Annotated in this window: 52 protein-coding genes and 1 riboswitch (2 of these 53 cut by a window edge); of the genes, 12 read left to right on the forward strand and 40 right to left on the reverse strand. The window is 68.0% G+C overall.

Annotation, left to right across the window (positions count from 1 at the left end; all coding sequences use genetic code 11):
* A protein-coding gene (locus AC5YGJ_RS14960; protein WP_496186995.1) for a fimbria/pilus outer membrane usher protein crosses the window boundary here: on the reverse strand, positions 1-72 show its 5' portion. The gene continues 2,478 nt to the left of window position 1, outside the view; only the first 72 of its 2,550 coding nucleotides appear in the window; the start codon lies at positions 70-72; the stop codon falls past the left edge of the window.
* 386 nt (positions 73-458) lie between these two features.
* Between AC5YGJ_RS14960 and AC5YGJ_RS14965 the strand changes: the two genes are divergently transcribed.
* From AC5YGJ_RS14965 to AC5YGJ_RS14975, 3 genes are all read left to right on the forward strand, one after another.
* Positions 459-971, forward strand: a complete 513-nt coding sequence (locus AC5YGJ_RS14965; protein ID WP_496186996.1) for a fimbrial protein — start codon at positions 459-461, stop codon at positions 969-971.
* Positions 972-1,024: 53 nt separating this feature from the next.
* Positions 1,025-1,738: a fimbrial biogenesis chaperone gene (locus AC5YGJ_RS14970; protein WP_496186997.1), complete on the forward strand. Its 714-nt coding sequence runs from the start codon at positions 1,025-1,027 to the stop codon at positions 1,736-1,738.
* Between the two features lie 884 nt (positions 1,739-2,622).
* Positions 2,623-3,024 (forward strand): hypothetical protein, encoded by a 402-nt coding sequence (locus tag AC5YGJ_RS14975; RefSeq protein ID WP_496187051.1) that lies wholly within the window; start codon positions 2,623-2,625, stop codon positions 3,022-3,024.
* A 155-nt stretch (positions 3,025-3,179) separates the two neighbouring features.
* On the opposite strand, the gene thiL is transcribed toward AC5YGJ_RS14975, so the two are convergent.
* The 5 genes from thiL to AC5YGJ_RS15000 all read right to left on the reverse strand — a co-directional run bounded on the left by thiL (position 3,180) and on the right by AC5YGJ_RS15000 (position 7,064).
* Positions 3,180-4,142, reverse strand: coding sequence for a thiamine-phosphate kinase (thiL, locus tag AC5YGJ_RS14980; protein ID WP_496186998.1), 963 nt, complete (start codon positions 4,140-4,142; stop codon positions 3,180-3,182).
* 122 nt (positions 4,143-4,264) lie between these two features.
* Entirely contained in the window at positions 4,265-4,744 is a 480-nt protein-coding gene (gene nusB / locus AC5YGJ_RS14985) for a transcription antitermination factor NusB (RefSeq protein ID WP_164137186.1), read from the reverse strand.
* Positions 4,741-5,208 carry a 6,7-dimethyl-8-ribityllumazine synthase gene (gene ribH, locus AC5YGJ_RS14990; protein WP_107229832.1) on the reverse strand — a complete coding sequence of 156 codons (468 nt, stop codon included), beginning with the start codon at positions 5,206-5,208 and terminating at the stop codon, positions 4,741-4,743. Before ribH ends, nusB begins: the two co-directional genes overlap by 4 nt.
* A gap of 156 nt (positions 5,209-5,364) precedes the next feature.
* Positions 5,365-6,465 carry a 3,4-dihydroxy-2-butanone-4-phosphate synthase gene (gene ribB / locus AC5YGJ_RS14995; protein WP_496186999.1) on the reverse strand — a complete coding sequence of 367 codons (1,101 nt, stop codon included), beginning with the start codon at positions 6,463-6,465 and terminating at the stop codon, positions 5,365-5,367.
* Positions 6,462-7,064 (reverse strand): riboflavin synthase, encoded by a 603-nt coding sequence (locus AC5YGJ_RS15000; RefSeq protein WP_496187000.1) that lies wholly within the window; start codon positions 7,062-7,064, stop codon positions 6,462-6,464. The genes ribB and AC5YGJ_RS15000 overlap by 4 nt, the downstream gene beginning before the upstream one ends.
* Before the next feature lie 77 nt (positions 7,065-7,141).
* Positions 7,142-7,286: riboswitch (FMN riboswitch) on the reverse strand.
* 241 nt (positions 7,287-7,527) lie between these two features.
* On the opposite strand from AC5YGJ_RS15000, the gene AC5YGJ_RS15005 reads away from it, so the two are divergent.
* The 5 genes from AC5YGJ_RS15005 (at position 7,528) to AC5YGJ_RS15025 (ending at position 10,448) form a co-directional block, all read left to right on the forward strand.
* Complete coding sequence (locus tag AC5YGJ_RS15005) at positions 7,528-8,151, forward strand: outer membrane beta-barrel protein (protein WP_249841940.1); 624 nt, start codon at positions 7,528-7,530, stop codon at positions 8,149-8,151.
* A 149-nt stretch (positions 8,152-8,300) separates the two neighbouring features.
* Positions 8,301-9,185, forward strand: coding sequence for a hypothetical protein (locus AC5YGJ_RS15010; protein ID WP_496187001.1), 885 nt, complete (start codon positions 8,301-8,303; stop codon positions 9,183-9,185).
* A 1-nt stretch (position 9,186) separates the two neighbouring features.
* Entirely contained in the window at positions 9,187-9,606 is a 420-nt protein-coding gene (locus tag AC5YGJ_RS15015) for a hypothetical protein (RefSeq protein WP_496187002.1), read from the forward strand.
* On the forward strand, positions 9,607-9,810 hold the full coding sequence (locus AC5YGJ_RS15020) for a hypothetical protein (RefSeq protein ID WP_496187003.1): 204 nt from the start codon (positions 9,607-9,609) through the stop codon (positions 9,808-9,810).
* Positions 9,810-10,448, forward strand: coding sequence for a hypothetical protein (locus tag AC5YGJ_RS15025; RefSeq protein ID WP_496187004.1), 639 nt, complete (start codon positions 9,810-9,812; stop codon positions 10,446-10,448). Before AC5YGJ_RS15020 ends, AC5YGJ_RS15025 begins: the two co-directional genes overlap by 1 nt.
* A 33-nt stretch (positions 10,449-10,481) precedes the next feature.
* On the opposite strand, the gene ribD is transcribed toward AC5YGJ_RS15025, so the two are convergent.
* From ribD to AC5YGJ_RS15050, 5 genes are all read right to left on the reverse strand, one after another.
* Complete coding sequence (gene ribD, locus AC5YGJ_RS15030; RefSeq protein ID WP_496187005.1) at positions 10,482-11,567, reverse strand: bifunctional diaminohydroxyphosphoribosylaminopyrimidine deaminase/5-amino-6-(5-phosphoribosylamino)uracil reductase RibD; 1,086 nt, start codon at positions 11,565-11,567, stop codon at positions 10,482-10,484.
* Positions 11,568-11,660: 93 nt separating this feature from the next.
* Positions 11,661-12,182, reverse strand: a complete 522-nt coding sequence (gene nrdR, locus AC5YGJ_RS15035; RefSeq protein ID WP_004143350.1) for a transcriptional regulator NrdR — start codon at positions 12,180-12,182, stop codon at positions 11,661-11,663.
* Between the two features lie 139 nt (positions 12,183-12,321).
* A complete protein-coding gene (locus AC5YGJ_RS15040; RefSeq protein WP_496187006.1) occupies positions 12,322-12,771 on the reverse strand; it encodes a hypothetical protein in 450 nt (149 codons plus the stop codon).
* Between the two features lie 67 nt (positions 12,772-12,838).
* The gene (gene glyA, locus AC5YGJ_RS15045; RefSeq protein WP_496187007.1) at positions 12,839-14,092 is read right to left on the reverse strand and encodes a serine hydroxymethyltransferase; all 1,254 of its coding nucleotides are present in this window, start codon (positions 14,090-14,092) and stop codon (positions 12,839-12,841) included.
* Positions 14,093-14,277: 185 nt separating this feature from the next.
* The gene (locus AC5YGJ_RS15050) at positions 14,278-14,754 is read right to left on the reverse strand and encodes an RcnB family protein (RefSeq protein WP_496187008.1); all 477 of its coding nucleotides are present in this window, start codon (positions 14,752-14,754) and stop codon (positions 14,278-14,280) included.
* 253 nt (positions 14,755-15,007) lie between these two features.
* Here AC5YGJ_RS15050 and ettA point away from each other — a divergent pair, with 253 nt between their 5' ends.
* From ettA to AC5YGJ_RS15065, 3 genes are all read left to right on the forward strand, one after another.
* On the forward strand, positions 15,008-16,672 hold the full coding sequence (gene ettA, locus AC5YGJ_RS15055; RefSeq protein ID WP_107229821.1) for an energy-dependent translational throttle protein EttA: 1,665 nt from the start codon (positions 15,008-15,010) through the stop codon (positions 16,670-16,672).
* A 256-nt stretch (positions 16,673-16,928) separates the two neighbouring features.
* Entirely contained in the window at positions 16,929-17,618 is a 690-nt protein-coding gene (locus AC5YGJ_RS15060) for an outer membrane protein (protein ID WP_496187009.1), read from the forward strand.
* A gap of 64 nt (positions 17,619-17,682) precedes the next feature.
* On the forward strand, positions 17,683-18,999 hold the full coding sequence (locus AC5YGJ_RS15065) for an NCS2 family permease (protein ID WP_107229820.1): 1,317 nt from the start codon (positions 17,683-17,685) through the stop codon (positions 18,997-18,999).
* A 61-nt stretch (positions 19,000-19,060) separates the two neighbouring features.
* On the opposite strand, the gene bcsZ is transcribed toward AC5YGJ_RS15065, so the two are convergent.
* The 13 genes from bcsZ to AC5YGJ_RS15130 form a co-directional block, all read right to left on the reverse strand.
* On the reverse strand, positions 19,061-20,194 hold the full coding sequence (bcsZ, locus tag AC5YGJ_RS15070) for a cellulose synthase complex periplasmic endoglucanase BcsZ (protein WP_496187010.1): 1,134 nt from the start codon (positions 20,192-20,194) through the stop codon (positions 19,061-19,063).
* Positions 20,178-23,759: a cellulose synthase complex outer membrane protein BcsC gene (bcsC, locus tag AC5YGJ_RS15075; protein WP_496187011.1), complete on the reverse strand. Its 3,582-nt coding sequence runs from the start codon at positions 23,757-23,759 to the stop codon at positions 20,178-20,180. The genes bcsZ and bcsC overlap by 17 nt, the downstream gene beginning before the upstream one ends.
* A complete protein-coding gene (gene bcsB, locus AC5YGJ_RS15080; RefSeq protein WP_496187012.1) occupies positions 23,759-26,137 on the reverse strand; it encodes a cellulose biosynthesis cyclic di-GMP-binding regulatory protein BcsB in 2,379 nt (792 codons plus the stop codon). Before bcsB ends, bcsC begins: the two co-directional genes overlap by 1 nt.
* Positions 26,134-28,758 (reverse strand): UDP-forming cellulose synthase catalytic subunit, encoded by a 2,625-nt coding sequence (gene bcsA, locus AC5YGJ_RS15085; RefSeq protein WP_249841951.1) that lies wholly within the window; start codon positions 28,756-28,758, stop codon positions 26,134-26,136. The genes bcsB and bcsA overlap by 4 nt, the downstream gene beginning before the upstream one ends.
* Positions 28,758-29,513, reverse strand: a complete 756-nt coding sequence (gene bcsQ / locus AC5YGJ_RS15090; protein WP_309336225.1) for a cellulose biosynthesis protein BcsQ — start codon at positions 29,511-29,513, stop codon at positions 28,758-28,760. The genes bcsA and bcsQ overlap by 1 nt, the downstream gene beginning before the upstream one ends.
* The gene (bcsR, locus tag AC5YGJ_RS15095; protein ID WP_496187013.1) at positions 29,510-29,704 is read right to left on the reverse strand and encodes a cellulose biosynthesis protein BcsR; all 195 of its coding nucleotides are present in this window, start codon (positions 29,702-29,704) and stop codon (positions 29,510-29,512) included. The genes bcsQ and bcsR overlap by 4 nt, the downstream gene beginning before the upstream one ends.
* Positions 29,704-31,335, reverse strand: a complete 1,632-nt coding sequence (gene bcsG / locus AC5YGJ_RS15100; RefSeq protein WP_309336219.1) for a cellulose biosynthesis protein BcsG — start codon at positions 31,333-31,335, stop codon at positions 29,704-29,706. The genes bcsR and bcsG overlap by 1 nt, the downstream gene beginning before the upstream one ends.
* Positions 31,332-31,511, reverse strand: a complete 180-nt coding sequence (gene bcsF / locus AC5YGJ_RS15105) for a cellulose biosynthesis protein BcsF (RefSeq protein WP_249841955.1) — start codon at positions 31,509-31,511, stop codon at positions 31,332-31,334. The genes bcsG and bcsF overlap by 4 nt, the downstream gene beginning before the upstream one ends.
* Positions 31,508-33,046 carry a cellulose biosynthesis protein BcsE gene (bcsE, locus tag AC5YGJ_RS15110; RefSeq protein ID WP_496187014.1) on the reverse strand — a complete coding sequence of 513 codons (1,539 nt, stop codon included), beginning with the start codon at positions 33,044-33,046 and terminating at the stop codon, positions 31,508-31,510. The genes bcsF and bcsE overlap by 4 nt, the downstream gene beginning before the upstream one ends.
* Positions 33,047-33,266: 220 nt before the next feature.
* Positions 33,267-34,301 carry a fimbrial protein gene (locus tag AC5YGJ_RS15115; RefSeq protein ID WP_249841957.1) on the reverse strand — a complete coding sequence of 345 codons (1,035 nt, stop codon included), beginning with the start codon at positions 34,299-34,301 and terminating at the stop codon, positions 33,267-33,269.
* Positions 34,292-36,856 carry a fimbria/pilus outer membrane usher protein gene (locus AC5YGJ_RS15120; protein ID WP_306803896.1) on the reverse strand — a complete coding sequence of 855 codons (2,565 nt, stop codon included), beginning with the start codon at positions 36,854-36,856 and terminating at the stop codon, positions 34,292-34,294. Before AC5YGJ_RS15120 ends, AC5YGJ_RS15115 begins: the two co-directional genes overlap by 10 nt.
* A gap of 92 nt (positions 36,857-36,948) precedes the next feature.
* Positions 36,949-37,677 carry a fimbrial biogenesis chaperone gene (locus AC5YGJ_RS15125; protein ID WP_309336213.1) on the reverse strand — a complete coding sequence of 243 codons (729 nt, stop codon included), beginning with the start codon at positions 37,675-37,677 and terminating at the stop codon, positions 36,949-36,951.
* 85 nt (positions 37,678-37,762) lie between these two features.
* A complete protein-coding gene (locus AC5YGJ_RS15130; RefSeq protein ID WP_496187015.1) occupies positions 37,763-38,302 on the reverse strand; it encodes a fimbrial protein in 540 nt (179 codons plus the stop codon).
* 457 nt (positions 38,303-38,759) lie between these two features.
* On the opposite strand from AC5YGJ_RS15130, the gene AC5YGJ_RS15135 reads away from it, so the two are divergent.
* Positions 38,760-39,125: a hypothetical protein gene (locus tag AC5YGJ_RS15135; RefSeq protein ID WP_496187016.1), complete on the forward strand. Its 366-nt coding sequence runs from the start codon at positions 38,760-38,762 to the stop codon at positions 39,123-39,125.
* Between the two features lie 18 nt (positions 39,126-39,143).
* Here the strand turns inward: AC5YGJ_RS15135 and pncB are convergent, their stop codons facing one another.
* From pncB to AC5YGJ_RS15215, 16 genes are all read right to left on the reverse strand, one after another.
* Positions 39,144-40,325, reverse strand: coding sequence for a nicotinate phosphoribosyltransferase (gene pncB / locus AC5YGJ_RS15140; protein ID WP_249841960.1), 1,182 nt, complete (start codon positions 40,323-40,325; stop codon positions 39,144-39,146).
* A gap of 79 nt (positions 40,326-40,404) precedes the next feature.
* A complete protein-coding gene (locus tag AC5YGJ_RS15145; protein ID WP_249841961.1) occupies positions 40,405-41,244 on the reverse strand; it encodes a glycosyltransferase family 2 protein in 840 nt (279 codons plus the stop codon).
* The gene (locus AC5YGJ_RS15150) at positions 41,241-42,092 is read right to left on the reverse strand and encodes a glycosyltransferase family 2 protein (protein ID WP_249841962.1); all 852 of its coding nucleotides are present in this window, start codon (positions 42,090-42,092) and stop codon (positions 41,241-41,243) included. The genes AC5YGJ_RS15145 and AC5YGJ_RS15150 overlap by 4 nt, the downstream gene beginning before the upstream one ends.
* Positions 42,093-42,364: 272 nt before the next feature.
* Positions 42,365-44,563: a type II secretion system secretin GspD gene (gspD, locus tag AC5YGJ_RS15155; RefSeq protein ID WP_496187017.1), complete on the reverse strand. Its 2,199-nt coding sequence runs from the start codon at positions 44,561-44,563 to the stop codon at positions 42,365-42,367.
* A gap of 9 nt (positions 44,564-44,572) precedes the next feature.
* Positions 44,573-45,370: a type II secretion system protein, XpsN-like gene (locus tag AC5YGJ_RS15160; RefSeq protein ID WP_496187018.1), complete on the reverse strand. Its 798-nt coding sequence runs from the start codon at positions 45,368-45,370 to the stop codon at positions 44,573-44,575.
* On the reverse strand, positions 45,360-46,079 hold the full coding sequence (gene gspM / locus AC5YGJ_RS15165; protein WP_409460890.1) for a type II secretion system protein GspM: 720 nt from the start codon (positions 46,077-46,079) through the stop codon (positions 45,360-45,362). The genes AC5YGJ_RS15160 and gspM overlap by 11 nt, the downstream gene beginning before the upstream one ends.
* On the reverse strand, positions 46,054-47,196 hold the full coding sequence (locus AC5YGJ_RS15170; RefSeq protein WP_496187019.1) for a PilN domain-containing protein: 1,143 nt from the start codon (positions 47,194-47,196) through the stop codon (positions 46,054-46,056). Before AC5YGJ_RS15170 ends, gspM begins: the two co-directional genes overlap by 26 nt.
* Positions 47,193-48,056 (reverse strand): type II secretion system minor pseudopilin, encoded by an 864-nt coding sequence (locus AC5YGJ_RS15175; protein WP_496187020.1) that lies wholly within the window; start codon positions 48,054-48,056, stop codon positions 47,193-47,195. Before AC5YGJ_RS15175 ends, AC5YGJ_RS15170 begins: the two co-directional genes overlap by 4 nt.
* Positions 48,053-48,685 carry a type II secretion system protein J gene (locus tag AC5YGJ_RS15180; RefSeq protein ID WP_496187021.1) on the reverse strand — a complete coding sequence of 211 codons (633 nt, stop codon included), beginning with the start codon at positions 48,683-48,685 and terminating at the stop codon, positions 48,053-48,055. The genes AC5YGJ_RS15175 and AC5YGJ_RS15180 overlap by 4 nt, the downstream gene beginning before the upstream one ends.
* Positions 48,682-49,107 carry a type II secretion system protein XpsI gene (xpsI, locus tag AC5YGJ_RS15185; protein WP_496187022.1) on the reverse strand — a complete coding sequence of 142 codons (426 nt, stop codon included), beginning with the start codon at positions 49,105-49,107 and terminating at the stop codon, positions 48,682-48,684. The genes AC5YGJ_RS15180 and xpsI overlap by 4 nt, the downstream gene beginning before the upstream one ends.
* Entirely contained in the window at positions 49,104-49,598 is a 495-nt protein-coding gene (gene xpsH / locus AC5YGJ_RS15190) for a type II secretion system protein XpsH (protein ID WP_107232282.1), read from the reverse strand. Before xpsH ends, xpsI begins: the two co-directional genes overlap by 4 nt.
* Before the next feature lie 6 nt (positions 49,599-49,604).
* Positions 49,605-50,048, reverse strand: a complete 444-nt coding sequence (gene gspG / locus AC5YGJ_RS15195) for a type II secretion system major pseudopilin GspG (protein ID WP_496187023.1) — start codon at positions 50,046-50,048, stop codon at positions 49,605-49,607.
* A 48-nt stretch (positions 50,049-50,096) separates the two neighbouring features.
* Positions 50,097-51,317, reverse strand: coding sequence for a type II secretion system protein XpsF (xpsF, locus tag AC5YGJ_RS15200; RefSeq protein WP_496187024.1), 1,221 nt, complete (start codon positions 51,315-51,317; stop codon positions 50,097-50,099).
* A gap of 24 nt (positions 51,318-51,341) precedes the next feature.
* Positions 51,342-53,063, reverse strand: a complete 1,722-nt coding sequence (gene gspE / locus AC5YGJ_RS15205; protein WP_496187025.1) for a type II secretion system ATPase GspE — start codon at positions 53,061-53,063, stop codon at positions 51,342-51,344.
* 136 nt (positions 53,064-53,199) lie between these two features.
* Entirely contained in the window at positions 53,200-55,062 is a 1,863-nt protein-coding gene (locus AC5YGJ_RS15210; protein ID WP_496187052.1) for a S8 family peptidase, read from the reverse strand.
* Between the two features lie 185 nt (positions 55,063-55,247).
* On the reverse strand, positions 55,248-56,792 hold the 3' portion of the coding sequence (locus AC5YGJ_RS15215; RefSeq protein ID WP_496187026.1) for an ESPR-type extended signal peptide-containing protein. 5,649 nt of this gene lie beyond the right edge of the window; only the last 1,545 of its 7,194 coding nucleotides appear in the window; its start codon lies off the right edge, out of view; the stop codon is at positions 55,248-55,250.

Below are 56,792 nucleotides of genomic sequence, written 5' to 3' on the forward strand. Positions count from 1 at the left end.
GGCAATGGCTGCAGCCAGGGTACAGCGGGAGGGGGGCCGCCAGGCTGGACGGTAAGGTTGTGAGGAAGACATGCGCATTGCTTTGAACGCGGCCGCAGTGCAGCCCCGGTAATGATGGGAGGCGTGCAGACTAGGGACTGAAACGGCCATGGGATATGCAATTGATTGCAATCCGACTGGCAAGGCGGAATCTGCAACAAGTTGCACCTGCACAGCGCTGAGTGCATGCGGGAGTTAGATGTTCCCCGGGTGTTAACGACAATTGCAATTATTTGCATGGATCGTGCTGCACGGGGCGACGAGAATGCGCCGGGTAGAGAGACCGGACCTGCCAGCCACTACTGCGGTGAACGGCCTTCCCTCGGGCATCGTGCCCGGCTACACCTCGCCACCCATTCCCCAGCGTGGAGGAAAAAGGGTGGCATTCCCGATTCCCTTTCCTGCGGAAATACGCACACATGAAGAACCTGAAGACCCCGATCGCCCTGGCCATCCTGCTGGCCGCCGCACCGGCGGTGAACGCTGCCGACCTGACCATCTCCGGTGAGGTCGTCGATTCCACCTGCACGGCCGCCATCACCGGCGGCCTGGCCGTGACGATGAGCAAGATCGACCTGGCCGACCTCAAGCGCAGCGCCCGCGTTGGCCGCAAGGCGCTGGACGTAGTGGTTACCTGCGACGGCGCCAGCAGCTCGCAGGACGTTGCTGTGCAGTTCACCGGCCCGAGCACCGCCGACGGCGCACTCGCCCTGACCGCCTCCAGCGGCGCCAAGGGCGTGGCCTACAAGATTTTCGACAACACCGACACCCTGCTGCCGATCAACGGGATTCCGACCCAGTACGTCACGGTCGCCGACGGGGCCCCGCAGACCCTCAACCACAGCGTCTGGTACGCCGCCTCGCTGCCGGAGGACGAGATGGTGGCCGGCTCCGCCGTGGCCAACGCACAGATGGACATCATCTACAAGTAAGCGCCCGCCGCCCGGCAGTCTGCTGCCGGGCGGCTCTTCCCGAGGACACCTTCATGAAACTTCGCACATGTGCGGCACTGCTGGCCCTGGCCGCAACAGCCAGCGCATTTTCTGCCTCCGCCGCGGTAACCCTGCAGGGCACACGTGTGGTCTACGACGGCAGCAAGGGCGCCACGACGGTCAACGCCAACAACCGTGGCGATCGGGTCGCGCTGGTGCAGGTGTGGCTGGATGATGGCGATGCCAGCGCCAAGGCCGGCAGCCAGAAACTGCCCTTCGTGCTGACCCCCACCACCCGTCGCATCGATGCCGGGCATGCCCAGGCCTTCCGCCTGACCTATGCGCCGATGGCTGCTGCGGCGTTGCCGGGCGACCGCGAATCGCTGCTGTATTTCAACCTGCTGGATATTCCCCCAAAACCGGAAAACAGCGAAGGCAAGAACATGCTGCAGTTTGCCGTGCGCACGCGGGTGAAACTGTTCTACCGGCCCGCCGGGCTGCCCGGCCAGGCGCGCGACGCGGCAGCCGCACTGGAATGGCGGGCCGAGCGTGGCACGTTGCAGGTGCACAACCCCAGTGCTTACCACGTCACCCTGGCCAAACTGACGCTGTCCGATGGCAAGACCATCGACGTGGACATGGTAAAGCCAGGCGAGCGCATCAGCCTGCCGCTGCCGGCCGGCGCTGTCGAACCCACCGCATTGACGTTCCAGTGGCTGGATGACTACGGCACTGCGCGCGATATCGAGGCCCGCGTTGCGCGTTGAAGCGGCGCCTCGGCGTCTGCTTCGTGCACACGTTCACTTGTTGAGGCAACCCCATGCGCCGCCGACGGCCCGCCTCGCTGGCCGCGCGTGCCTTGCTGCTGCTTGCGCTCGGCGGCGCCATGGCGTCGATGAGCGCACTGGTGTGCACTTCGGTCGAGCCGGGGGCGATGCCAGCCTCATGCTCGATACCTGGGACGACGTTACCCCCGACGTCCGTATCAGCGACTCTGTCGGATCTACAGCAACCGTGTTTCTACGTGGTTGCCCTGGCACAGCAGCTGCGCCAATCACCATCACTGCAGCCATGCCTTCGCTTCAGTTCGCGCCCATGGTGACTATCGATGGCACACCGTACAGCAGGGCTGTAGGTAGCTGCCGTGTCGCGCGGCGGTGCGATGGAGAGCCTGCCAGCGATCATGATCGGCAGCTCAACGTACTTCGCGCCGAGCTACCCCACGCGGGTCAAGAGGGATACCTACACGGTGACCGCCAACATGCGCACCAAGACCTGCAGCCTGGCCGATCGCACGGGGGCGTTGCCTGAGGTCTCCGGACTGGGTCTGGCCTCCCCCCAGGCAGTACCGCCGGCTGGCGCGTGCTCAACGTGAGCATGAACTGTAACGGCACCTTCCGGTGCGCCTGCACCTGACCTGCGCCAACGATCCGGGCAGTACCTGCAGCCGTCTGGTTCCCACTGCCAACACTACCGCCAGCGGCGTACGGGTGCAGCTGCTGCGCGATGGGCACCCGGTGGTACTGGGCCGGACCTGGAATGTGCAAAGCCGGGATGGGAGCCAGGATCTTGGGCTGTCTGCCGGGTACTACCGCGAAGCCAGTGGCTTCGGGGCAGGCGACTTGGAGGGACAGGCGATCCTCACTGCCACCTGTCGATAGCCGCGCGCCCCGCGACGCTCGGTGAAGCCGCCACGCGCCTGCCTGACGATCTGGCGCGCACGCTGAAAAGCACCTTCGCCTCACTGCAGGAAGGCGAAGCGCCCGGCACCATTACCCTGCTGGCCTGCCTGCAGCACATCCGCCAGGGCGATGCCGCCGATGGCCAACCGTGGCCGGGCAACCGCTGCACGCCGGGGCAGCGGCTGGCGCTGGCGCGCATCGACCGCGCCAATGCCGGGCTGACCCTCCTGCTGGCGCTGCTGCACGCCACCGAACGTGTGCGTGAGGATGGGGAGATTGCCCAGGAGATGGGCGATGGCGCGCGCGAGGGCTTGCTTCTGGCCTGCCGTGGGTTATCTGACTATGTGGATGTGCAGCTGCGCGCGGCGTAAGCGATGCCGCATTGTTTTGGTAGATGCCAACCTTGGTTGGCAGGGTCGGCCGGGCTCATATCCGCTGAAACAGCGTGCCAACCAAGGTTGGCACCTACCAGAGCGATATGCCAACCAAGGTTGGCACCCACCACGGCAGCGTGCCCCGGGGTGCTTCAGGCGAAGTGCTGGTAACCGCCGTCGGCGGCTTCGCCATCCACATGCACGCCCTGCCCTTCGGCGATGCGGCCGATGCGGGTCAGTGGCACGTCCAGCGACTCGGCCAGGTAATGCAGCGCGTCGCGCTGGTCAGCGGCAGCGGTGAAGCACAGTTCGTAGTCGTCGCCGCCACGCAGGGCGCAGTCACGCGCGCCCTCGCGGCCGAGCAGCTCGCGCAGCGCGGGCGAAATCGGCAGCAGATCGGCATCGACATGCGCGGCCACCGCACTGCGCGAGGCGATGTGGCCCAGGTCGGCCAGCAGGCCATCGGACACATCCACCGCCGCATGTGCGAACGCCCGCAGGCGCAGGCCCAGGGTGACACGCGGCGTGGGCCGCAGCAGGCGCAGGCGCAGGCTTTCGTAGTCCGCCAGCAGCGTGGCAGTAGCCACGCTCAGCGCGTTCTGCTGCCACAGCCGCAATGCACCGGCGGCATCGCCCAGCGTGCCGCTGACCCAGATGTCATCGCCCACCTGTGCGCGGTCGCGGCGCAGTGCCTGGCCACGACCGACCTGGCCCATCGCAGTGACCGACAGCGACAGCGGGCCACGCGTGGTGTCACCTCCAATCAATGCGATGTCGTGCTGATCGGCCAGTGCGAAGAAACCATCGGCGAAGGATTCGATCCAGTCTTCGGTAGCTTCCGGCAACGACAGCGCCAGCGTGCACCACGCTGGGCGTGCGCCCATCGCAGCCAGGTCGGAGAGGTTGACTGCCAGGGTCTTCCAGCCGATGTCGAAAGCCGGGGTTTCCACCGGGAAGTGCACGCCGCTGTTGAGGGTATCGGCGGTGACCACCAGCTGTTCGTTCGGGCGCGGCTGCAGCAACGCGGCGTCATCGCCGATGCCGAGCAGGATGTCATCGCGCTCGAGGGTGCGGGCGCGGATGCGGTCGATGAGGGCGAATTCGGCCAGGGACATGGGGCGCTCCCGCGGTTATGCATGCCGCGCAATGCGCGGTGGGCGGTAGTGCCGGCCGCTGGCCGGCAACCTCAGGTTCCCCGCAGCCGCCGGCCAGCGGCCGGCACTACCACAGGTATGGGTCAGTGACCCGATTCGACCTTGCGCCATTCCACGGCGGCACGATCCAGCACGCCGTTGACGTAGGTGTGGCCGTGTTCGGAACCGAAGCGCTTGGCCGATTCGATGGCTTCGTTGATCACCACGCGGTACGGCACGTCCAGGCGGTAACGCAGCTCGTATGCCGCCAGGCGCAGCACGGCACGTTCGATCGCGTCCACTTCCTCGATGCCACGGTCCAGGTACGGGGCCAGGGCTTCGTCGATGTCACGACGGTTGTCGAGCACGCCGTGCAGCAGCGCCTCGAAATACGCCAGGTCGGCGATTTCGCGGGCCTGCTCGTGGGCGAACTGGGCGATCAGCGACTGCGCGTTGCCGCCGGAGATCTGCCAGGCGTAGATGGCCTGCACGGCACGACGGCGCGCGCGCGAGCGCAGCACCGGATCGACGCCATCGCGGCGGACGGGTTTACCGGAGGGCTTGCCCTGGGTGTTCTTGTTCATGGCAGCTGCTCCAGAAGATTGACCATTTCCAATGCGGCGAGCGCGACTTCCTCGCCCTTGTTGCCGTGGCTGCCGCCTGCGCGGGCCTCGGCGTCTTCAACGCGTTCCACCGCCAGCACGCCGTTCAGCACCGGCACGCCGAAATCCAGCTGCACGCGCATCAGGCCTTCGGCGCAGCGGTCGGCCACGTGTTCGTAGTGGCGGGTGTCGCCACGGATCACGCAGCCCAGGGTGAGAATGGCGGCGTGTTCGTGGGCGGCGGCCAGGCGCGCGGCGACCAGCGGCAGTTCCCAGGCACCCGGCACGCGGATCACGTCGATGTTGGCTTCGGTGATGCCGTTGCCCGCCAGGCTCTGGCGGGCGCCAGCAACCAGCGTATCGGTGATGCGGGCGTTCCAGCGGCTGGCCAGGATGGCAAAGCGCGCCGTCTCGGGGGTGCGAAGATCGCCTTCGTAGTGGCTCATATGCGGCTTGGGGGACTCGATAAGGGGGTAATTCTAGCGTGGATGGGCCCAAGGGGGCGTGCCGACCACCGGTAGTGCCGGCCGCTGGCCGGCAATCACGGGGAACGCGGTTGCCGGCCAGCGGCCGGCACTACCGATCCCATGTGCAGCGGCTGCCTACGGGGCCACCGTCTCCACCACTTCCAGGCCGTAGCCGGCCAGGCCGATCTGGCGGCGTGGGGTGCCCAGCACGCGCAGCTTGCCCAGACCCAGGTCGGACAGGATCTGCGCGCCGGCGCCGTTGCGGCGCCACTGGCTCACGTCCTTGTCCTTGCCCGGCACCACCGGCGCCGGCTGCTGGCGCAGGCGGGCCAGCAGGGCCTCGCCATCACGCGGGGCCTGCAGCACCACCATCACGCCACTGCCTTCAGCAGCGATCGCGCGCAGGGCATCGGTGGCGGCCACGCCGAAATCATCGCGACGCCAGTGCAGCAGGTCGGCCAGCGGGTTTTCCACCTGCACCCGCACCAGGGTGGGGGTGTCGGCATCCGGGGTGCCACGCACCAGCGCGAAATGCAGGTCGTGGGCGATGCGGTCGCGGTAGGTCACCAGCTTGAACGGACCGAATTCGGTGTCGATCTCGCGCTCGTCGACGCGTTCAACGGTCTTTTCGGTGGCCAGGCGGTAGGCGATCAGGTCGGCGATGGAGCCCATCTTCAGGCCGTGCTCGCGCGCGAACACTTCCAGTTCCGGGCGGCGCGCCATGCTGCCGTCCGGGTTCAGGATCTCCACCAGCACGCCGGCCGGTTCCAGCCCGGCCAGCATGGCCAGGTCCACGCCGGCTTCGGTGTGGCCGGCGCGGGTCAGCACGCCGCCGGGCTGGGCGATCAGCGGGAAGATGTGGCCCGGCTGGTGCAGGTCGGCCGGCTTGGCGTTGGGCTTTACTGCGGTGCGGATGGTGTGGGCACGGTCATGCGCGGAAATGCCGGTGGTGACACCCTCGGCCGCCTCGATGCTGACGGTGAAATTGGTCTGGAACTGCGCGGTATTGGCCTGCACCATCGGCGCCAGGCCCAGATCGGCCGCGCGGGTGCGGGTGAGCGGCAGGCACACCAGGCCACGGCCGTGGGTGACCATGAAATTGATGTCCGACGGCTTGACCAGCTCGGCGGCCATGATCAGGTCGCCTTCGTTCTCGCGGTCTTCGTCATCGACGATGACGACCATGCGGCCCTGGCGGATGTCTTCCAGGATCTCGGGAATGGGGGCGAAGTTCATGCGCGGGCTCCTTCACCCAACAACCGCTCGACATACCGAGCGACCAGATCGATTTCAAGATTGACCGCGCTGCCCACGCCGGTAGCGGAGAACGCGGTGTTGGCCACCGTGTGCGGAATGAGGGCGACTTCAAAGCCTTCGTCGTCCACTTCGTTGACGGTGAGGCTGACCCCGTCCACGCAGATCGAACCCTTCTTGGCAATGTAGCGGCGCAGCGCCGCCGGCGCGGCGAAACGCCAGCGCTGGGCGCGCGCATCTTCGTGGATGGACAGCACCTGGCCGAGGCCGTCGACGTGGCCGCTGACCAGATGGCCGCCGAGGCGGTCGGTCGGACGCATGGCACGTTCCAGGTTGATGACTGCACCCTCGGCCAGCTGACCGAGCGTGGTCAGGCCGAGCGTCTCGGTGGACGCATCGGCCTGGAAGCGGCTGGCGTCGAACGCGATGACGGTAAGGCACACGCCGTTGATGGCGATGCTCTCGCCCATCTGCACGTGGTCGAACGGCAGGCTGCCGACGTTGAAGGTGAAGCGGACATCGCCGCCGATGGCTTCGCGTGCGGCCAGACGGCCGACGCCTTCGATGATTCCAGTAAACAAGAAACGTTCTCCGCGGAAAGTGAGCGAAAAACGCCGCAAGGCAAACAGGCGGGCGCAGGGCCGCAAAGGCCCTGTGGCACCGTCTTCTTTCATCCGGACTATACCGTCGGCTCCGGCATTGGACCGGATCTGCTGACCCCCGGCCATAGACCGGGGCGCTCGCGGGCTCGTGCTTGCGCACCTACCGCCGGTGGGGAATCGCACCCCGCCCTGAAGACGTTTGTGTACCGGCGAACCGGCCTGCGTAGTGTAGCAGCCCGGCCTGAACGGGGTGCCCCCGGGGTCGGATCCCCTTGCGCAGCAAGGGGCTCCGACCCCAAGTGTGCCTAATGGCCCTCAGCTGTGACGGCCGTCTCTCGCAATTTGTAAAACTTTCATTAAACTTGGCGCCGGTCGACATGACGTCGCCACGGGCCGCCACAACGGCGCGCCCGCCAAAGGACTGAGAATCACAGGAATTCCGATGCGCAAGATCCTGATCGCCGCCGCCTTGCTGGCCGCTTCCCCGCTGGCCGCCGCTGCTGAAGGCCTGAGCTACACCTACGTCGAGGGCGGCTGGACCCAGGCCCGCACCGATGACAACGACTTCAACGACCCGAAGATCGACGGTGGCTACGTGCGCGGTTCGTTCGCGCTGGCCGAGCAGGTGCATGTGTTCGGTGGCTGGTCCTACGCCTCCAATTCCTACGACTACCCCTACGGCTCCTACAAGCTGAAGCTGAGCCAGCCGGAGCTGGGCCTGGGCTACCACATGCCGTGGACCGACCGTCTGGACTTCACCGCCGACGTCGCCTGGCTGCGCCAGCAGTCCGAGATCACGGTGCATTCGGATTTCTACGGCCGCCTGCGCGGCAAGGACCACACCAACCTGGCCCGCGCCACCCTGGGCCTGCGCGGCAAGCCGTCGCCGAAGACCGAAGCCTGGGCCAAGGCCGGCTACATGGATGGCGGCAACCACTTCGAAGGCACCTGGGTCGGCACCGTCGGCGGCCAGATCAACTTCACCCGGACCTGGGGTCTGGTCGGCGAGATCTCCGGCTACCGCGACGTCACCCAGTACTCCGCCGGCGTCCGCGCCAGCTTCTGATTGCTCGATCCTCGTCGTGCGATCGAACGGGCCCCGCAAGGGGCCCGTTTTTTTTTGGCTCGAACGCACCCGCATCCGATCACTGCGCACCATCGAAAACACCGGCAGATGCGCTAGGCTTGCGCGCCTCTGGAACAGGAATTCCCACCATGAACACCCCCTTCCGCACGCTGCTGGCCAGCGCCCTGCTGTGCACTCCGCTGCTGGCCGGCGCTGCATCGGCCCAGCTGAGCCCCGAACAGGCCTTCGACCTGTATGCACGCGCCCTGCTGGAAGACGACGCAGCCGCGACCCGCACGCTCAACGATGCGCTGAAGCCAGCCTTCGAAGGCCAGGACGCGCTGACCCCGACCCCGGGTGCGCTGGCCAAGGCGCTGGCCGAGCCGTGGCAGACGGTGCTGGCCAGCACCGGCGCAAAGGCCGATGCCGCTGCGGCCGAAGCGCTGTATGCCAAGGCGCTGCGTGATTCGAAGTGCCGCGCCACCGAAGGCGTGATCGAAGACAACGAGTACCTGGAAGACCAGAAGCTGGCACGCATCAGCTTCACCTGCCAGGTGCCCGACCTGGCCAAGGTGCGCCCGCTGTTCGCCGCCAGCCTGGCCGCCGACGCCACCCCGGCCGTGCGCACTCAGTTCACCCAGGCCTATACCCAGGCCTTGCAGAGCGGCATGCGCGTGCCGGTCAGCGGCACCTTCACCCTGTACCCGGCCAAGGACAACGGTTACTGGTACAGCGGCAATTTCGATGACCTGGTGGGCACCGTGACCGGTGCGCTGGCACCGTTCGAAGACTGGATGCAGGACGCGCAGGCGGCCACTGCGCCGAAGGTGACTGGCGTGCCGGGCTGCGACCTGCTGCTGCAGCAGCACCGCGCCTGCGTGGCGAAGATCGCGCCGGAGCAGATCAGCGGCGTGGACGCGATGGCCGAGGAACTGAAGGCCAAGGCACAGGTGCAGTCGGCTGAGGAGATGACGCAGGAGTGCAAGGCGCTGCGCCCGATCGCCGAGATGATGTGGACCGACGCATGCGCCTGACGTGGCGTCGCTGAAGTACATGGGGCTGGCAGCACTGTTGCTGGCCCCGGTGGCAGCCCACGCCAGCACCGATCCCGCCCTGCAGGTGTTCGACCTGTACGCGCAGGTGATCGTGCACGGAGACCCGGCCGCGCAGGCATCGCTGGCGCGTTACCTGCCGGGCGATCAGGGGCCGGCGATGGCGACCGCGCTGGCCACCATGAGCCACCTGGACCAGGCCCCCGAGCTGGCCGATTGGCCGCTGGCCGCCGCGGCTGTGCGCACGCGGCAGCGATCGGTACGGTGCAGCATCGACAGCGTGCGCTACCCACAGGCCGCAATGGCCGACGTTTCCTTTCGTTGTCGCCTGCCTGACCTGAGTGCATTGCTGCCGGTGTATCGGCAGCATCCGGTGCCGTTCAATGGACCACACCCGCCGTAGATGACAATACCGCTGGCAACGGCGTACACGCGGATGATTGCGGTGGCACCGGATCGCGAGAGCATCATCGGCGTGTCGTTCCAGCGCGATCATGACGGCGCTGCCTGGCGCATCGTCAACCCGACGCCGCTGTTGAGCGCGGTTGCCGATGCCTTCCTGCCATTCTTTGAATGGAATGAACACCTGCCCGACGAGGCCAGATGATGCCGCGCCTGCTGTTCTTCCTGCTGTGGGTTGCTTCGACCGCCGCTGCACAGACGCCCGCACCGACACCGACACCGACACCGACACCGACACCGACACCGACACCGACACCGGAGCAGAGCTTCGACCTGTTCGCGCGGTTCATGCTGGAAGGTGACGCCGACGCCGAAGCGCGGATCGCCGCCTTGACCGGCATGCCAATGCGCACCGAACGCTGGGAAGATGCAGTGGACCGGATGGTCGTTGGCGAGGCATCCGCAGACAACGCGCGCGCACGCGCTGGCCGCGATCTTTCGCGGCAGGTGGCGCTGGCACTGCGGCAGACCCACTGCCGCAGCACGGGCAGCGAACGCCACGATGGTGACGACGTCCAGGTCGCCACCGTCGCGTACACCTGCCAGGTACCCGACTACGCGGCGATGGACAAAGGCACGCCGGGCGACACGGCCAGCGCGCCGGGCGATGAGGGCGAACTGGCAGGGGTTCAGCACGTAATCGCCCTGCTGCAACGCGCTCCCAGGCGCGTCCATGCCGGCAGCGTGGTCATGGCACGCCTCAATGAGGATGATGTCTGGACAACGCAGGATATGCCCCCGCTGCACCAGTGGATCGAATTGCTGCTGGCGCTGCCGGAGTAGAAGATCCCACGTGCAGGACGCCCGGGAAACGTATCAGGGCCGCATCAGCAACCGTAGATCGTCACCGACCTGGCGTTGATCCACCACGCGCAGGCGGCGTTGCTGGTCCATCGCTTCGATGCCCAGTCCTGCCAGCAACGGGCGGCCGGTCTCGCCGAGCAGGATCGGCGCCTGGTAGAGCAACAACTCATCCACCCAGCCGCCACGCAGTAGCGCACCGGCCAGCGTGGCGCCTGCTTCGGTGTGCACTTCATTGATGCCACGCTCGGCCAGCAGGGCCAGCACCGCGCCCAGGTCGAGGCGACCATGGCGGCTGGTGACACTGGCGAACGCCGCGTCCGCGGCATCCGGGGGGCTGACCACGGCGTTGTGCAGGTACAGCGTCGGCGCCCCGCCCTCGCGCACGCGGCTGCACTCCAGCGAGCGCAGGCGTGCGTCGAGCACCACGCGCAGCGGTGGCAGCACCTCGGTATCGGGCAGACGCACGGTGAGCATCGGGTCGTCGGCGATCACGGTATCGGCGCCGGTCAGGATCGCACCGGCGCGCGCGCGCCAGTGCTGGACATCCTCACGCGCGGCCGCGCCGGTGATCCACTTCGAGGTGCCGTCGGCCATCGCGGTGCGGCCATCGAGACTGGCGGCCAGCTTCACCCGCAGCCAGGGGCGGTTGCGCTCCACCCGCGACAGGAAGCCCTTGTTGAGCTCGCGCGCCTGTGCGGCCATCAGCCCCTCGCTCACCTCGATGCCCGCTTCGCGCAGCAGATCGAAACCACCGCCATCGACCTTCGGGAACGGATCGCGCAGTGCCGCAACCACGCGCGATACGCCGGCTTCGATCAGTGCCAACGCGCACGGCGGTGTGCGCCCGTAGTGCGCGCAGGGCTCCAGGGTGACGTAGGCAGTGGCGCCGCGTGCCTCACTGCCGGCTTCACGCAGTGCAAAAACTTCGGCGTGCGGGCCACCGGCGCGCTGGTGCCAGCCCTGCCCGACCACGCGCTCGCCATGGGCGATCACACAGCCGACCATCGGGTTGGGGCGGGTGGTATAGGCACCGCGCTCGGCCAGGCGCAGCGCATTGGCCATGTGCAGGTGGTCGAGAACGGAGAACGGGGTGCTCATGCCGCCATGGTACCGCTGTCGGCGTTGATCCACGCCATGCGTGGATGGGTGTCTCCCTGCCAACCCAGGTTGGCATCCACCCGGCAAGCCCGGTCAGCCCTTCTTTTTCTTGGTCAGGGCAATCACATCGCCCAGCAGCTGCAGCTGTTCGGTGCTGGACGGCAGATCACGTTCCAGCTTCTCGATCTCCTCGCGGAAATCGGCCACGTCCTCGAAGCTGCGGTACACCGATGCAAAGCGCACATAGCCGACATGATCGAGCTTGCGCAGTTCGTTCATCACGAACTCGCCAACCTTGATCGAGGGCACTTCGCGCTCGCCACTGATGCGCAGCTGGTGGACCACTGCGCGCACCGCCGCTTCGATCTTGTCTTCGGCCACCGCGCGCTTCTGCAACGCGCGATCGAAGCCGGCACGCACCTTGCGCTGGTCGAAGGCTTCGCGGGTGCCATCGCTCTTGACGATGGCCGGCAGCTTCAGCTCGACCGTTTCCATGGTGCTGAAACGCTCGCCGCACGCTTCGCATTCACGCCGACGGCGGATCGTCGCGCCGTCTTCAGAGACGCGCGAGTCGATGACCCGGGTATCGGCATGTTGGCAGAAGGGGCAGTGCATGGAACGCCTGGCTCAGGGGACAACCTAATTGCCACGGTCATGGCAGCGTCGCAAAGGTACCTGAGAAGGGCCCATGCAGCAAATGCTGTCTGCGCGAAAGTGCCTGCGTAGCGGCCGATCCGGCCGCCTGACGGATAGCTCAACCGGCCTGACCGGCGCCGGCGACATCCTGCCCGCAGCGCAGCCAGGCCAGATGTGCGGCCGGCAGCAGGAACGGTGGTCCCAAGCCCAGGTAGCTCAAAAGCGCGAATTCGCCCTGCTTGAACACCAGGTGCAGTGTGACCGCGACCACAGCCAACGCCGCCAGGACGCCCAGTCCCAACCCCACCCACACAGCAGGCGACGATTGCCGCAGGCCGGCGCGGCCACGGCGCAGGAACACACCGCTCAGCCACAACCACGACAGCAGGCCGATGACGCCGCCCGACGACCACAGCAGCAGCACGGTGGGTTCGTTGCCGGACAGATACTTCCCGTCCGCCACGACCATCAGCCCCAGCACCGCGACGGTGCCTGCGGCGGCAAGGGCCGGCAGTCCGAGCAGCAGGCCGCCGACTGCCACCATGCGCTTGTGTCCGCTTTCATCCATGCGCGGGATTCCTGATGGCGGGGTCAGAGCCCTTCCCTGCGGGAAGGGATCCGACCCCACTCCCCGATCAGCCGTAGACCGGGTACTTGCGGCACTGCGCGCTGACGGCATCGCGCACGCGGGCGATGACGGCGTCATCGTTCGGTGCGTCGAGCACGTCGGCGATCCAGTTGGCCAGGTCCACGCAGTCCTGCTCGGTGTAGCCGCGCGTGGTGACCGCCGGGGTGCCCAGGCGCAGGCCCGAGGTGACGAACGGCGAACGCGGGTCGTTCGGCACCGAGTTCTTGTTGACGGTGATGTGGGCCTTGCCCAGCGCGGCTTCCGCATCCTTGCCGGACACGTCCTTGCCGATCATGTCCACCAGCATCAGGTGGTTCTGGGTGCCACCGGAGACGATCTTGTAGCCGCGCGCGATGAGCGTGTTGGCCATCGCCTGGGCGTTCTTCACCACCTGCTGCTGGTAGGCCTTGAAGCCCGGTTCCAGCGCTTCCTTGAAGGCCACGGCCTTGCCGGCGATGACGTGCATCAGCGGACCGCCCTGGATGCCCGGGAACACGATCGACTGCAGCTTCTTGACCAGGTCTTCGTCGGCGCCCTTGGCCACGATGATGCCGCCGCGCGGGCCGCGCAGGGTCTTGTGGGTGGTCGAGGTGACGACGTGGGCGTGTTCCAGCGGGCTCGGGTAGACGCCGGCGGCAACCAGGCCGGCGACGTGCGCCATGTCCACGAACAGGTAGGCACCGACCTTGTCGGCGATGGCGCGGAAGCGCGCCCAGTCGATCACCTGCGAGTAGGCCGAGAAACCGGCCACGACCATCTTCGGCTTGTGCTCCAGGGCCAGCCGCTCGACTTCGTCGTAGTCGATCAGGCCCTGATCGTTCACGCCGTACTGCACGGCATTGAACAGCTTGCCGGAGGCATTGACCTTGGCGCCGTGGGTCAGGTGGCCGCCGTGGGCCAGGCTCATGCCGAGGATGGTGTCACCCGGCTGCAGCAGCGCGAAGTACACGGCCTGGTTGGCCTGCGAACCGCTGTGCGGCTGCACGTTGGCGTAGTCGGCGCCGAACAGCTGCTTGAGGCGGTCGATCGCCAGCTGCTCGGCGATGTCCACGTATTCGCAGCCGCCGTAGTAACGCTTGCCCGGGTAGCCTTCGGCGTACTTGTTGGTCAGCTGGCTGCCCTGGGCTTCCATCACCGCCGGGCTGGTGTAGTTCTCGCTGGCGATCAGCTCGACGTGGTCTTCCTGGCGCTGGGTCTCAGCGGCGATGGCCTTGGCCAGTTCGGGATCGTAGGATTCGATGCGGACGTCACGCGGGAACATCGGGTACTCCAGCAGGCAGGGAAAAGGGGTACGGCTCAGCCCTTGATTGTAGCCCCGCACCGCGCCGCTGGGGCCGAAACGGACGGGGCCGGCATCCCCGAAGGAATCCGGCCCCGTATGGTTTCGATTGACGTTGTGGGGTCAGAGCCCGTTCCGTTGGAGCGGGATCCGACCCCGTGGCCGGCTCAGCGGCCGCTGAGCACGTACTGGGCGATCACGCCGGTGGCGATGGCCACCAGCAGCATGTTGCCGCGGTCATCGCGGATCCAGTGGTGGCCATACGGCGGGCGGCGCAGGTGGTAGCGCGGGTAGTCGTTCACCACGTAGACCGGGCCGGAGTAGTAATTGCGGTAGGGCGAACCGACCCGCCAACCGTAGTTGCCATAACGCGGCGGCGGCGGCGCCGGCCGGTAGACCACGCGCGGCGGTGCCGGGCGGTAGTAACGGTCGTGATCGCGGTGCCAGTCGCGGCGGTCTTCGCGGTAGTCGCGGCGTGCCTCGCGGCGGTCGCGTTCCCAGTCGCGGCGGTCCTGGCGCCACTCACGGCGGTCTTCGCGCCATTCACGGCGGTCACGGTGATCGTTGTCGGCGAAGGCGGGGGCCACTGCGCCGAGCGCCAGCACAGAGGCCACGGCACTGGCCACTACTCGATTGATGCGCATATCGGACCTCTGCTTGGGTGGGTGGTGAGCCCATATTGCGCATACGATCTGAACGGTTTCCGGCTGGAAACGCTTCCCGCTGCGGGACTGTGACCGGGTATTCAGGCCGCAGCCAGTCCGGCGCGGGCCTCCCGGCGCGGCGCAGCAGCGGTTCCGGCTATAATTGGCGGTATTCCATTTCAGTCTGTGCCCGCTGCCGCAACGGGATCTTCCCGTGACGGGCCGGGCGCAGGGCCGCGCCTACGGAGACCGCATGTCCTCGCAATACATCTACACCATGAACCGCGTGTCCAAGGTGGTCCCGCCCAAGCGGCAGATCATCAAGGACATCTCGCTGTCGTTCTTCCCGGGCGCGAAGATCGGCCTGCTGGGCCTGAACGGCGCCGGCAAGTCCACCGTGCTGAAGATCATGGCCGGCGTGGACACCGATTTCGAGGGCGAAGCCCGCCCGCAGGCCGGTATCAAGGTCGGCTACCTGGCCCAGGAACCGGAGCTGGACCCGACCAAGACCGTGCGTGAAGCGGTGGAGGAAGGCGTGGGCGAAGTGCTGCAGGCCCAGGCCGCGCTGGAAGCGGTGTACGCCGCCTACGCCGAGGAAGGCGCCGATTTCGACGCGCTGGCCAAGGAACAGGAGCGCCTGGAGGCGATCCTGGCCGCTGGCGATGCGCACACCCTGGAAAACCAGCTGGACGTGGCCGCCGATGCGCTGCGCCTGCCGCCGTGGGATGCCATCGTCGGCAAGCTGTCCGGTGGTGAGAAGCGTCGCGTTGCGCTGTGCCGCCTGCTGCTGCAGAAGCCGGACATGCTGCTGCTCGACGAACCGACCAACCACCTCGACGCCGAGTCGGTGGAATGGCTGGAACAGTTCCTGGCGCGCTACACCGGCACCGTGGTGGCCGTTACCCACGATCGCTACTTCCTGGACAACGCCGCCGAGTGGATCCTGGAACTGGACCGTGGCCGCGGCATTCCGTGGAAGGGCAACTACACCGACTGGCTGACCCAGAAGGACGAGCGCCTGAAGCAGGAAGACAACCAGGAAAAGGCCCGCCAGAAGGCGATCCAGAAGGAACTGGAATGGTCGCGCCAGAACGCCAAGGGTGGCCGTACCAAGGGCAAGGCGCGTCTGGCCCGCCTGGAAGAGCTGCAGTCGGTCGATTACCAGAAGCGCAACGAGACCAATGAAATCTTCATCCCGCCGGGCGAGCGCCTGGGCAATGCGGTGATGGAGTTCAAGAACGTCTCCAAGAAGTTCGGCGACCGCCTGCTGTTCGACAACCTGAGCTTCCTGGTGCCGGCCGGCGCCATCGTCGGCATCATCGGCCCGAACGGTGCCGGTAAGTCGACCCTGTTCAAGATGATCACCGGCCAGGAAAAGCCGGATACCGGCGAGATCGTGGTCGGCCCGACCGTGAAGCTGTCCTACGTGGACCAGAGCCGCGACGCGCTGGAAGGCAACCACAACGTCTTCCAGGAAATCGCTGGCGGCCTGGACATCCTCAACATCAACGGCATCGAGATCCAGTCGCGCGCCTACATCGGCCGCTTCAACTTCAAGGGCCAGGACCAGCAGAAGATGGTCGGTTCGCTGTCCGGTGGTGAGCGTGGCCGCCTGCACATGGCCAAGACCCTGCTGCAGGGTGGCAACGTGCTGCTGCTCGACGAACCGTCCAACGACCTGGACATCGAAACCCTGCGTGCGCTGGAAGATGCGCTGCTGGAGTTCCCGGGCAACACCTTCGTCATTTCGCATGACCGCTGGTTCCTGGATCGCATCGCCACGCATATCCTGGCGTTCGAAGGCGATTCGCACGTGGAGTTCTTCCAGGGCAACTACCGCGAGTACGAAGAAGACAAGCGCCGCCGCATGGGCGACGACGCCGCGCCCAAGCGCCTGCGCTTCAAGGCGCTGAAGTAAGAAAGGAAGAACGGCCGCGCTCTGCGCGGCCGTTCTGCATCTGGGTAGGTCACCACCGTTGGTGGTGACGCCCGCCCCCATTTCCTGCGCAGTCCGGCGCTTTTTTCACGCTGCGACCGCGGTCTTCACGCCCATCAAGCACGCCTAACACCTTGTCGCACATGGCCCGTTGGCAGCTTGCAACTGTTTGTATGTTCCGCCGCACCGCCTTCGGTTTTCCTACGCCCCGCTTATCCCCCAACGTAGGAAACCCCCAATGAAAGCACTGATCATCACCACGGCAGCCCTGATGCTGTCGGGCACTGCCGCGGCCGCCAGCTCCGACTGGGACGGCTACTACGTCGGCGTGCAGGCATCGCACAGCGAAGGCCACAGCAAGGACCGCAGCAACGCCAACGCATCGGAAAAAAGCATCCGCGGCTTCACCGGCGGCGTGCAGGGCGGCCGTCGCTGGCAGTTCGACAACAACATCGTGGTGGGCCTGGAAGGTTCGCTGTCCTTCGGCAACGTCGGGCGCGACTGGAAGGACCGCGAGCAGCACCAGTACAGCCCGTACCACGGCAAGGATGCAGTGACCCGCGCAGGCGCCGTTGATGTGACGCTGGGCCGCGCGATGGGCCGCTGGCTGCCCTACGTCGGTGCCGGCGTAACCGTGGCCCAGCAGGAGTTCACCTTGGGCTGCGACAAGTCGCTGGTGGAAAAGACCAACGGTTGCCGCGTGGCCGAGTTCGAGAACCGCGCCTCCCACGTGTCCACCGGCGCCCATGCCACGGCAGGCGTGCTGTACCGCTTCAACGACCGGCTCTCGGCCGGTGCCGAGTACCGCTACACCCACCTGGGTTCCAGCCCGGTGACCCTGGAAGATCCCAACTACCCGGCTGCGGCCCGCCGCAGCTTCCATACCGACTACAGCAGCGTTACGCTGAAGTTGAACTACCACTTCTAACCGCCTGGCGACGTACCCGCAGGTCCCCAGGGGCGGCAGGGCGTGCAGGCATGAGAGATCTGCGATGTCCCTGTTCGAGCGCCTGTTCCAGCTGCAGCAGCACGGCACCACCGTGCGCACCGAGCTGCTGGCCGGTGTCACCACCTTCCTGACGATGTCCTACATCGTCTTCGTCAACCCGGAAATCCTGGGAACCACGGGCATGGATGCCGGTGCGGTGTTCGTGGCCACCTGCCTGGCCGCGGCATTGGGTTCGGCGGTGATGGCGCTGGCCGCCAACTTCCCGGTCGGCATGGCGCCGGGCATGGGCCTGAACGCGTTCTTCGCCTTTACCGTGGTCGGCGCCGCCGGGTTGCCGTGGCAGCAGGCATTGGGCGCGGTGTTCATTTCCGGCCTGGTGTTCCTGGTGCTGTCACTGACCGGTGTGCGCGCCTGGCTGGTATCCGGGATTCCTTCCTCGCTGCGTTCGGCCATCGTGGCCGGCATCGGCCTGTTCCTGGCGATCATCGCGCTGCAGAAATCCGGCGTCATCGTCGGCAACGAAGACACCCTGGTGGCGCTGGGCCCGCTGAACACCGCGCCGCCGCTGCTGGCCCTGGCCGGCTTCCTGCTGATCGCGGTGCTGGAAGCGCGCCGCATCCGCGGTGCGATCCTGATCGGCATCCTGGCCGTGACCGGCGCCGGCTGGGCGCTGGGCGATGTGCAGTACCAGGGCCTGGTCTCGCTGCCGCCGAGCCTGGCACCGACCTTCCTGCAGCTGGACCTGCCGGGCCTGTTGCACCATGACGGCGGCGCGCCGCTGGCGGTGCTGCTGCAGGTGGTGCTGGTGTTCGTGCTGGTGGAAGTGTTCGATGCCACCGGCACGCTGTACGGCGTGGTCGGCCGCGCCGGCCTGCTGAAGCTGCCGGGCGCGCAGAAGCGCTTCGGGCGTGCGCTGCTGGCCGACAGCACCGCGATTGTTGCGGGCTCGCTGCTGGGCACCAGCAGCACCACCGCCTTCGCCGAAAGCGCCTCGGGCGTGCAGGTGGGCGGGCGCACCGGGCTGACCGCGCTGGTGGTGTCGGCGCTGTTCCTGGCCGCGCTGCTGTTCTCGCCGCTGGCGGCGATGGTGCCCAGCTATGCCACTGCACCGGCCCTGCTGTTCGTGGCCGGCCTGATGCTGCGCGAGCTGGTGGAAGTGGACTGGAGCGACCTGACCGAGTCGGTGCCGGCGGCGCTGTGTGCACTGGCGATGCCGTTCACCTACTCGATTGCCAATGGCCTGGCGTTCGGTTTCATCGCATACGCCGCGCTGAAGGCCGGTACCGGCCGCTGGCGCGAAGTGCATCCGGCAGTGTGGCTGGTGGCGGTGCTGTTCACCCTGCGCTACGCGTTGGAATGATGCCTGGCTGAGGGTCAGAGCCCATTGCTGCGCAATGGGATCCGACCCTGCCGCACTGCAATTACCTGCGCAGCTGCAGGCGGCCGTCAGCAGCGAAGCGCCAGCGCCCTTCGGCCCAGCCACGACCGAACAGCGCCAGCATCTGCGAGTAGTAGGCCGGCGCGTCAGCACGCTGCTGCTCGGCGCTGGGCAGGCTGGCCAGCACGGCATCGGCACGCTCGGTTTCGCCCTGGGCGATCAGGTACGGCAGCAGCGCTGCACGGAAACCGTAATTGCCTTCGCCCTGCCCTTGTCCGCTGCGGGTATCGATCTTTTCCCACATCGGCGCACCGCTGCGCAGGCGCTGCAGCGGCCCGGACAGTGCGGCCAACTGCGCGCGGAACAACGGATCGCGCGATGCGGTCATGCCGGCCCAGGTGTAGCAGCGGATGGCATCGTAGCTGCCGACCGCGCCGCGCACCGGGTCGACCACGAAGCGATCGCCTTTCCACGCTGCCCAGTCCGGTGCGAAGCCGTGCGGGCTGCTCTGCTGCAACAGCTGCACACTGTTGCGCGCCAGCGCCTGCCACGGCCCGCTGCGATCCTCCGCCGCAAAGCGGCGCAGCAGCGGCAGGGGCAGATAGCTGGGGTTGACCCGCGTGGCGTCCCCTTCGATGAACCCCTGTGGACCGGGCAGCAGCATCGGGCCGAGCCCGGGCAGGTCCACGATCTCACGTGCCCGCACCTGCGCCAGCATGCCCTCGGCGATGGCCTTCAGGGCGGGACGGCGCCACAGGCGCGCGCCTTCCAGCAGCGCGTAGGCCAGCCACAGATCGGAGTCCGAAGCCGGGTTGTCGTCCAGTACCCGCCACGCTCCGGCGTCATCGCGTCCCCACAGCCAGGCCGGCAGGCGCTTGCCCATGTCGCCAGCGGCGAGATTGTCCTGGGTCCAGCCGAGGATGCGGTCGAACACCGCCTGATCGTTGTCCACCAGCGCGAAGAACAGGGCGTACGACTGCCCTTCCGAGGTGCTGCGCTGGTCCTGCTGGCTGCGGTCGATCATGCGCCCGTCGCGGCTCAGGCTGCTGTCCACCAGCACCTTCCAGGCCGGCCAACGCGGCACCGGCTGCGCCTGCACGCACGACCAGCCCAGCACCGGCAGCACAGCGGCCGCCTGCAACAGGCGACGGCGGCGCAGATCAGCGGAATTCGCCATAGGGCACCAGCGGAGACACGGGCAACGGCAGGTTGCCCTGCCAGGGCTTGAAGGTATAGCGCAGGTAGAGCTGGAACGAATTCGGCGAGAAATCGCGGCTGCGCTGCAGGGTGCCGGCCGCGCCCAGCACGAAGTGATCGCCGAGGCGGCGTTCCACCGCGCCGTACAGGCGATAGCCGGTGCCGGTGCTGCTGCTGTTGCCGGTGTACAGGCCGGCCTCGTCCAGCCGCAGCGGGCCGTACTGCGGCTCGAGCTGTGCAATCACGCGCTCGATCACTGCCTGATCGGGGAAACGGCTGATCGACGCGGTGCGCGCACTGGACACACTGACCGAGCCATCCAGGCGCACCGACCACACATCATTACGCCAGGCAAAGCTGACCGGCAGGCTCAGCGAGGCGTAGCGCTGCGGGCTGTAGTAACCGCCCTGGCCCAGCGAGTAGCCGCCCAGATCCTTCTGGTAGCGCCAGTACATGGCGGTGGTGCCCACGTCCAGGCGCAGGTCGGTGCGCTGGATCAGCTTGTGGTACCAGCCCACCATCGCGCGTGCACGGGTGTTGTCGACCACGTTGCGGCCAGTCAGCCGGTGCCAGCTCCAGTTCGACCACACGCCGTTGCGGCCGCCCTGGTCGTAGCCGAGGCTGAAGGTGGCGCCGCTGGCGGTGACCCCGCCCCAGGCGATGCCACTGCGCGGGTCGATGGCACCGGCCTGGGAGAGCAGCGAATTGGTCATCGGCCGCCGCGACACGGTGGCGCCCCAGCCGAACCGGCCGAGATCGCCGTTGAGGGTGACGCCACCCAGCCAGTTGCCTACCACGTAGTTGGACGGGGTGTGGCCGATGTCGAGGTTCCAGCGGTCGTCCAGCGTGCGCCAGCCGACGGCGAAACCGGCACCAGAGCTGCGCCGCTGGTGCACGAAGCGGGTGCAGCCCGGTGCGCGCAGGTTACTGCCGTCGGCCTGCAGCAGATCGAGGTCGCAGCTGCCGAAATCCTCGTCGTAGGCCCCATCCGCGTCGGTCTGGAAACGGCCGGCATCGAAGTTCACCTGCTCGATGCGCGCCCAGCCCAGGCCACCGGCGAACGGGGCATCGAGATGAGCGATGCGGGTATCGCGCGACAGCCGCGAAATGCCCGGGGTTCCATCGCTACGGCGGCCGGTGTCCTGCATCACCGTCAGGGTGGGATTCTCCTGCTGGTACAGGGTCTCCACGTCGCTGCGCAGGCTGCGCCGCAACCAGTCATCGCCGGCGGTCTCGCGGCTGGCCAGGGTCAGCGCACGATTGTCGCGCGGCTCGGCCTGGGCGGGGGCCAGCAGGCCATTGTCGGCCATCGCCTGCGCGTACATGTCCAGCGCCTGCTGCGGATCATCGCGGCGCACCAGCCGTGCCGCGTCGCGCCAGGACTGTGCATCGGGTCCGGTCCTGCGCGCCAGCAGTGCGCGCAGGATCGCCAGCGCCTTGGTGTCTTCGCGCAGGTCGGTCCAGATCGTGGCGAGCTGACGCTGCTGGCCGATCTCGGCATCGTCCACTGCCGGCGGTGCGTCGTGCATCTGGCGGCGTGCGCTGGCCAGGTCGCCGCTGCCGATCCAGGCCTGTACCTGGCCCAGCTGCGCGTCCACATTGTCCGGCTGCGCGGCGAGCACGCGCTGGTAGTAGTGCAATGCCTGTGCGTGGTCACCGCGCAGGCGCGCCCATTCGGCCATCAGCAGATCGTTGTCGGTGCTGGGTGGTTGCTGCTGCAGCAGCGCGATGGCCTCGGCCTCACGTCCCTGCGCACGCAGCTCCCACAGATGGTCGACCAGCTGCTGGCGTTTCAGGCGGGTGGACAGCGCGCGGATGTCATCGTCCCACTGCGCCTGCGGCAGCGCGTCGAGCACCGCCAGCGCCTGCGGCAGGCGATCGGAGCCGGACAGGTACAACGCCTGTGCGTAGCGTGCCTCGGCACTGTCGTTGCGGGCCGCCATGTCGGCCACCACGGCATCGGCCTCGTCCTGCCGGCCCGCGCTGCGCAGCTCGTTGCCCAGCGCGTAGGCCAGCCAGGCATCGCCCGGCAGTTCGCTGCGCAGCTGCTGTCCCAGCGTGATGGCGGTGGTGGCATCACCGCTGGCCAGCGCCTGTTCGCGGCGCTCGCGCAGACGACTGATCTGCAGCTGGCGCAGGTCTTCGGCATACAACCTGCGCTGGGCAGCGGGCAATGCGTTGATGAAGGTTTCCAACCGCTGCGGATCGGTGCGGCCATACAGCTGCACCAGCTTGCGGATCACGTTGGCATCGTTGGGCGCCATCCGCCGTGCCAGCTGCAGCTGCCGTTCGGCCGCGTCGTCATCGCTGCGGGCCACGGCCACGTCAACCAGGCCCAGCGCCGCATTGACGTCGCGCGGTTGCTGGCGGCGTGCCTGCGCGTACAGACGCTCGGCCTCATCCAGCCGGCCTGCGGCCAGCGCAGCATCGGCCTGGTCCAGCTGCAGCCAGTAACGCGTGCTGGCAATCAGATCACGCCACTTGTCGCTGCTGTCACCGGCCGGTGTGGCCTGCACCGCACGCTGGAAGTAGCCGATGGCCTGCTCACGCCGTCCCTGCCGCATCAGCGCCATGCCCAAACCGCCCAGCAGATCAGCCTCACGCGGATACCCCCGCAGGGCCTGCAGGAAGGCGCGCTCGGCTTCGGCGTTGCGGTCGGCATCCAGCAGCTGCTGGCCACGCAGGCCCGCACGCCAGGCCGGGTCGCTCACCCGCTTGTGCTGGTCGGCATAGCGTTCGCGCACCAAGGCCAGGTCGTTGAACGTGGGGTTGCGGGTGATGAAATCCTGCAGGCGGCGCACGCTGCGTTCGTCGGCCGGCTGCTCCTTCAGGTATGCCCACTCGGCATCGGCGGCCATGCCACGCGCCTCCGGGTTGCGTCCCATCCGTTGCAGCGCGGCCAGCGCTTCGTTGTCGCGGCCGGCGGCGAACAGCAGCTGCGACAGCGTCTGCAGCAGCGTCACATTGCCCGGGTAGCTGCGATCGAGCTCGCTCAGCGCACGGATCGCCAAGGCGCGTCCATCGGCCTGGCTGCCACGCAGGCGCCAGTACTCCAGACCCAGCTGCAGGCCGGGCGGATCGTCATTGAACAGGCGACGGTAGATCGTCAGCGCTTCGGCACTGCGGCCGCCGGCGGCAAACAGGCGGGCCTGCTGCAACTCCTGCTGAAGATCGCCACGGTAGGCGCGCCAGAGGCGTTCACCGGCCGCCAGTTCGCGGCTGCCGGCACCGAGCTGGCGCAGCCGCTTCAACGTGGCCTCGGCATCGTCCAGCTTCTGCTGCGACAGCTGCACCTCCAGGATCGCCACCAACGTAGCGCGATCATCCGGGGCCAGCATCCGCAGCCGCGCCAGTGCGTCCTCGATCAGGCTCTGGCGGCCGGTGGCCTCACCGATGCGCACCTGCTGCAGCAGCCATTGCCGCTGCTCGGCCACGGTGCCGCCGGGGGTCTCCGGCAGCGCCTGCGCCGCACACGGGGCGGCCCCGGCCAGCCCAAGCAGGACCAGGCCGGATGCGGTGACCAGCGGGTGCCGCCTGCGTGCCATCAGTGGCCCGGGTCCAGGCGCTTGGCTGCCACCCAGCGCAGCGTGCGCCACAGCAGGAAGGCCACCATCAGCACCACCACCGTGGCCAGCACGGCCAGCAGCGCGGGGTGGTCGGCCAGGTGGTACCACAGCAGCAGCCACCACGGCAGTGCGCCCACGTAGTAGTGCTCGCCGACGAACTGGCTGTGGATACCCGAACTGCGCAGGATCGCCACCGATCCGGCGATCGCCTCACGCTTGCCGGTATCACTGAGCGCGTCGTCGAGCAGGCCATAGTCGGCGGCATTGCTGGCCGCCAGCGAAACGATGCTGCGCTGCGCGTGGTGCGGCGATTGCATGCCGATGATCGCGGCGAACGGGGCCTGCGCGGTCACGGCCACTTCAGTCACCGCCGGGTCGCCGGCACGGCTGCCGCGCCGCGCCTGTTCCATCGCCGCCTGCGGCGAAGGCGATTGGCCATTGAGCAGGCGCGTGCGCTGGTCGTCGATCAGCAGCGACAGCTGCTGGCTGCCGCGCAGCTCGGCCGGCAGCGCGCCCAGCATCAGCAGGTCCGCATCCAGCGCACTGGCCTGCTTCCAGTCATCGGACAGGCGCAGGCCGTAGGCCGGGTAGCCACTCTGCACGCCCAGGCCGCCGACCAGGTTCAACAGCAGGCCCACCTGCGCTTCGCTGGAAACCGACGGCACCAGCACCACGGTCTCGGACAGGTCGGCCATGCGGGTGAAGGGGAAGCCGCTGAGCGCGAACGCCGACAGGTCCGGCAGCCCCATGTAGTGATGGAAGCCGGAGAAGTCGATGGTCGAGTCTTCCTCGATGGCCGCCTGCAGGTTCGGCGGCAGCACCGTCTGGCAATGGTCGCGCTGGGCGCTGCCCATCACGCTGGCGAAGTTGAAGTCGAAGCGCAGCTGGTTGCGGTCGCCCAGCTTCAATGCGGGGATCAGCAGGCGCCCGTCATCGGCACCGGCATCGCCGGCCAGCACCGGCAGGCGGATTTCCTCCAGTCCCTGCTTGCCGTTGCGCCGCACCAGCGGGAAGCTGGAGATGAACTGGTCGTTGATCGCCACGCCCAACCGCGATTCATCGCTGCCGAACGGCGGCGTGTAGCGGTAGCGCAGGTTCAGCGGAATGCCCTGGTTGCGCCAGATGAACAGATCCGGCGGCAGGTTGAGGTTGACCGTGATCGGCTGCGGCGACACGCCGTTGGCATGCAACTGCTGCGGGTAGTCCAGCAGCTCGGCCAGGCGCACGGCACGGTCGGTGCGCACCCAGTTCGGCGCATCGTACGGCTTGCGCGGGGCCAGCGGCTTGATCTCGTCGATGCTGACCTGGCGGCCGCGGAACAGCACGTTGCCGGCGGCCATCGCGGCCACCGCCTTCTGCAGGTCCTCATCGTTGCGGCCGAGCACCAGCAGCAGCTTGCGCTGCGGGTCTTCCGGCAGCGCCATCAGTTCGATCACCGGCCCCTTCACCGGTGCGTGGTTGGCGATCACCGGCGGGAACCTGCCGTTGACCGCCAGCACCACCGCATGGCCGCTGTCGGGCAGCGCACCGAAGCTGACCGGGAAGCGCGCCTGCCGCCACCAGCCGGACAGGCTGCCGAAATAGGAGGCCATCACCGCCGCGGCACGCTGCTGGCCCAGGCTGGGTGCGGCAGCGAACACCACCGGCAGATCCAGACGCGCGGTATCGCGCGGGTCGAAGAAGGGCAGCGGGAAATTGGCCAGATCGTCCTGCATCGCCAGCGGCTGGCCGCCCAGGCGCAAGGTACTGTTGCTGGACAGGTTGACCCACAGCGAGCTGTGGGTTGGCTCTTCGCAGATATCGGTGTAGTGGCCGACAAACTCCAGCCGCACCTGGTTGAAATCGGCGATCAGGCGCGCATCCAGCGGCAGCTTGGCCTGCACCGGGCGCCCCAGCTGATCGTTGCTGATCGGCACCACGCCCATCATCGCGTCGTTGAGATAGACCCGAAGATGCGACAGGGTCGGCAGCAGCGACGGTGAGGGCGTGAAGCTCAGGTCCAGTTCGGCATCGCGTACCAGGCGGTCACGGCGCACCTGGAACTCGAACGTGGTGGCATTGCGCACGCCGGACAGCAGTGTGTCCTGGCGCCGCCCGAGCTGGGCAAAGGTGTTCTGCCGCTGCCACGGCCAGGCACTACCGGCCCAGGTCTGCGCCAGCGCCGGTTCGCTGCCTGCGGCAGGTGCGGCAGGCACGGCCGCCGTCCCGGTCGGCGTCGACGACGGCAGTGTGGCCGCCGCAGCGCGCGCGGCAGGCAGGGTGGCGGGGAGGGCCGGCGCCGGTGCGCTGTTGCCCGAAGCCACGGGCAGGGCCAGCAAGGGCAGCAGCAGCCAGCGCAGAGAAAGAGGAGTGCTCATGGACGAAGCCCTGGATCAGCGGCTGGGTCAGCCGGGTGGGAAGGAAGCGGACGTTGCGGGGCAAAGCTGGCCATCCATCGCAGCAGGCGACGGCTCCAATGCATCGGACGGTCGAGGTCGAACGGCGTGAAGTCGCCCATCCGCCGGTAACCACGCCAGCCCAGCACCAGCACGCTCCACAGGCTGCGCGGCAGGCTCTTGGGCTGGTAGCCGGCATGCCAGTCCAGCCAGGCATCGGCGCGGGCGAACGTGCACTGGGCGAACTCCACGCGCTGGCGCTCGCTCTCGAACAGCAGCAACAGGCCCAGGCGATGGCCGACGGTGCGCTGCACGCGGGCCGGGAACGCGAACTCGCGGCGTCCACGCCCCAGCAGCACCTGCACGCGCTCGCCTTCGGCCAGCAGCGCATCCTCGCCCAGCTCGATGCCGACGCCATCATTGGAGTAATCCTGCAGCACGCCGCGCAGACGACGGCCATCGGGAATCTGCAGCGCCATCGGCAGGCGCGTGGTGACCCGGTGCGTGCGCCGCACCTGCTGCACTTCGGCGGCCACGGCCAGCGCGCCACCAATGATGAGCAGGTTGTACAGCACCCACAGCGAGCTGACCACGACCGTGCCACGCTCATCGGCCGGCCCGTGCATGAAGCGCCACACAGCGAAGCACAGGCCCAGCACGTTGAGCAGCGCCAGCACCAGGTACGGCCGCGCCACGCGCCAGTCGAAGCGATCTCCGGCCTGCGTACCGCCCTTGTCGGTCACGTTGAACTTGCCTCGCCCCGGGCTGAACAGTGCCACCGTGGTCGGCCGCGCGATGTACCAGGCCAGCACCGTTTCATACACTTCGCCCCAGAACGGGCGCCGGTACTTGCCCTGGATGCGCGCATTGGTGAGGCTGGCGTGCGCCATGTGCGGCACCACGAACAACAGGATGGCCAGCGCCGGCGCGTAGATGATGTAGACGTGCAGCAGCAGGAACGCCAGTGGCGCGGTCAGGAACACCAGGCGTGGAATGCCGGCCAGGAAGTGCAGCATGGCATTGGCGTAGCAGAAGCGCTGGAACAGGCTCAGGCCTTTGCCCAGCAATGGGTTGTCGATGCGGAATATCTGCACCATGCCACGCGCCCAGCGGATGCGCTGGTTGACGTGCGCGCCCAGGCTGTCGGTCGCCAGGCCCGCCGCCTGCGGAATGCGCAGGTAGGCCGAGTTCCAGCCACCGCGATGCAGGCGCAGCGCAGTGTGCGCATCCTCGGTGACGGTTTCGGTGGCAAAGCCGCCGATCGCATCGATGGCCTCGCGCCGCAGCACCGCGCACGAGCCGCAGAAGAAGGCCGCATTCCACAGGTCGTTGCCGTCCTGCACCAGCCCATAGAACAGCTCGCCTTCGTTGGGGTCGCTGCGGAACACCTGCAGGTTGCGTTCGAACGGGTCGGCCGAGAAGAAATGATGCGGGGTCTGTACCAGCGCCAGTTTTGGATCACGCAGGAACCAGCCGCAGGTGATCTGCAGGAAAGAGCGCACCGGCAGGTGGTCGCTGTCGAAGATCGCCACCAGCTCGCCGTCGATCAGCGTCAGCGCGTGGTTCAGATTGCCGGCCTTGGCGTGGCGGTTGTCGCTGCGGGTAATGTAGTTGACCCCGGTCTGCACGGCGAATGCGCGGAATTCCTCGCGCTTGCCGTCGTCCAGGATATGGATGCGCAGCTTGTCGGCCGGCCAGTCCAGGCCCATCGCCGCGTACACGGTGTGCCGCACCAGCGCGAGGTCTTCGTTGTAGGTGGGGATCAGCACATCCACCGTCGGCCACTGCCGGATGTCCTGCGGCAGTGCTGCCGGGCGCCGCCGCAGCGGCCAGGCCACCTGCACGTAGCCCAGCATCAGCACCAGCCAGGAATAGGTCTCGGCCGCCAGCAGCACCACGCCGCAGACCAGGTCGAAGGTGCTGTTCCAGTTCAGCGTGGCGGTATAGCGCCACCACAGGTAGCGGCAGGACACGGTGATCGACAGCACCACCAGCACCAGCGTGGCGTAGCGGCCCTGCATGCGCCGCACCAGCAGCGCGATGGCCCACAGCAGCAGCACGAATACGAACTGTGCGACATAGGTGAACGGCTGGGTGATGCACAGCACGGCCAATCCCAGCGTGGCCAGCCCGATCAGCAGCGTCAGCAGCTGCCGCGACCGTGGCGACAGCGCGCGCGCCCGTTGCCCGAACCAATGGGCCAGGCGGCTGTTCCAGAATTCGCTGGGCGCATCGCGCATCGCGCGCAGATAGCGCAGGCGGCCGCGCCCGGCCGCACCGCGCAGCTCGGCAATGCGCTGGCGGCGGGCTTCGGCCAGGCGCAGCCGTCGCCTGGAAGCCTTCGGTACCAGCCGCACCACCGACAGCCAGATGGCCTGGATCAGCAGGCGCAGCGGGTCACCCAGCCGCCAGCGCCGGTCACCCTGCACCTGCGGAAACGCCGTGCGCAGGCGCGGCGCCAGTGCCTGCCAGGCCGGTCCCTCCAGCCGCAGCAACGCCCAGCCCATCAGCTGCAACAGCCACAGCACGGCACGCGTCGGCCACGCGGCATGGACGCGCTCGCGCATTCGGCTCCAGCCCAGGTAGTAGACGCGGCTGCTCATCAGCGCTCCCCTGCCCTGCCCTGCCGGCGCGCGGCTTCGGCCAGGCACCACAACACCAGCCCATCGACATCGGCGGCGGCCAACGAGTTGGCGGCATGCCGCCCCAGCGGCTGCTTGCTGGCCAGCGCCGCCGGCACCTGGGCATCTTCATGCAGCGGCTGCGGCACCAACCGACGCGCGTGCGCATGCAGCCACAGCTGCATGAGATCGCGCTGCACGGTGATCGCCGGGTCGTAGCGGTTGGCCAGCAACAGGCGATCGTCGTCGCGCTGGCGCTGCAGGAACACATGGCTGACCGGGTCGACGCAGGCCAGCCGCAGCGGCAAGGTGCAGCGTGCGTGCTGGTTGATCGCAGCCGCATGGGCCGGCAGCCGCTGCGGCAGATCGAACAACAGCCAGTCGAACTGGCTGGCCAGTTGTGGCAGCCGGTCAGCCCACAGGGTGGGCGTGTCGTGCAGGTGGCGTTCCACCTGCATCGCGCCCTCGGCATCGACCCGCCCATACGGCAGCACGGCCAGGCCCGGCGCGCAGGCGAAGGCGGCATCGCGCCAGTCGCTGCCCTCCAGCAGCGCGCGCGCCCAGCCCCCCTCCACATCGGCCGCCAGGCCCAGATGCAGGCCGAGCATCTGATCGGGACTGCACTCGACCAGCAGCACGCGCACGCCCTGGGCATGCAGGCCCTGTCCCAGTGCCGCCAGCACCGTGGTCACCCCGGTTCCACCGTGGATACCCTGCAGCGACAGCACGGTGCTCATCGGCGCTGCTCCAGTTCGGCCCGCTCCAGTTCGGCCAGCAACGGCCAGCGTGCCAGTGCCTGCGCACGCTCGTGCTGGGCCGAGAAATCCACGTACGGCAGGCCGGGCATGTCCAGGCTGCGGCGCAGCAGGTCGATGTCATCCTCTTCCACCGACAGCGTGGTGGGCACGGCAAGAATGTTGGCGGCCATCAGCGCGCGTCCTCCGGATAAGGGCTCCAGGTCTGGCTGCCCTGCAACTGCAGCCACGGCTTGCCGTCGTAGTCGATGACCTTGGCGCCTTCGTTCTCGGAAACCGAAGGGGTCTGCGGCAGGCCCTTCAGCAGGGTGTCCCAGTTGCGTTCGCTCGGCGGCGACTGCGCATTGAGCGCATACACGCGCGATACCAGTTCGGACAGGGCCAGATAGCTGCTCGGCTCGGGCACGTGGCGCGGCCCGCCGGCGGCCGGCGCGCCCATGCCCACCAGCTTGACGCCCACCGGCACGTGGGTGATCGACGGGCTGGGAATCTCACGCATGCCCGGAATCTGCATGCGGTCGCCATGCAGGGCCGCGCCGTGTTCGGGCACCACCACGATCATCGCGCGGCGCCCGCTCTTTTCCACCGCATCGACGAAACCGGCCATGTCACCGAGCACCATTTCCGCGCGCGCCTTGTAGTCGGCGGCGTTGGAGCGACCGTCGGCACCGACGATGCGGTTGCCGTCGTGCAGCGAGATCGTGTTGTAGAACAGCGCCACCTGCTGCGACGCCTCGGCCTGGCGCTGCTTCCACCAGGCCATCAGCACGTCGCCATCGCGCCGCAGCGGCGACTTGTCGAAGGCCACCAGCGCCTTGGGGAACGCGTTGATGTCCATCGGTTGCGCCTGCAGGCCGCCGTACTGGTGCAGTTCACCGATGAAGTCGTCGAAGTGGCCGTCGTGGTTCATCGCCAGCTCGCTCTGGAAGCCCAGACGCTGCAGGTTGGAGAACAGCTGGCACTCGGCCGGCACCGGATCGAACAGCGCGGTATGCGAGGTCTGGCCACAACTGGCGCGCAGCAGGCGGATCGCCGCCGGGCCGCTGTAGGCGGTGGCCGAGTTGAAATCGTCGAACACCACGTCCATGTGGTCGAGCAGGTTGTTCTGTCGCAGCCCCACCTCATCCAGGTCGCTCCAGGCCAGCGAACAGATGTTGAGGATGATGACGTCGAACGGCGCGCCGCTGGACGGCGCCGGGAAGTTGGTCTTCAACCCGGCCTGCTGCTGGTAGAAGCTGGCCAGCCAAGCGTTCAGGTTTTCATTGTTGGCCGGTGGCAGGCTGCCACCACCACCGCCGCCATCGCTACGCGCCGACGCCGTGGCGGCACCCTGCACCCAGCCCAGTCCGGCCGGCATCGGTATCGCCAGCACCGCCATGCCGAGCATGCCGAGCACGCTCAGGGTGGTGATGCGCAGCCAGGGCTTGAGCAGGAAGTACGCCACCAGCAGTACCGCCAGTACCGCCACCATCTGCCAGTTGATGAAGCGCTGCGCCAGTTCGAGCCAGTAGTCGGCCGAAAAATCCAGCACACCCGGTTGCACCAGCAGCCGCTTGAACGGTGGCCACCAGGTGTCCTGGTAATACAGCGCTACGCCCACCGGTACCGCCACCACGGTGCGCACGATGCGCGCCCAGCGCCAGCGCAGCGGCACCAGCAACGCACCGAGGAACAGCAGGTTGGGCAGGATCTTCAGGTCGAGCGCGCCCATCCAGGCCAGCACCACCTTGGACAGGAAATACAGATTCCAGCCGCGCAGGTCGGCCCACGCGAACGGCGATGCGGGAACGGTCTGCGGACTCATGCAGCGCCCCGAGGTGCACGCCGGCGCACGCCAACCCGGCGCAGGTGGCGCGGTGGCAGCGCACGCGCAACGCTGCGGCGCAGGGCACGCCACAGGCTGCCCAGCATCACGCCAAATGGAATCATCACCAGTGCACAGGCGACGATCAGGGTCCACAGCTGCTGGTCGGTGGTCATGCGGAATCTCCCAGCCGCAGCGGCGTTGGAGCGGTGAAGGACGGCCCTTCCACGGCCGCGGCCACCACCGGCAGTGCCGCCGGAGGGGGCGGCAGCACATCGGCGTCGGGATCGCTGCCACTGGCATTCATGGCTGCGATGTCATATTCGGCCAGGCGCTGGTAGCCATCGAACAGCTCACGCCACGGCAGGCGGAACAGGTTGCCCAGCGCCTGCTCGACGGCATCGCGACGGCAACCGAACAGGAACAGGCGTACCTGGCCGCGATAGATGCAGGCCAGATCGCCCTGGCGGCGGATGCGCAGCTGCTGCAGCGTCTGCTCGGCGCGCAGCCCGGCAACCGGTTGCAGCGCCAGCACGGCGCTCTCCACCGCACTGCCATCCTGGTCGATGCGCTCGCTGGCAATCTGGCGGAAGCGCGCCACGTTGACCAGGCCCCTGAGCGCGGGAGGACGGTGGGCACGGATCAGCGGTTCCGGATCGTCGGCAAGCTGGCCCTGCCAGCGCTGCCGCTGCACGGTCTCAAGCAGGGTCAACAGGCGCGGCAACGGCGTATCGGCCGGCACCACCAGGCTGCCACCGCACTGCATCAGCAGGCGCTCATCGGCATAACGAAGGCAGGGTTGCAGCTCACGCACGACCAGCTTCAACGCGTTGCCACGCTCGCGGCGCAGGCGATGCAGCAGCCGCGCCAGCGCATCGACCTGGGCGTTTTCGGTGATGGCCAGCACCACGGTCGCCTCGCGCGCCTGCAGTGCCGCCGGCAGCAGACCGCCCCAGCCATCGAACAGGCGCCATGCGGCCGACAGCGGTGGCGCACCCTCCAGCACCTCGGCCTGGGCCAGGAACACATCGCGGTCGCTGCCGCTGACATCGTGGGCGGGGGCGAGGACGGCATCGTCACTGCGCCGATGGTGCAGCGCGTTGCCCTCCTGCACCACGCCAAAGGACTGCTGGGCGACCACGCCGTGGCTGTTGGACCAGTAGTGCAGCAGCAGCTGCAGCGCGCCCCGGTGCGGATGCAGCTGGGCCACGCCCGCGCAGGTGCGGTTCAATGCCAGCAGGCGCGGGGCCAGGGTGGCCACTTCGCCGTGGCACAACAACAGCAGCACCTGGCGCGCCTGCTCGGCCCACGCCTGCAGTTGCGCGCACCAGCGTGCCAGGCGCGCGTCATCCCATCCATCCAGCGCTGCAACCGGAAACTGCACCAGGCTCAGTCGTGTCTGTGCGGACGCGGTGCGCGGCAGATCGCCGACCAGACCGCGCAGTGCCTGCTGCATGCCACGGTGCGAACGCTGGAACAGGCGCAGCTGCGCCGGCCCCTGTGCGGCCGGCAACAGCGACAGCATCGGTTCGGCACCACGCCCCAGGGTGATCAGCACGGCGTCGTGCAGTGCATCGGCAGCGGCCAGCACGCCGGCACCGAGCAGATCGGTCGGCGCGCTGCCGGCGGCAACCACCCAGTACAGGCCGCCGCTGCGCATCTCAACGTATTCCGCGGGGAGTCCGGCAATGGCAAGGTGGGTCGCTGTCACGCCGGGTCCTTTCAGCGGCGCTCAGCCGGGCGAAGTACCCGGTGGCGACGCTGTGGTGTAGGGAAGCTCGATTTCATGACATACATCACATTCATGTTGCTGTACGGTCATGATAGCTCCGATCTTCACGCTTGCGGGATCAAGACGCGGTCAACGCCGCCTGCAGGCAGGCGACGTTGGGGTGCGGCGCAGCGGTGGTGGAAGGTGGCCGTTGGCCGCGTTATTCGTACTGGATGGTGAACGTTGCCTGGCCGTTTGCGACACCGGCACCGACGGTACCGGCCTGTGTCTGGATGTAACGGGCGCGCAGCGGCAGCGCCATGACGCTGGTACCCGGCGCGGTGGTGCCGACGTTGATGGTCTGGCCGAAGCGCACTTCGCGTTCGGTGGTGCCGTCGCGCTGGACCATCTGGATGCCGATGCGCGTGGCGCTGTTGCTGGCCGCGCTGAGCTTCAGCACGCCCGCCATGTTGGAGCTGTCCTGGTCGGCATCCAGGCGGATGCCGATCTTGCTCTGGTAGGCCGCTACATTGCTGCCCTGGCAGTTCAGGCGGATCTCGAAGTCGCGGTTGACGGCCTTGGAACCGACGCCGGTGAAGGTGGTGTTGGGCACGCTGCCGAAATCCACGGCGATGTTGCGGCTGCCGGCCTGCACTTCGCAGGTGGGGCTGACCACGGTGGTGCCCGAGCCCTTGAAGGTGGAGGTCAGCACCGGCCGGCTCGCACCGTCGCCATCGAAGTAGTAGGTGGTGAAACGGCCGTTCGGTGCGATCACGCCCGAGCCGGTCTGCGCGGCGGTCTTGATCAGCTGGATGCGGAAGGTACCCCCCACCAGCGAGATGGTGTTGTTGCTGCCGAAATTGATGGTGTGCGGGTAATAGGTCTGGATCGCGCCGGAGTCGCGGTACAGCCGGATGCCCACGCCCGCCACGTCGGTTTCATAGACGTTGGAGAATCCGGCCACCGGGCGCTTCTGTGCGGCATTGACGTACTCGCCGATCGAGCGCCCCCCGGACCAGTCGCAGCGCGCCACGCTGTTCTGCTGGTTGATCGGCTCGCTGATCTCCTTGATCACGCCACCGACCGGGGTGCTGGGCAGGATCACGATCTGGCCCATGTCCATGGTCACGTCCTGGGCCACGAACCAGCTGCTCTGGATGCGGCAGGCGGCACTGGCCTGCTGCGCCAGCAGCACGCCGCCAAGCATCGCCAGCGCGGCCAGCGCCTTGCGGCCTCGGAAAGAAATCAACGGCATGCTGCCTCCAGCGGAATGAAACCGGTCTTGGACGCGTCGGCGCCCGCCGGAACCTGGTAGTCGATGGTGCAACGCTGTTCGGCACCGGCACCCCACTCCACCTGCAGGCGGCCCTGGTTGTGCTCGCTGCGCACGTACAGGCGCCCGCCCTGGCTGACCATGCCCACCGGCTGGCCCTGCTCGTCCTTGACCTGCGCACCGAAGGGCATCGTGCGGCCATCGGTGTTGCGCACCTGGATCAGCAGTGCGTTGCCCTTGCGGGTATCGAAGCGCAGGTAGCTGATGGCACCGGCAAACGGCGCCACCGACTGGCTGGTGCTTTCCAGCTCGACGTCGTGGGCCATGCCCTGCGGGTCGAGGGTGACGGTGTTGAGGCGGTACGGCGACACGTACGGCACCACCGCGTAGCCACGGCCATCCACGCGCAGGCCCGGCGCATTGCTGACCATGGCATCACGTGCGCCCGGCGCCTCGACCAGCACCATGGTGTCGCCACGCTGCGGGGTGAAGGTGAAGCCGCCCGGGTGCACCACCACGCTGCCGTTGGCGCCGACCGAGGCCTGGCGGAAGTCGCGCGAGTGGCTGTAGGTGGCGTTCAACGCGGAGTAACGGCTGCGGTATTCGACGTTGCCGACGGCGGTGGTGCCGCCCTCGCGCGAATCCGACAGCGCCGCGCCGTAGCTGAAGTTGTTGTCCACGCCGGCCGAACCGGTGATGCCGACGCGGCTGTTGTCATAGCCACCACGGTCGCGCGCGCCGAGGTCGGCGCTGAACGACACCGGGTGGGTGCCGCGACCCAGCGGCACGCTCATCGAGAACAGGTACTGGGTATCGGAGCGGCCCAGCACGCCTTCTTCGGTGCGCAGCGCCGAGAAACCGTAATTCACCGAACGCCAGGCATTGTTGTAGCCCACCTGGTACTGCTTGGAGGTACCGCTGCGGTCGTAGAAGTCGCGCACCGAGCCGGTCACATACAGGGCACCGCCACGGCGGCCCAGCGGCTGGTTCAGGGTCAGCTGGAACTGGCTGCGCTGGCGGCCACGTGTGGTCGGATCGATGCCGCGGGTGTCCGCGTCGCGACCATACAGGGCGTCCTGCAGGCTGTAGAAGCCTTCGGTGGAGTAGCGGTAGGCGGCCAGGGTCAGGTTGGTCCCGGTCTCGCCGATCATGTTGCTGTAGCTCAAGCGCACGCTGGCACCGGTGTGGTCACCGTAGTGGTCGAACGAGGTGCGCGCGTGGGTGACATCGGCGGCGAACGCGCCGATGCGCGTGGACAGGCCGACGCCGTACAGCAGCGACAGGTAGCCTTCGCTCAGTGCGCTGCCGCCGTACACGGTCAGCTGGTTGCCGATGCCGCGCTGGTAGGTGCCCTGCACCAGCCAGGGTTCGTCGGCCAGCAGCTTGTTGCGCACCTGGCCGGCGGTCAGCGCGTAGCGCGACACGCCCTCGCGCAGCATCTGCGGCACCGAACCGAACGGCACCTTGAACTCGCGGCGGCGGCCGTCGGCCTCGATCACGCTCACTTCCAGATCGCCGCCGTAGCCGGTCGGGTACAGATCGTCGATGACGAAGCTGCCCGGCGAGACAGTGGAGGAATAGATCAGCTGCTGGTTCTGCCGCACTTCCACGCGTGCGTTGGTCTCGGCGATGCCACGCACGACCGGCGCGTAACCGCGCAGCGAATCGGGCAGCATGCGATCGTCGCTGGCCAGGCTGGCACCGCGATAGCCGATCGAATCGAACAGTTCGCCGGTGGTGTACGCCTCACCGACGGTGAGCATGCCGCGCACCTGAGGAATGCCACGCTGGGCGTAGGTGGCGATGCTCTGCCAATGGCGGCCGTCGCCATCGCTCCAGGTCAGGTTGGAATCATGGCGGAACTGCCAGCCGCCCAGGTTCAGGCCGGCGTTGAGACCCAGGTAGGCACTGCGGTTGCGCTGGCCACCTTCAACGCGGCTGTCGCTGTCGATGGCGTTGAAGCTGTAGCCGACGAAACCGGCATTGATGCCACGGTCCCACAGCGCCGGATTGACGTAGCCGCGCGCCTCGCGGCGCAGGAACACCTGCGGGATGCTGAGGTCGTAGCGCAGGTTGCCGCTGTCGTAGACACCGTAGGCGTTGGCCATGCGCTGCTGCACCGGCACGCAGCTGCTGGTGTCGGTGGGCACGGACGGGTCCTGCTGCAGCAGCACGGCCTCGCTGTCCACGCCCATTTCCTCCAGCATCGGCAGCGGCAGGCAGGCGTCGACACGGCCCTGCGCATCGGCCTTGAACTGCAGGTCACGACGGCCCTGCCAGGCACCGTTGACGTAGACGTCGACACGGTAGCTGCCGGCCACCATCGGGTTGCCGTTGCTGAAAGCGGCCAGATCGACCTGCTTGGCCTGGCCGGACAGGAAGCTGGAATTGAACTGGGCCGACTCCGGCGCACGCGCGGTGGCCGCACCACTCTGGGCCATCAGCGCCTGTTCGCCGAGATTGGCCGGTGCGGCCAGCGCCCATCCTGGGCAGGCCACGCCAGCAGCCAACAGGCAGATCGCCTGATGGATCGACAATGTCAATCTGTTTCCGATCACACTGACATTCCTTCAATTCGCCGCACGGCGGCGGTGGCGGGATGCGCGGGCCGATGGCCGGCGCGGCGCGTTCAGCCCCCGGTGCTGCCGAGGCGGATCGTGTGTTCCACCCGGCCGCCGTAATCGTTGATGGTGATGAAGCGCACCTGGTCGGTGCCCGCCGGTGCGGCGAACTCCAGGCTCTGCTTCGGCGCGACCATTGCGCCCTTGTCCTCCACTGCCTTTTCACTGCTGCCGGTGAGCGCATGCACTTCGGCCAGCGTGACGTGGAAGGGGCTGGGGTTTTCCACCCGCAGGCGGTCGCCGGTGCGGGTCCAGCGCAACGCGGCCGGTGCGTCATTGGCGACGCCCTTCAGGCCCTGCGGCCGGTAGAACAGCTTCAGCCGCGAACGGAACGCGACCTGCAGATAATTCTGGTCGCCGCTGTCGGCGTTGTCCGGCGACGGCGGCACATCCAGCACGTTGAGCCAGAACACCGTCTCGCGGTCGGTCGGCAGCTGCGCGCCGGAGAAGATCACGCGCAGCGCCTGGCTGCGACCCGGTTCGACGCGCGCGATCGGCGGCGTCAGTACGAACGGGGCATCGCTGGTGTCGGCGGTCTGGTTGGCATCGCCGCTGTCGATCCAGGCCTGTACCAGCGCCGGCGAGTCGCCCACGTTGTCGACCTGCACGGTGACTTCGCGCGCCTGCGCGGGGTAGATCACGCGGGTGCCATTGACCACCACGCCGGCCAGAGCGTTCTGGCAGAAGGGCAGCGTGAACGCTGCCAGCAGCAGCGCCCGGGGAAAGAGTGCTTTCATCGGAAGGACTACGCTCGAGGGGTGTGGCCAGAGGCCGCGGAGCACTGGCCGGCGCATACGCCGGCCAGTGCGGGTACGGCGACGATCAGTTGTAGATGATCGTGTACTTGACGCTGCTGGTGACGTCGCCCGGGGTGGCGGCGGCAGTGGCGTAGTACTCGGCGTAGTAGTTCAGGTCAGCCGAACCATCGGTGCCGACGGTGACCCACTGCGAGTTGGTCTGGGCCAGGCCAGCGCCGGCAGCCTTGACCGGCAGGAACTGGTTGTTCGAACCCGGCAGCTGCAGCTGCACGTTGGTGGCAGCGTTGGCCGAGGCCTGGTTGACCAGGCGGCCGCTGTTGAAGTCAACGGTGGAACCCGGCTCGAAGTAGGTGGCGACGTTGCCGGCGCTGCACTTGGTCAGGTTGATGGCGAACGGGGTACGACCGGCCACGGCACCGGCGGTGGCCAGGGTGTTCTTGGACACGGTCGGCAGGGTCACGGCGAAATCCTTGCCGCCCGGGGTCGAGATGGTGCAGGTCTTGTCGGTCACCTTGCCATTGAAGGTGATGGTGCCGTCGGCGGCGTTGGCGGCCAGCGGAGCGGCGGCCAGCATCAGAGCGGCAATGAGGTTGATCTTGTGCATTCGCTTTTACCTAACCCTACTGAAGAGATGAGAAGTAGAGGAGGAAGCAAGGAGCACTGCCGGGCTAACAAGACCCATCCTTGCGTCTCACCTGTGGCCGGATCCGGATGTACCTCCCCTGGATCCGTGACGAAAGTATATGCACAAGTGTGATGAAAGTCTCATTATTTTTCTGAACGTCAATTCATTGACGCCCCATGTGTGACGTGTTACCCGGATTGAGACTGCGTCGGCGCGGGAACGTTGACGGTGCCGCCATCGAGTGAGAAGCGACGTCTTTTGACGCAACGAGTGACGCTACCGGCACGCGCGGAAACCGTACGTTTTCTAGGGAGAATCGGCTTATTTGATGCGCATCACTCTTTGTTGGTGATGGCCCTAGCAGATTCGGAATCGTCCTATTAAAGCTGGATCGAAGCTGTCGCTAACTAGGACACACCGAACCAGAGAACGTGTCATGAGGAACTCCCTTCTGCTGTGCGTGGCGCTGATGTCGCTCAGTGCCGTGGCCCAGGCCAGCAGCGGCAGCATCCGCTTCAGTGGCCGCATCGCCGAACCGGGCTGCACGACGAACCTGTCCCAGGGCGAGCTGAGCCTGGCGGCCTGCCCGCCGTCGGCCAAGGGTTCAACGGTGGCGGTGACGGCGCTGGCCGACGGCCAGGCCGCCACGCTGCGCGACGGCAAGCGCCAGGGCCATAAGCTGTCGGTGTCGGCCAGCGCATTGCGCGCCGGCGATATCGCCTTCTCCGAGCGCTACCGGGTGGAAGCGGCGCGGCAGCAGCCGCTGCAGGGCGCGTACCTGGTGGTGGTCGATTACCTGTAAGGCGCCGGGGCGACGCCCCTACTCGGGCTGAGGCAGCTCGAAGACCTGTCGCAGGTAGGCCAGGTAGCCAGGGTCGTCGCACATGCTCTTGCCCGGCGAATCGCTGAGCTTGGCCACCGGCTGGCCATTGCAGCGGACCATCTTGATGACGATGTTGAGCGGCGTCGGGCCCAGGTCATTGGTCAGGTGGGTACCGACCCCGAACGCGACCTGGCAACGGCCGCGGAAGTAGTCGTACAGCCGCATCACCTTGGCGATGTCGAGCCCATCGCTGAACACCAGCACCTTGCTGCGCGGATCGACCCGGCGCTGCTGGAAATGCGCGAGCATGCGGTCGCCCCAGTCGAACGGATCGCCCGAATCGTGGCGGACGCCGTCAAACAGCTTGCAGAAGTACATGTCGAAGTCGCGCAGGAACGCGTCCAGGCCCACCACGTCGGACAACGCGATGCCCAGGTCGCCGCGATACTCGCGCGCCCACGAATCCAGTGCGGCCACCTGCGAATCGCGCAGGCGCGGGCCCAGCGCCTGGAACGCCTGCAGGTACTCATGGGCCATCGTGCCGTGCGGCGTCATGCCGTACAGGCGTGCGAAGTGCACGTTGCTGGTGCCGACCAGTTGCGGCCCCAGTGCATCGCGCAGCAACGGCAGCAGGCGCGCGTGCCAGTCGCGGGAATAGCGCCGGCGGCTGCCGTAGTCGGCAATGCGGCACTGCTCGAAACCGGGCGTATCGCGCAGCAGCGCGGCCTTGGCCTGCAGCCGGCGCTCACCTTCGGCGAAGTCGGCGGTGGTGGTGTTGCGGAACCAGACCTCGTTGATGATCGCCAGCAGTGGCACCTCGAACAGGATGGTGTGCAGCCACGGCCCGGTGATGTCCAGCTCGATCTCGCCGGGCACGGTCTTCGACGCACGCAGCTGGATGTACTTGCGATCGAGATGGAACAGGCCGAGGAAGTCGGCGAAGTCCGGCTTCACGAAACGCAGGCCACGCATGTAATCCAGCTCGGCATCGCTGAAGCGCAGCGCACACAGATGGTCGACTTCTTCGTCGATCTGGTCGATGTAGCGCGCCAGGTCGATGCCGGGGGTACGGCACTTGAACCGGTACTGCACCTGGGCGCCGGGATGCTGGTGCAGCACCGCCTGCATCATGGTGAACTTGTACAGGTCGGTATCGAGCAGAGACTGGATGATAGGCATGGGGCGGATTATGCGCCCGGCCGGGTGAACCGGGGGCGCCGCCGGTAGATCCACGCCATGCGTGGATGCGCCTGCGGCGCTACAACGACCGGCGCAGCAACCTCGGCACCAGCATCAGCGCATGGGCCCAGATTGCCGCAAACACCGCCACACGCACCGGCAGCGAGCGTTGCCCGGCCTCGAACTTCTGGAAGTAGCGCCACAGGCCCTTGTGCTTGTGCCATTCAACGAAGAACGGACGCGAGCGGCTGGAGACACCACGCACGTGAGTGACCTGCAGGTCGTTGGCGATGGCCACCACCGCCCCGGCCGCACGCGCGCGCCGGCACAGGTCCAGGTCTTCGGCATGCAGGCGATAGCCCGCATCCCAGCCGCCGATGCGGTCGAACAGCGTGCGCGGCATCATCAGCAGTGCGCCGGACAGCGCCGGCACCCGTTGCAACGCCTGCGACGGGTCGCGCGGAACCGCCAGCTTCGAGCCCTTGCCCGGCGACCGCAGCATCATCAGGAAGTCCGGGTCGCGGCGCCGCACCGCTTCGTCGGCATGGCCCTGCTCATCCACCTGTTCCACGCCCAGCAGGCAGTCGCCCAGCGCATCGGCACGGGCGCGCAGCGCGGCCAGGGTATCGGCCTCGACCATCAGGTCCGGGTTGATGAAAGCCAGCCACGGGCTGCGCGAATCGGCCACGCCCTGGTTGTTGGCCGCAGCGAAGCCCGGGTTGTCCGGGTTGCCGACAAAGCGCACGCGCGGGTCATGGCTGGCATGGCGCTGCACGATCTCAAGCGTGCCATCCAGCGAACCGTTGTCGATCACCCGGATCTCGGCCACATCCTGCGCCTGGCGCAGGCGCGAGAGGCAGGCATCGATGGTGCTGCCGCTCTGGAAGGTGACGACAACGGCGGCAATGGCAGCATTCAAACGGGAGGCTCCGGCACGGACGGGACGAACAGGTCGCCCTGTTCCTGCGGCATTATCGCCTGCCGCATGCGCTGCTGCAGGTCGGCCCGCAGCCCGTGCAACGGGTCATGCATCAGGAAGTCCGCCAGGCGTGGCACCCAGCCCGGCCAGCGCGCGGCCAGCGCTTCCAGATCGCCGTCGCGGCTGATCGCCTCGCCTGCGCGGCTGACAAAGGCGGTCTCGCACAGCACGTTGCGCCAGCCCAGCCCGGCCATGCGCAGGCTCAGGTCGACCAGCGCCGCATTCCAGCCGATGTAACTGTCCACGTCCAGGCCACCGGCGCGACGGCGGGCGTTGCCGCGCACCAGCACCGCATGGGTGACGGCCGAGGGCAGTTCGGGGTGCAGCGTCGGCAGTGCGGCGCAGGTCTGCGCCAGCACTGCCGGGTCCTGCGGTTCTGGATTGATCTCGCCCAGCCGCGGCCACGCGGCGGTTTCGCCGGCATTGCACCAGGGCGTTGCCGTGGCGATGGCGGCGTCGCGGGCGAAGGCGTCCTGCAATTGCTGCAACCACCCCGGTGCCGGCACGCTGTCCGGCGCCAGCACGGCCACGTCCAGGCCATCGCACGCGCGCAGCATTTCATCCAGATGTGCCACCTCGCCCAATGGCCGCGCGCGGCGCGTGTATTCGGCCTGCAACGGCGTATGCGCCAACCAGTGTTCGACCACGCCCTGTGCACGTGGGCCGGTCTGCGCATCGTCGGCCAGCCAGACTGCGGTACCGGGTGCCGTGCCGGCATCCAGCGCCGCCAGGCAACGGTCAAGCGCGGCATCGTCCACGCACAGCGGCAACAACACGATCGCCCCCATCCCGCCTCCGTGGTTGTCGGTGGCCACAGCGTAGCACCGGGGGGTATCGGCCGGGTTGCACCCGGCACCCCCTTCAGGCCAGAGCCAGAGCCGAAGCCGAAGCAACAGCAGAAGCCCGCTATTCGTGGGATGGCGGGGGTGGGTCCGGTTGCGGGGGACGCCGCAAACCCACAGTGCCCCGCCATCCCCCAGAAAATCCGCTGTTGCAGTTGCAGTTGCCGGCCAGCGGCCGGCACTACCATGAGAGCCGGGCCTCGCCCGGCCGCGCCCCCTTACTTCTTCGCGCGCGGCTGGTTCAGCGGTTCCATCGCACGGAAACGCTTGCTGTACTCGTCAGTCAGATTGCGCGCTTCCTGGCCGTTGCGGACGATGCTCGGGGTCAGCAGCACGATCACCTCCGAACGACGGCTGGTACGGGTCTTCTGGCCGAACAGCGCACCGATCACCGGAATCTTGCTCAGGCCCGGAATGCCGCTGCTGCCATCGGTGGCCGAATCGGTGATCAGACCGGCCAGCATGATGGTGTCACCGCTCTGCACCGCCGCCTCGGTGGACAGCTTCTTGGTCGAGATGCGCGGGTTGCAGTTGCGCTCGTTGGGGTTGCAGGTCTCCGGAATCTCCGAGGCGCTGCTCACTTCCTGCACGATGTCCAGGAACACGGTGCCGTCGCGGGTCACCCGCGGGCGCACCTTGAGGATCACGCCGGTATCGATGTACTGCACCGAACTGTAGGTGCTGGTGCCCACACCGGTGTTCACCGTGGTGGTGTTGATCGGCACCTTGTCACCCACATTGAGCGTGGCTTCGGCGTTGTTGCGCACGAACACCGAAGGGGTCTGCAGCAGACGCAGGTCGGTGACCTTGTCCAGTGCGCTGACCACCGCCGCGGCATTGTGGCCGGTGAAGGCCCAGCCCACGCCATCGTTGCCGGTCACGCCACCGGCGAAGGTGTTCCAGGCGCCGGCGGCCGCAGGCGGCAGGGTCAGCCCGCTGAGCGCACCGGTCAGCGCGCGCCCGGCTACGGCGTTGTCGAAGAACCAGTTCACGCCATACTTCAGGTCGCCGGTCAGCGCGACTTCGGCCACCTGTGCTTCGATGTGCACCTGCAACGGCATCACGTCCAGCTTCTCGATCACTTCGCGGATCGAGCGCCATGCCTGCGGCGTCGAACGCACCAGCAGCGTGTTGGTTTCCTCCACCGCCGACACGCCGACACGGTCACCTTCCACCTCCAGGCTGACACTGACATTGCCGGACTGGCGCTGCGGCAGGTTCATGCTGCCGCCACTGCTGCCGCTGCCGGTTCCTCCCGTGGTGGAACCCAGGCTGCTGTTGCTGCTGTCCATGCCGCGGTCGCTCTCGCCGCCCAGCTGCGACGGAATCGCACCCGGTGCCAGCGACGCCGGGCTGGAGCCGCCCCGGTTGCCACTGCTGGCGAAGGCTTCGCTGAGGCGCTCGGCCAGATCGCGGGCCTTGATGTAGCGCAGTTCATAGGAGAACAGGCGCGCACTGCCACCTGCGGTATCGATCCGGTCCAGCCATTGCTGGATCTGGTCCAGGTACCGCACCTGCGGGGTGATCACCAGCACAGCATTGGCATTTTCCAGCGGCAGGAAACGGAACATGCCGGCGCTGGGCGTCTTGCTCTCCTCACCGAACACCTTCTCAAGGTCCGCGGCAACCTGCTCGGCCTTGCCCGACTGGATCGGGAACACCCCCACCGACATGCCCGACAGCCAATCGACGTCGAAGATCTCGACGGTGCGCATGTAGTTTTCCAGCTCGGCACGGGTGCCGCCCAGGGTGATCACGTTGCGGCCGCTGTCGACGTTGACGATGGCGTTGGGCCGCGCGTACGGCTCGAGCACCTTCTTCATTTCGGTGGCCGAGATGAACTGCAGCGGGATCACCCGCACCTCGAAGCCGCGTGCGCTGGCGGCGGGCGCCGTGCTGGGCGCCACCGTACCGGCCAATGCCTGGTCGGCGGCAACGATGTTGTAGCGACCGCCGCTGTAGACCATGCGCGCGTTGTTCCAGCCCAGCACCATCTCCAGCAGGTTCAGCGCCTGCGCCGGCGACACCGGCTTGGGCGTGGCCAGGGTGACCGTGCCCTGCACACCCGGGGCGATCACGTAGTTCTGGCCCAGCATGTCACCCAGGATCGCCTTGACCACCGCGTGCAGCGATTCGCCTTCGAAGTTGAACGTGGCCTCGCCGGTGCTGGCCCCGTGCAGCGCCGGCGCCGGTGCGCGCGCGGCTTCGCGGTTGATCATGGTGCCGGTGCCGCGGCGGATCACCGCCTGCGGCGCGCCCTGGTTCTCACGGGCGGCATCGGCGGCGACATCGGCCGCCTGCCCGGCAGCGGCGCTGGGCGACAGGTTGCCGTTGCGCTGCACGTGCGGCGCGGACACCGTACTGCAGCCGACCAGCAGCGCAAGGGCAAAGGACCAGGGAAGAAAACGCAGGTTCATGCATTCACTCTATCGGTTGGTGCCATCGCCCGGGGGCGGCGACGGTTGTTGCTGCTGTTGTTGCTGTTGTTGCTGCAGCTGGCGGCGACGGGCCTGGATGCGTTCGCGGATGGCCTGCATCTGCGCTTCGCTGGGGCCGTTGGTGTCGGCGGGAGGTGTCTGTGCGGCCGGGGTTGCCGCGGTGGCCGTGGCCGGGCGTTGGGCCGTCTGCGCCGGAGGTGCGGCCGCTGCCGGCGGCGGTGGCGGAACCGGCGACGGCACGGCACCGCTGGCCGCAGGCGGGACCCCGTTGGCGCCACGCAGCACGGTCGGCGGCTCGCCGCCCTGGCCATTGAACACGGCCAGTTCCAGCACCTGGTTGCCTCCGGGCCCGATCACCGTTGCCTGGCGGGGCTGCAGGGCCACCAGCTGCCAGCCGTCCACCGCCTCTCCGTTCAGGCGCAGGCGCAGCGAACGGTTCTGCTCGGTACTGAAGGTAGCCATGCCGAATTCGCCGCTGAGCAGCACGCCGGTCAGGCGCAGCGCGGCGCTGGCCGCCGGCTCGCTGCCGCCCAGCAGGTACGGACGAGGGCGGCGGTCTTCGGCAAACAACGGGCGCGCTGCGATGGCACTGTAGCTGTCGGCACTGGCCATGCGTTCGGCGGCCAGGGGCGCCAGGGTGGGCAGCGGCGGCGCCGCGTCGGCATCGCCGCCGGCCTGCGGCAGACGGCTACCCAGCCCGAACAGGGTGGCCAGCCAGACGGCACCGGCCCAGCCGGCCAGGGCCAGCAGGAAACCGGTGCGCAGGCTGATCTGCTCACGCTTCATCGGCCACCTCCTGTGCATCGGGCGGCGGCAGCGGTGCGGGTGCGGGGGCCTCGGCCGGTGGCGTCGGCGCGGCTTCGGTGGCCGGTGCCGGTGCCGGTGCCGGTGCGGCACCTTCGCCGGCAGCACCCGGCAACAGATAACCGGCCAGTTCGAAGGACACGTCCAGGCCCAGCCCCGATTCGTTCGGTGATTGCTGGAAACGCTGTGCGATGAGGTTGAGGTTGTCCACGAACAGGCGTGGGCTGCCGGTTTCCAGGCTGTGCAGGACCGTGGCCAGTTCGGCCACGCCACAGCGCAGCCGCACCTGCATGGCAACGCGGACGAACTCGGCATCACGCCGGTTGTCGGTCAACGGCGTACGGTTGCTGATGGTGCAGCTGCGGTTGCCTGGGCTGGCCATCGCCACCGCATCCTGCAGCTTGGCACCCAGCGCAGCCGCGGCAGCTTCGGCGGTGGCCTCGCGCAGGAAGCCGGGACGCTGCAGCAGGGCCTCGCGGGTGGCACGCAGGCGCTGTTCGATCTGCGGCTGCTGCTGCAGCTGCGCCTGCACACGCGCTTCGCGTTCGCGCAACGACGCGACATCGGCATCGATCTCACGCAGCGGCTGGGTGAACCACGGATGCACCAGCAGCAGGTAGGCCAGGCCCAGCACGGCCAGCAGCAGGGCCAGCGCCAGCCAGCGGTCACGGCGTGCGTTTGGCATCAGCATCGGCCGCCTCCTCGGTGCGGGCGGCGGCCAGCGGCTGCAGCTCGGCGGTCATGGTGAAGCGGTCGCGGCCACTGGCGGCGCCATCGGCCTGCAGCACCCCGGTCAGGTTGACCTTGCGCCACTGCGGCGCGTCCTGCAGCAGCTGCACCAGCTGCGAGGCTTCGCGGCTGAGGCCGATCAGCTGCAGGTTGTTGCTTTCGATGGCCAGTTTTTCCAGGTAGGTGCCTTCGGGCAGGCGCCGGGTCAGTTCGTTCCAGATTTCGACCGTGCCTGCACGCTGGTTGCGCTGCTTGTCCAGGAACGCCGCGCCCTCGACCAGGGCCTGCAGCTGCGCCCGCTCGCTGGCCACGCCACGCGCACTGCGCGCGCTGCGCTCGACCTGCGCACGCAGTTCATCGGCGGCGGCGCGGCGGTTGTCCAGCAGCTGCAGGGCCGCCAGCACCAGCATCAGCAGGGCCGCCACGGTGAGCAGCACGTTCCAGCGCCGCATCGGGTCCGGTCGCCGCTGGCGCTGCGCCGGGGGCAGCAGGTTCACCTGCAACGCCCTGCCCTGCGCGTCGATGGCATCGACACCGGCCAGCGCGTCGGCCCACTCGCCCACGCTGGCGCGCCAGGCGTCCAACTGGCGCAACGGCCAGGCGACCAGCTCCACCTGCAGCTGGCCTTCACCGGCCAAACCGAGTTCGCGTACGTCAAAACTGACCTGGGAAGACTCGAAGGGCGTCTGCCGGTCGATCTCGAAGCCGACCACGGCCCGCAGGCGGTCGGCGGCCGCGCCCGGCAGGCGCAGGGTGCGCCGCAGGACGTCCGTGGCCGGCAACAACCACACCCGCGGCAGGCCGCGCAGGCGCGGTTCCAGCACCCGGTCCAGCGCCTGCGGCGACAGCGGCCACGGCAGGCGCACCACGTCTTCGCGGCGCTCGCCGGCTTCACGCCAGACCTGCAGGTGATCGCCGTCACGCAGCAACAGCAGCCGTGCCTGGCCCCAGCCCAGCGCCCACTGCCAACGCACCGGCACCCAGGCCAGCAACCCGTGCCGCCACCAACGCAGGAAACGGCCCGTGCCCGGGCCGATCCGGCCCTGCACCTGCCGCAGACTGTCCTGCCAAGCTGTCATCTTGCTGCCATTCCCTGCTCCCAGCGAAGCACTGTGTAGGTCTGCCCGGGAACCCCGCCCGAGCCATTGCGTACCACTGCCTGCAACACCGACCGGCGTCCACTGCCGTCGGTGACACGGCACTCGATACTATAGGTGCCGCTGGCGCTGGCAAGCGTTGTCGCACCCGCTTCGCCACCGGCGTCACGCTCCTGTTGCGCGCGCAGCGCCAACGCCTGCTCCGCATCCAGACCCAGCGCAGTCAATACCGGCGCACCGGCGAACTGCGGATCGGGCCGCGCCTGACGGCTGTACAGCGTCACATGCGGCAGCATCGCCCGATACAACGGTCCGCGCATGCCCAGCACCCGCTGCAGCTCACCCAGGGTCTCGAAACGCTTGTTGCGCGGGCCATAGGGCAGCCCTGCTGCCGCATAGTCGGGCGCTTCGGCACCGCCACCGGCCTGCACCAGACTGTCCTCGTCACGCCAGTCGACGATGGCGCCAGCCAACTGCCGGGCCGCGCCATCGTCCTCGCCCAGCGCCTTGAGGAAAGCTGTCAGCAGGGCCACATCGGCCAGATTCAGGTTGATCTTGCCGTTTTCGTCCAGCACCTTGATCTCGATGGTGGCGTCGTCGAACTGCCAGCGATAGAGGCGGCCATCGGCGCGCCAGGGCGCTCGCTGCGGGTCGGCGGACAGGCGCGTCAGCGCGTACTCCAGCCCGGCACGCGCGCGCTCCTGGCCGCGCGCGCCGTCATCGAGCACGCGCTGCTGCAGGTGTTCGACCCGTGCGCTCAGTGCGAACGCGCCCACCAGCGCGGTCATCAGCGCAATCAGCCACAGCACCAGTACCAGTGCCGCGCCGCGTGAACGGCTCATCGCGGGCCCCCGCTGCCGCCCACGCGCGGCGCCACCACCAGTGCGGGCCAGGGCGCGCCACGGGCCGGCACGATCTGGATCTCCACCAGCAGCGGCAGCCGCCGGGTATCGTCCCAGCGCGGCAGCCACTCGGTCAGCTGGCCGGTACCGGCGTCGATGCCGCGATAGCGCAGCTGCACCGATTCCAGTTCGTCAACCAGCAGCTCCGGTGGGCGCGGCGGCGTCTCGGCGATGCGCTCGCCTTCCTGCAGCAGCACCAGGTCCAGCAGCAGGCGGCGGTGACCCGGGCGGCCATCGACCTGCAGTGCATGCAGATAGGGGCCGCCACGGCCGAGATAGCCCGGCAGGTCGGCAGCGAACTGCATGCGCTGTTCCTCGCCCTGGAAGAAGATCGGCTCGCGGGTGGGATCAGGGACTTCCAGCGGCGTGCGCAGCGCACCGGCCAGTTGCCGCCGCAGCAGCGCCTGCACCGCGCGCATGCGTTCGCTGTCGGCGGCGATCTGTTCGCCGCGCTGGCTGACGGCCATCGCCGAGCGCACGCTGGCGAAGGCCAGGGCCAGGCCACCGGCCAGCAGCACGGTGGCCAGCATCACTTCGACCAGGGTAAAGCCGGCGACGCGTCGCTTCATCGCGCGCGCTCCAGGTCTGGCGGCAGCAGGCGAAGGCTGCGCCAGCTCAACTGCTCGCGCTCGCTGTCGCCCCAGCGCACCTGCAGCTGCAGTTCGGCCAGCCATGGCGTGCCGGGCGACTGCGCCTGTGCCTGCGCGGCGTTGCCCGCGCGCGGCTCGACCCACGGCTGCACCTGCAGCTCCCATTGGTAGCGGCCCTGCTCCCATTCGCCCTGCTGGCGACCCGCCTGCAACGGTGCGGCAACACCGGCTTCGGCCAGCAGCGACTGCGCATGCAGCACCGCGCGCGTGCGCAGTTCGGCCTCGCGCACCTGCCTGGCGCCACCGGACAGGCTGCCCAGCAGCAGGGTCAACGCCAGGCCGAGCAGGGCGAAGGCGATGATCACTTCCAACAGTGTGAAGCCGCGTGCGCGCCGCTTCATGGGGCCCGCCATGGGCCCGATCGGACCTCACCGGTAAGCCAGCCGACATCGATGCGCCATTCGGCGCCGTCGCGTTGCAGGCGGATGCGGCCACCGCTGGAACCGCCATCGGGATGGAACTCGATCACGCCCTGGCCCGGCGCGGTGGCCAGCTGTGCGGCGCCTTCGAACTGCACCTGAAGCTGCGCCGGGACGTCACCCTGACGCTGGTTGGCACCTTCCCAGCGCCGCCGCGCCGGTTCGATCACAAAGCGCTGCGGTTCGCCGCGGGCGATGGCCTGCGCGCGCACCATGCGCAGCTGGTTGGCGATGTCCTTGCCGGCACTGCGCAGCTGCATGCCGGCAAAACCGCGCGACAGGCCGGCCGCGGTGATCAGGCCGATCGCCGCGATCAAGGCGATCACCAGCAGCATTTCCAGCAGCGACAGCCCCCCTGCGCGCCTGCCGTGCAGGCGCGGGCGGGGCAGCCGGCGCGGCAGGAAAGCGCTCATGCAGGCTTACGGTTGGTAGCGGATATCGGCGTCGACACTGCTGCCGCCGGTCTTGCCGTCCTTGCCCAGGCTGACCAGCTCATAGGGCTGGCCTTCGCCCGGTGCGCGGTACTCCAGCGCGTGACCCCAGGGATCGTTCAGATCGGCCGGCTTGGCATACGGGCCCAGCCAGCCGCCGACGCCGGCCGGTGCGGTCACCAGATCATTGAGCGAACCCGGCAGCTTGCCGGTATCGATCTGGTAGTTGTCGATCTTGGAGGCCACGGTCTGCACCTGCGCCTTGGCGATGTTGGCCTTGCCGCGGTCAGCGCCGCCCAGCACGCGGCTGGCGACCAGGGTCAGCACCGCGCCGATCAGCACGATGACGATGATGATTTCCAGCAGGCTCATGCCCGACTGGTGGCGTGAAGCGGTGAAGGAAAGGCGGATCGGTCGACGGGAAGCAATCATGGACGGTCCTTTCTGTTGCGGGTATCGGGGTTGCGGGGCATTCCATCGTCAACCGATGGCATTGGTCAGGTCGTACAGCGGCACCAGCACGGCGACGATCACCGCGCCGACCACCGAGGCCAGCACCAGGGTGATCGCCGGCACCATGGCCGCCAGCAGGCGATCAATACGGCGGGCGCTGTCCTGTTCGAAGGTGTCGGCCGCCTTCAGCAACATCGTGTCGAGCGCGCCGGACTCCTCGCCTACCTGGATCATCTGCAGCGCCAGGCGCGGAAAACGCTTGCCGCGTGACAGCGCCAGCGACAACCCGGCGCCGTTCTTCACTTCGTCTGCGGCCGTTTCCACGTCGGCGGCCAGCGCACGGTTGCCGAGCACGTTGCGGGCGATGCCCAGCGCGCCCAGCAGCGGGACGCCGTTGCGCAGCAGGGTGCCGAGCGTGCGCGCCAGCCGCGCGGTTTCCAGTTCGCCCATCAGGCGGCCGACGCCGCGCCGTTGCAGCAGCCAGCCATCCAGCGCCAGGCGGAATGCCGGCTGCCGCAGCTTGCGCTCGAACAACAGCGCCAGCACCGCCGGCACCACCAGCAGCACGATCCACCAATCGCGCACGAACAGGCCCAGCTGCAACACTGCGTTGGTGAACCAGGGCAGCGCCACGTCCAGGCTCTCGTACATCTGCGCGAACTGCGGCACCACGTAGCCGAGCAGGAACAACAGTGCACCGCCCACCACCACCAGCAGGATGGCCGGATAGACCAGCGCGTTGATCACCTTGCCCTGCAGCGCACGGCTGCGCTCGAGGTAGTCGGCCAGGCGCTGCAGCGTCTCGTGCAGGCTGCCACCGGCTTCACCGGCGCGCACCATGTTCACGTACAGGCGCGAGAACAGGCCATGCTGGCGTTCCAGCGCGGTCGACAGCGGCGCGCCACCGCGCACCACGTCGCGGATGTCGGTGATCGCGCGCCGCGAGCGTTCGTCCTCCGGCAGGCCGAGCAGGATCGACAGCGCGCGATCCAACGGCTGGCCGGCGCCGAGCAGGGTTGCCAGCTGCTGGGTGAACTGCAGCAGTGCCGGCCCCTGCAACGGGCGCTGGCGCAGCAGGTTGCGCCAGCTGCTGCCACCCAGGGCGCCGCCGTCGGCCAGCTGCGTCTCCATCGGCAGATGGCCCTGGTCCTGCAGCCGCGCCACCAGCTCGGCCTCGCTGGCGGCCTCCATCTGCCCGTCGAAGATCTCGCCGTGCGGATTGAGCGCCTTGTAACGGTAGTTCGGCATGTCAGCCCCGGAATCCTGCGCGCATCAGCTTTCCTCGGTGACGCGCAGCACTTCCTCGAGGGTCGTCTGCCCACTGAGTGCCTTGGCCAGGCCATCCTCGTACATGGTGCGCATGCCCGCTTCCCGGGCGATGCGTTCGATTTCGCCCATGCCATCGCGGCGCATCACCGCCCGCCGCAGCGCATCGTTCATCACCAGGAATTCCATGATGGTGGTGCGGCCGAGGTAACCGGTCGGCGCCAGCGCCGACGGCACGGGACGGTACAGATGGATGGGCCCCTGCGGCTGCAGGCGGCGCAGCTCGAAACGCTCGATCTCCTCCGGCGAGGCTTCGTAGCGTTCGGCGTGGATCGGCTCCAGCCGGCGCACCAGGCGCTGGGCCAGGATGCCGTTGATGGTGGAGGTGAGCAGGTAATCCTCCACGCCCATGTCGAGCAGGCGGGTGATGCCGCCGGCCGCATTGTTGGTGTGGAGGGTGGACAGCACCAGATGGCCGGTCAGCGCCGACTGGATGGCGATGCGCGCGGTTTCCAGGTCGCGCATTTCGCCGATCATGATGATGTCCGGGTCCTGGCGCACGATGCTGCGCAGGGCGTTGGCGAAATCCAGGCCGATCTGCGGCTTGGCCTGGATCTGGTTGATGCCTTCGATCTGGTACTCGACCGGATCCTCGACCGTGATGATCTTGACGTCGGCGGTGTTGAGCTGGCTCAGCGCGGTGTACAGCGTGGTGGTCTTGCCCGAACCGGTCGGGCCGGTCACCAGCAGGATGCCGTGCGGCTGCTCCAGCACCTTGCGGAACTGCGGCAGGAACGCATCGGTGAAACCCAGCCGGTGGAAATCGAACACCACCGTTTCGCGGTCGAGCAGTCGCATCACCACGCTTTCGCCATGCGCGGTCGGTACCGTGCTCACGCGCAGGTCCAGCTCCTTGCCCTGCACGCGCAGCATGATGCGGCCGTCCTGCGGCAGGCGACGCTCGGCGATGTTGAGCCGGGCCATGATCTTGATGCGGCTGATCACCGCAGCGGTGAGGTTGGCCGGCGGGCTTTCACCCTCCACCAGCACGCCGTCGACGCGGTAGCGCACCTTCAGGCGGCTTTCGAACGGCTCGACGTGGATGTCAGAAGCGCGCAGTTCCACCGCACGCTGGATCACCAGGTTGACCAGGCGGATCACCGGCGCTTCGGAGGCGAGGTCGCGCAGGTGTTCGATATCGTCGACCGCACCACCCTCGCCGTCGGCCGTCTCGACGATCGCCCCCATCGCGCTGCGCCCTTGACCGAACCAGCGTTCCACCAGATCGTCGATTTCCGCGCGCATGCCCAGCACCGGGGTGACCGGCACGCCCAGCGCCAGCTGCACGGCCTGCTGCGGGTAGGGGTCGTGGGCATCGGCCAGCCATAGCCGCATGCCCTGTTCATTGATGTCCAGCGGGCACACATGGAACTGCTTGAGGAAACGCAGCGACAGCGGAAGCCCATCGGCCAGCGCCTGCGGAGGCGCTTCGGGCAGTTGCCGGCCCTCCAGCAGCGGCAGGCCCAGCACGTCGGCGCTGGCCTGCGCCTGGTCGCGTTCGGACACCAGGCCCAACCGCACCAGCAGCCCGAGCAGGCTGCCGCCGGCTTCGGCGTGCAGCGGCCGCGCGCGCGCCAGGTCAGCTTCCTTGAGCCGTCCACGCGCCAGCAGCGCATCCAGGATGCGGCCTTCGGCGTCGTCGGTTACGGTAGCAGCGAGCGCGTTCACATGACTCTCCTGTCAATCGCTCCGACTTTAGCAGTTCGGCAGTGGATTCCGCCCTCCCCGGCAGGCCTTTCGCAAAAAACACGAAGCCCGTCACCTGGGTGACGGGCTTCGCGTGTTCATCTGCGACGTCCCGGAATTACTGGGTCGCCAGGATGCTCACCCCGCTGTAGGCCGCCTCACCCACCACCTTGATGTAATAGGTGCCGGCCACGGTCTTGGCCACGCGCACGGTTTCGGTATTGCCCGGGCGGGTGGACTTGGCATCGTTGTCGGTGGCGGTCGGCACGCGGCCCTGGGCCAGGTACACCGACACGTTGCCGCTGCCGCCGTAGGTCAGCACGCTCAGCGCCTTGCCCGCTGCCGCTTCGAAGGTGTACACGGTTTCGCTGGCGGCTGCACCGGCCAGGCCACCCACGGTCACCTTGTTGGTCAGCGGGATGCCTTCCGGTTCGCAGTTCTCGGTGCACGGCTCCTTCAGCGCGGCGTCCAGTGCGGCCTTGGCATCGACAATGCCGCTGCCGATCGGCGTCGCCGCCGGAATGGTGACCGGGAAGCGACGCGCGGACTGCTTGAGCAGGGTTTCCAGCGCGGCCGGCGCCAGCGGCTCCTTGCCCTTGGCGATCAGCGCGCTCTGCACCATCGCGGCCACGGCCGCCACATGCGGCGAGGACATCGAGGTGCCGCCCTTGCCCATATAGATCCACTGGCCACCGGTGGGGCCCTGGGTGGCGTCGGTACCGATCTGCCAGATGTACCCGTTCGGGTTGCCATCCACGCTGCCACCACCGCCCGGCGCGGCCAGATCGACCACCGTGCCGTAATTGGAGTAGTAGGTGATGCCACCGGTCACACGGGTCGCGCCCACCGCCACCACATTGGCGCAGCTGGACGGACGGTAGTTGGCGGCGTTGTCGGTTTCATTGCCGGCCGCCACCACCACCAGCGTGCCACGCGAGACCGCGCCGTTGATCGCATCCTGGTAGGCCGGATCGCACGCACCGCCACCGCCCAGGCTCATGTTGATGATCTCGGCCGGATTGGCATTGGCCGGGACGCCCTGCACGGTGCCGCCCGATGCCCAGGTGATGGCATCGCTGATGTCGGCCAGGGTGCCACCGCACTTGCCCAGCACGCGCACCGGCAGAACCTTGGCCTTGTAGGCCAGACCCGCCACGGCCGAGCCGTTGTTGGCCACTTCGGCGATGGTGCCGGCCACGTGCGTGCCGTGCCAGGAGCTGTCATCGGGCAGCGAGCCGGTGTAGCACTCGTTGGCATTCTCCACCCAGTCACCATAATCGGTGGCGCCCGGTGCACGGCCATCGGTCGGCCGACGCGAGGATTCCTTGTCGCTGATGAAGTCGTACCCTTCCAGCAGGTTCGTGCCGAAGTCCGGGACATTGGGAATGATGCCGGTGTCGAGCACGGCCACCACGATGCCCTCGCCCTGCGATACGTCCCATGCCGCCGGCGCATTCACGCCACCGGTGGCGTTGTGGAAGTTCCACTGCAGGCGCTGGTAGTCCGGATCATTGGGAACCAGCGCGGGCTGGGCGTTCGCCGCGCGCAGGTCCGAGCGCTGCAGGCGTACGTTGGCCACCGCGTACTGCACCGAAGGATCGGCGTTCAGTTCGGCCAGCACCTTCTGCATGTCGGCATTGCCGAGCCTGGACTTCAACCGCACCAGATCGGCGCCGGTGCCCAGCCTGCGTTCCACCTGCGGGGCCAGCGCAGTGGCACGGCTGGTGTTGCCGCCGCTGACGATGGCGCGCGAAAGCGCCGACTGGACCACCGACAGCTTGGCCGAGCGGTCACTGGCGGCGGCGGTGCCGCTGCGGTACTTGACGATGACGCCGTCCACGCTCTGCTGGGCAGCGCTGGCCAGACGCGACGGCTCCTTGGCCACGCCCGGGGTTGCCGCGTGCGCGGCACCGACGCCCACCGTCAGAGACAGTACGGCGGCAGCCAGCACATTGATGCGAAGGGTCTGCTTGTTGGTCACGTTCGAAATCCTCTTCAAGGTCATGGTTGAGCTTTCCTTCTCCGTCCATTGCACGGACGGAGCTCACTACGGCCATCACTCCCTGCGACTGCCCTGGCTGGCCCACCAGGGTTGCCGTGCCACGCCCCTTTGGCGCTCACTGCATGGCGTGCCGATGGCAGAACCATCGGCACGCGGCTGCACACTTACCAGCCGAAGCCGGCACCCACGCCGACCGAGCTGTCATCACTGCTGAAGGCGCCGCCGATGGTGACCGTGGCGCGATCACTGATCGCGCGCTGGTAGCCCAGCGACATCGCCGACTCGCCGCCCTGGAAACCGATGCCGACGCCGACCCGGTTCTGGGTACGGATGCCGGCGGCACTGGTGGCCATGTTGAGCATCGCGGCACTCATCGCACCCTGGCGATCAATGCGACGGTCCATGTGGCGCAGGCGTCCATCCACTTCGCCCTTGAACACGTCGAAGCTGTCGGACACGGCCTGCACGCGGCTGTCGGTATAGCTGTTGGCGGTGGTGATGCCACGATCCAGCTGGCCCTTGTTGACCGCATCGGTGGCCGTGGTACCGGCTGCAACGTTGGTGACCTGGCGCTCGTTGCCCTCGCTGCCGACCGAGACCGTGTTGGCACGGTCAGCCACCGAGCCCTGGCCCAGTGCCACGGCGTTGGCCGCCGTTGCACTGGCGCCCTGCCCCAGCGCGGTGGACGAGGCGCCGCTGGCGACGGCACCTTCACCCATCGCGACCGCATTGAGCCCGCCACCGCTGGCCAGGACAGGCTGCGCAGTGCCCGCACTGGCGGCGGTCGGGGTGCCCTGCACGCGGGCCGTGCTGGCGGCAGGCGCGGTGTCGGCCACGCTCGCATCCTCACCGGCCAGGCCCAGCGCGGCGCTGGACGGTTCAGCATCGAGCGAGGCGGACATGGAGCGCAGGCTGGATGCACCGGAACGGCTGCCACTGGCGGTGCGGCGGTCGATCTCGCTGACCTTGCGATCCAGTGCGCCCAGCGCATCACCGACGTTGTTGTAGGTGGAGCCCTGGATCACATAGTTCGGCGCAACGAACACGCCCTGAAGGCCAACGCTGGCACCGCCGCCCAGGAAGCTGGCGGCATCGCTGAGCGACTGGAACAACTGCCCGCCGTTGATGGCCTGACGGCTGCCGGAAGCGATGCTGCCTGCACCGACGTTGTCCACGGTGGTGCCCTGGATCCCCCCCAGGGTCAGGCGATCGCGGCTGGCGTCGTCGTAGCCGACTGCACTGGCGGCAGTGGTTTCAACCGTGGCGATGCGCGAATCGAAGTCGCCGACGCGGGTTTCCACCGCACCCACGCGCTGGTTGGTCACGTTGAGCTGCGAACCGGTGACCGCATCGCTGCTGCCGGCGGCAATGCGACCGTCGGCCACATTGACGATGCGGCGCGTCGCCGGGCCATCGGTGCCGTTGCCACCACCGACCGAGACCACGTTGGCCTCCACGGCGCGGGAGCCGGCACCGAGAGCGACCGCGTTGCTGCCGGTCACAGCGGTGTTGGCGCCCAGTGCCAGGGTCGCGTTGCCGATGGCGCTGGCGTTGCTGCCCAGCGCGTTGCTGCGGTTGCCACTGGCGGTGGCGGCCGAGCCCACCGCGATGGCATCGCTGCCACTGGCGGTCGCGGTACCGCTGCCACTGGCGCGGAAGTGGCGGCTGGTGGCGTCTGCGGTGGAGGCCACCGCGTCGAGCTGGGCGCG

It is taken from the genome of Stenotrophomonas sp. CS3K5 (assembly GCF_059515225.1).

Bases quoted from the DNA above. Each gene is read 5' to 3' on its own strand.
- bcsZ (WP_496187010.1), bottom strand. From the start codon at position 20,194: ATGGCGAATTCCGCTGATCTGCGCCGCCGTCGCCTGTTGCAGGCGGCC.
- gspM (WP_409460890.1), bottom strand. From the start codon at position 46,079: ATGCTGATGCCAAACGCACGCCGTGACCGCTGGCTGGCGCTGGCCCTG.
- AC5YGJ_RS15025 (WP_496187004.1), top strand. From the start codon at position 9,810: ATGCCGCGCCTGCTGTTCTTCCTGCTGTGGGTTGCTTCGACCGCCGCT.
- thiL (WP_496186998.1), bottom strand. From the start codon at position 4,142: ATGTCCCTGGCCGAATTCGCCCTCATCGACCGCATCCGCGCCCGCACC.
- AC5YGJ_RS15010 (WP_496187001.1), top strand. From the start codon at position 8,301: ATGAACACCCCCTTCCGCACGCTGCTGGCCAGCGCCCTGCTGTGCACT.
- AC5YGJ_RS14970 (WP_496186997.1), top strand. From the start codon at position 1,025: ATGAAACTTCGCACATGTGCGGCACTGCTGGCCCTGGCCGCAACAGCC.
- bcsC (WP_496187011.1), bottom strand. From the start codon at position 23,759: ATGGCACGCAGGCGGCACCCGCTGGTCACCGCATCCGGCCTGGTCCTG.
- nrdR (WP_004143350.1), bottom strand. From the start codon at position 12,182: ATGCACTGCCCCTTCTGCCAACATGCCGATACCCGGGTCATCGACTCG.
- AC5YGJ_RS15125 (WP_309336213.1), bottom strand. From the start codon at position 37,677: ATGAAAGCACTCTTTCCCCGGGCGCTGCTGCTGGCAGCGTTCACGCTG.
- pncB (WP_249841960.1), bottom strand. From the start codon at position 40,325: ATGCCTATCATCCAGTCTCTGCTCGATACCGACCTGTACAAGTTCACC.
- AC5YGJ_RS15135 (WP_496187016.1), top strand. From the start codon at position 38,760: ATGAGGAACTCCCTTCTGCTGTGCGTGGCGCTGATGTCGCTCAGTGCC.
- AC5YGJ_RS15170 (WP_496187019.1), bottom strand. From the start codon at position 47,196: ATGACAGCTTGGCAGGACAGTCTGCGGCAGGTGCAGGGCCGGATCGGC.
- xpsH (WP_107232282.1), bottom strand. From the start codon at position 49,598: ATGAGCGCTTTCCTGCCGCGCCGGCTGCCCCGCCCGCGCCTGCACGGC.
- bcsG (WP_309336219.1), bottom strand. From the start codon at position 31,335: ATGAGTCCGCAGACCGTTCCCGCATCGCCGTTCGCGTGGGCCGACCTG.
- xpsF (WP_496187024.1), bottom strand. From the start codon at position 51,317: ATGCCGAACTACCGTTACAAGGCGCTCAATCCGCACGGCGAGATCTTC.
- AC5YGJ_RS15065 (WP_107229820.1), top strand. From the start codon at position 17,683: ATGTCCCTGTTCGAGCGCCTGTTCCAGCTGCAGCAGCACGGCACCACC.
- AC5YGJ_RS15130 (WP_496187015.1), bottom strand. From the start codon at position 38,302: ATGCACAAGATCAACCTCATTGCCGCTCTGATGCTGGCCGCCGCTCCG.
- AC5YGJ_RS15040 (WP_496187006.1), bottom strand. From the start codon at position 12,771: ATGGATGAAAGCGGACACAAGCGCATGGTGGCAGTCGGCGGCCTGCTG.
- AC5YGJ_RS15005 (WP_249841940.1), top strand. From the start codon at position 7,528: ATGCGCAAGATCCTGATCGCCGCCGCCTTGCTGGCCGCTTCCCCGCTG.
- AC5YGJ_RS15180 (WP_496187021.1), bottom strand. From the start codon at position 48,685: ATGAAGCGACGCGTCGCCGGCTTTACCCTGGTCGAAGTGATGCTGGCC.
- ribH (WP_107229832.1), bottom strand. From the start codon at position 5,208: ATGAGCCACTACGAAGGCGATCTTCGCACCCCCGAGACGGCGCGCTTT.
- gspG (WP_496187023.1), bottom strand. From the start codon at position 50,048: ATGATTGCTTCCCGTCGACCGATCCGCCTTTCCTTCACCGCTTCACGC.
- AC5YGJ_RS14965 (WP_496186996.1), top strand. From the start codon at position 459: ATGAAGAACCTGAAGACCCCGATCGCCCTGGCCATCCTGCTGGCCGCC.
- ribD (WP_496187005.1), bottom strand. From the start codon at position 11,567: ATGAGCACCCCGTTCTCCGTTCTCGACCACCTGCACATGGCCAATGCG.
- bcsQ (WP_309336225.1), bottom strand. From the start codon at position 29,513: ATGAGCACCGTGCTGTCGCTGCAGGGTATCCACGGTGGAACCGGGGTG.
- bcsF (WP_249841955.1), bottom strand. From the start codon at position 31,511: ATGACCACCGACCAGCAGCTGTGGACCCTGATCGTCGCCTGTGCACTG.
- bcsB (WP_496187012.1), bottom strand. From the start codon at position 26,137: ATGAGCACTCCTCTTTCTCTGCGCTGGCTGCTGCTGCCCTTGCTGGCC.
- ettA (WP_107229821.1), top strand. From the start codon at position 15,008: ATGTCCTCGCAATACATCTACACCATGAACCGCGTGTCCAAGGTGGTC.
- AC5YGJ_RS15150 (WP_249841962.1), bottom strand. From the start codon at position 42,092: ATGGGGGCGATCGTGTTGTTGCCGCTGTGCGTGGACGATGCCGCGCTT.
- AC5YGJ_RS15020 (WP_496187003.1), top strand. From the start codon at position 9,607: ATGACAATACCGCTGGCAACGGCGTACACGCGGATGATTGCGGTGGCA.
- AC5YGJ_RS15175 (WP_496187020.1), bottom strand. From the start codon at position 48,056: ATGAGCCGTTCACGCGGCGCGGCACTGGTACTGGTGCTGTGGCTGATT.
- AC5YGJ_RS15115 (WP_249841957.1), bottom strand. From the start codon at position 34,301: ATGCCGTTGATTTCTTTCCGAGGCCGCAAGGCGCTGGCCGCGCTGGCG.
- AC5YGJ_RS15160 (WP_496187018.1), bottom strand. From the start codon at position 45,370: ATGAAGCGTGAGCAGATCAGCCTGCGCACCGGTTTCCTGCTGGCCCTG.
- ribB (WP_496186999.1), bottom strand. From the start codon at position 6,465: ATGAACTTCGCCCCCATTCCCGAGATCCTGGAAGACATCCGCCAGGGC.
- glyA (WP_496187007.1), bottom strand. From the start codon at position 14,092: ATGTTCCCGCGTGACGTCCGCATCGAATCCTACGATCCCGAACTGGCC.
- bcsR (WP_496187013.1), bottom strand. From the start codon at position 29,704: ATGGCCGCCAACATTCTTGCCGTGCCCACCACGCTGTCGGTGGAAGAG.
- gspD (WP_496187017.1), bottom strand. From the start codon at position 44,563: ATGAACCTGCGTTTTCTTCCCTGGTCCTTTGCCCTTGCGCTGCTGGTC.
- AC5YGJ_RS15050 (WP_496187008.1), bottom strand. From the start codon at position 14,754: ATGCGCATCAATCGAGTAGTGGCCAGTGCCGTGGCCTCTGTGCTGGCG.
- xpsI (WP_496187022.1), bottom strand. From the start codon at position 49,107: ATGAAGCGGCGCGCACGCGGCTTCACACTGTTGGAAGTGATCATCGCC.
- bcsA (WP_249841951.1), bottom strand. From the start codon at position 28,758: ATGAGCAGCCGCGTCTACTACCTGGGCTGGAGCCGAATGCGCGAGCGC.
- AC5YGJ_RS15060 (WP_496187009.1), top strand. From the start codon at position 16,929: ATGAAAGCACTGATCATCACCACGGCAGCCCTGATGCTGTCGGGCACT.
- nusB (WP_164137186.1), bottom strand. From the start codon at position 4,744: ATGAACAAGAACACCCAGGGCAAGCCCTCCGGTAAACCCGTCCGCCGC.